Consider the following 57671-nt stretch of genomic DNA (forward strand, 5'->3'; position numbering starts at 1 on the left):
TGACTATCTGCACCCCCTATTTCAACCTGCCCGCTCTGCTGGTACGTAATATCATCCAGCTGCTGCGTAGCGGGAAGAAAGTCGAAATTATCGTTGGTGATAAAACCGCTAATGATTTCTATATTCCGGAAGATCAGCCGTTTAAAATTATCGGAGCGCTGCCCTATCTTTACGAAATCAATCTGCGACGCTTCCTGAGCCGACTGCAGTATTATGTCAATACCGATCAGCTGATTGTCCGTTTATGGAAGGACGACGATAACAGCTACCACCTGAAAGGCATGTGGGTTGATGACGAATGGATGCTGCTGACCGGCAATAACCTGAACCCGCGCGCATGGCGGCTGGATTTGGAAAACGCGATACTTATCCACGATCCAAAACACCAGCTCGGCGCAATGCGTGAAAAAGAGCTCAATCTCATCCGCAAACATACTACGATCGTTCAGCACTATCGCGATCTACAAAGTATTGCCGATTACCCGATAAAGGTACGCAAACTGATCAGGCGTCTGCGACGTATCCGAATCGACCGCCTTATCAGCCGTATTCTCTGAATTCACGCCCCGCCCTGCGGGGCTTTTTCTGGAATTAGTATGCGCGTCATCATGCTTATTGCCCCACTATTATTACTGACTGGCTGCAGCCATATGGCTAATGATTCATGGAGCGGCCAGGATAAAGCCCAACACTTCCTCGCCTCAGCCATGCTTTCCGCCGCAGGCAACGAATATGCCCAGCATCAGGGCTATAGCCGCGACCGGAGTGCCGCTATAGGCTTTATGTTTTCCGTGAGCTTAGGGGCATCGAAGGAGCTATGGGACAGCCGCCCGTCAGGGAGCGGCTGGAGCTGGAAAGATTTTGCCTGGGATGTGGCAGGTGCCACTACCGGCTATGCGGTATGGCAGCTGGCACATCAGTAATGCTACAAACGTAGCCCCTTGCCTTTACGATGCAGCGTCAGGGAGACCAGGAAGGCAATCGCGCCCATGACGGTCACGTACCAGTAAAAGGCGTGCTCAATTCCCGCTGATTTTAGCGACAGCGTGACATACTCTGCCGAGCCGCCAAATAGCACATTGGCCACCGCATAAGAGAGTCCAACCCCCAGGGCACGAACCTGAGCCGGAAACATTTCGGCCTTCAGAATGCCGCTGATTGAGGTATAGAAGCTTACTATCAACAGGGCGCATATCACTAAAGCAAATGCCGCATACGGTGAACTCACGTTCTGTAATGCATTGAGAATCGGGACAGTGAAGACGGTGACGAGTACGCCAAAACAGAGCATTGAGGTCCGGCGGCCAATCTTATCCGAAAGCGCGCCGAAAAGCGGCTGAACAAGCATATAAACAAATAAGGCAGCGGTCATAATCATGCTGGCGGTACCCGCGCTCATGCCTGCGGTGTTGACCAGATATTTCTGCATATAGGTTGTAAAGGTATAAAAGCTTAACGACCCTGCGGCAGTGAATCCGAGCACCATGATAAATGCCTTACGGTTACGCCATAATCCTTTAAACGATCCCGCTTCTTTTAACGCGCGCGTTTCCTGTTTAGACGTTTCGTCCAGCTGTCGTCTCAGCCACAGGGCAACAATAGCCAGGACTGCGCCAAGAGCAAACGGGATACGCCATCCCCAGGCATGAAGCTCTTCATCGCTGAGGATCTGCTGCAAGGCAACCACAACAAGCACGGCCAGAAGTTGCCCACCAATCAGCGTGACGTATTGAAATGAGGCATAGAAACCTTTCTTTCCTTCCACCGCGACTTCGCTCATATAGGTCGCGCTGGTACCGTATTCTCCGCCAACGGACAGGCCCTGGAACAGGCGTGCAAGTAGCAGCAGAGCCGGGGCCCAGGTCCCTATCGTTGCATAACCCGGCAGGCAGGCAATCACCAGTGAACCAAAACACATCATGCATACGGAGATAAGCATAGAGGTTTTACGTCCACGACGATCGGCAATGCGCCCGAATATCCATCCCCCGATCGGACGCATCAGAAAACCCGCCGCAAATACCCCTGCAGTTTGTAACAATTGCGTAGTGGTGTTGCCAGAAGGAAAGAAGATGTGCGCAAAGTAGAGTGAGCAAAATGAATAGACGTAGAAATCAAACCATTCCACCAAATTCCCTGATGACGCCCCCACAATTGCCCATATACGGCGCCGGGTATCACCCTGATCCTGGGATCCGCGTTCGCTAATACTGCTTTCTGTCATTGTAATTCTGCTCCAGCAAAGACTGCAATCTGCCGCGTCGGGTGACCCCGCTCAATCAGACAAATCGATTAGTAAATTAAATGTTATATAATTGTTATTTTTTAGTTTGTGATGCCATTCACATTTTTTTTCGTACTGCAGGTTTTCGCGATTAAAAGGAGATTCATCAGGATTAGCAAAGTGAAATATGGTGAATAGCGGGCCAGAACAGGTTTTTATACAGGCGATATTGCGGCACAAATTTATGTGGGGCGGGAAGATCGATGCTGAAAATTATCCCCAATGAGCCTGATGTTTCTTTTTTCGCTGGAGATAATCTTCATCCTGACGAAGCTTATCCCACCATTGTTTGAAAACTGCCGCAGCTGCCGCCTTAACAGGATCATTACCTCGCGAATTCAGGTGCCCCTCCTTCGCGTATTTTTTACCGCCTTTGTAATTGGCATAACGCCTTGCCCGGGTGTAGCCCATCTGAATAAATTTGCGCGCCATATCCATACCGACAAAATCATTCTGCTGTCGATAGAACTCGAAGAGCTGATAAATTTTCCTCGCAGATTCAATCGCCGATGCTTCATCTTTATAGCGCCAGTAGGGAAGAATTTCGCTTTTATAGGGTTCAACCAACAACACGCCCTGTTCACCTCTTCCTACCTGATAAAACTCCGGATGCTGGCGAAAATCGATGCTGGAAAAGTCTTGCTGGTAATTAAAAGGCTTAATGGCCATTATTTTCTCACGGGCTGGCTGATACACGTTATAAGCCTGGTACATAAGACTGAAGTGTGGCTAGTGGAATCTTCTGTATATTTATACAGAGAGCCCGCATAAAACCGGCAGGTTATTATTATGAAGATGTGGATGAAAGCAGGGAGTAAAAGGCAGAAATGACCGCGGAGTTGGGTTTTATGGGTAAACCGATGTCCGGTCGGTTCAGACGACAAAAACGCAAAGAGCCCATCCGTCAGGATGGGCTCTTCACTTGTTTGATGCCTGGCAGTTCCCTACTCTCACATGGGGAGACCCCACACTACCATCGGCGCTACGGCGTTTCACTTCTGAGTTCGGCATGGGGTCAGGTGGGACCACCGCGCTGTCGCCGCCAGGCAAATTCTGTTGTCAGAAACGAATCTTTTATCTTTCGTTCCCGAAAATCTGTAATCTATGCTGAAAATCTCTCAAATCGCCAAAACATCTTCGGCGTTGTAAGGTTAAGCCTCACGGTTCATTAGTACCGGTTAGCTCAACGCATCGCTGCGCTTACACACCCGGCCTATCAACGTCGTCGTCTTCAACGTTCCTTCAGGACCCTTAAAGGGTCAGGGAGAACTCATCTCGGGGCAAGTTTCGTGCTTAGATGCTTTCAGCACTTATCTCTTCCGCATTTAGCTACCGGGCAATGCCATTGGCATGACAACCCGAACACCAGTGATGCGTCCACTCCGGTCCTCTCGTACTAGGAGCAGCCCCCCTCAATTCTCCAGCGCCCACGGCAGATAGGGACCGAACTGTCTCACGACGTTCTAAACCCAGCTCGCGTACCACTTTAAATGGCGAACAGCCATACCCTTGGGACCTACTTCAGCCCCAGGATGTGATGAGCCGACATCGAGGTGCCAAACACCGCCGTCGATATGAACTCTTGGGCGGTATCAGCCTGTTATCCCCGGAGTACCTTTTATCCGTTGAGCGATGGCCCTTCCATTCAGAACCACCGGATCACTATGACCTGCTTTCGCACCTGCTCGCGCCGTCACGCTCGCAGTCAAGCCAGCTTATGCCATTGCACTAACCTCCTGATGTCCGACCAGGATTAGCTGACCTTCGTGCTCCTCCGTTACTCTTTAGGAGGAGACCGCCCCAGTCAAACTACCCACCAGACACTGTCCGCAACCCCGATCAGGGGCCCACGTTAGAACACCAGCCATTAAAGGGTGGTATTTCAAGGATGGCTCCATGCAGACTGGCGTCCACACTTCAAAGCCTCCCACCTATCCTACACATCAAGGACCAGTGTTCAGTGTCAAGCTATAGTAAAGGTTCACGGGGTCTTTCCGTCTTGCCGCGGGTACACTGCATCTTCACAGCGAGTTCAATTTCACTGAGTCTCGGGTGGAGACAGCCTGGCCATCATTACGCCATTCGTGCAGGTCGGAACTTACCCGACAAGGAATTTCGCTACCTTAGGACCGTTATAGTTACGGCCGCCGTTTACCGGGGCTTCGATCAAGAGCTTCTCCTTACGGATAACCCCATCAATTAACCTTCCGGCACCGGGCAGGCGTCACACCGTATACGTCCACTTTCGTGTTTGCACAGTGCTGTGTTTTTAATAAACAGTTGCAGCCAGCTGGTATCTTCGACTGATTTCAGCTCCACGAGCAAGTCGCTTCACTTACCATCAGCGTGCCTTCTCCCGAAGTTACGGCACCATTTTGCCTAGTTCCTTCACCCGAGTTCTCTCAAGCGCCTTGGTATTCTCTACCTGACCACCTGTGTCGGTTTGGGGTACGATTTGATGTTACCTGATGCTTAGAGGCTTTTCCTGGAAGCAGGGCATTTGTCACTTCAGCACCGTAGTGCCTCGTCATCACACCTCAGCGTTAGTAACGTTCCGGATTTACCTGGAACATCCGCCTACATGCTTAAACCGGGACAACCGTCGCCCGGCCAACATAGCCTTCTCCGTCCCCCCTTCGCAGTAACACCGAGTACAGGAATATTAACCTGTTTCCCATCGACTACGCCTTTCGGCCTCGCCTTAGGGGTCGACTCACCCTGCCCCGATTAACGTTGGACAGGAACCCTTGGTCTTCCGGCGTGCGGGTTTTTCACCCGCATTATCGTTACTTATGTCAGCATTCGCACTTCTGATACCTCCAGCAACCCTCACAGGCCACCTTCAACGGCTTACAGAACGCTCCCCTACCCAACAACACATAGTGTCGCTGCCGCAGCTTCGGTGCATGGTTTAGCCCCGTTACATCTTCCGCGCAGGCCGACTCGACCAGTGAGCTATTACGCTTTCTTTAAATGATGGCTGCTTCTAAGCCAACATCCTGGCTGTCTGGGCCTTCCCACATCGTTTCCCACTTAACCATGACTTTGGGACCTTAGCTGGCGGTCTGGGTTGTTTCCCTCTTCACGACGGACGTTAGCACCCGCCGTGTGTCTCCCGTGATAACATTCTTCGGTATTCGTAGTTTGCATCGGGTTGGTAAGTCGGGATGACCCCCTAGCCGAAACAGTGCTCTACCCCCGAAGATGAGTTCACGAGGCGCTACCTAAATAGCTTTCGGGGAGAACCAGCTATCTCCCGGTTTGATTGGCCTTTCACCCCCAGCCACAAGTCATCCGCTAATTTTTCAACATTAGTCGGTTCGGTCCTCCAGTTAGTGTTACCCAACCTTCAACCTGCCCATGGCTAGATCACCGGGTTTCGGGTCTATACCCTGCAACTTAACGCCCAGTTAAGACTCGGTTTCCCTGCGGCTCCCCTATACGGTTAACCTTGCTACAGAATATAAGTCGCTGACCCATTATACAAAAGGTACGCAGTCACCCAACTAGTGGGCTCCTACTGCTTGTACGTACACGGTTTCAGGTTCTTTTTCACTCCCCTCGCCGGGGTTCTTTTCGCCTTTCCCTCACGGTACTGGTTCACTATCGGTCAGTCAGGAGTATTTAGCCTTGGAGGATGGTCCCCCCATATTCAGACAGGATACCACGTGTCCCGCCCTACTCTTCGAGTTCACAACCTGTGCGTTTTAGTGTACGGGAGTATCACCCTGTACCCTGCGACTTTCCAGACGCTTCCACTAACACACAAGCTGATTCAGACTCCGGGCTGCTCCCCGTTCGCTCGCCGCTACTGGGGGAATCTCGGTTGATTTCTTTTCCTCGGGGTACTTAGATGTTTCAGTTCCCCCGGTTCGCCTCGTTTGACTATGTATTCATCAAACGATAGTGCAACGAATTGCACTGGGTTTCCCCATTCGGACATCGCCGGCTGTAACGGTTCATATCACCTTACCGACGCTTTTCGCAGATTAGCACGTCCTTCATCGCCTCTGACTGCCAGGGCATCCACCGTGTACGCTTAGTCGCTTAACCTCACAACCCGAAGATGTTTCGTAAAACATCGTCGTGTCGCGAAAATTTGAGAGACTCGAACACACATTAACTGTGTGTCGTTTCAATTTTCAGCTTGATCCAGATTTTTAAAGAGCAAATATCTCAAACGTCACCCGAAGATGAGTTTTGAGATATCGGTTGGTTGTGCCTTTCACTCACAGCCAGCAAGTGGCGTCCCCTAGGGGATTCGAACCCCTGTTGCCGCCGTGAAAGGGCGGAGTCCTAACCGCTAGACGAAGGGGACACGAGGTGTCGCGACTTCGCAGCCGTCTTGCTTCTTTACATCTATCAGACAATCTGTGTGGACACTACAAAGGCAGGTTCTTTAAGGTAAGGAGGTGATCCAACCGCAGGTTCCCCTACGGTTACCTTGTTACGACTTCACCCCAGTCATGAATCACAAAGTGGTAAGCGCCCTCCCGAAGGTTAAGCTACCTACTTCTTTTGCAACCCACTCCCATGGTGTGACGGGCGGTGTGTACAAGGCCCGGGAACGTATTCACCGTGGCATTCTGATCCACGATTACTAGCGATTCCGACTTCATGGAGTCGAGTTGCAGACTCCAATCCGGACTACGACATACTTTATGAGGTCCGCTTGCTCTCGCGAGGTCGCTTCTCTTTGTATATGCCATTGTAGCACGTGTGTAGCCCTACTCGTAAGGGCCATGATGACTTGACGTCATCCCCACCTTCCTCCAGTTTATCACTGGCAGTCTCCTTTGAGTTCCCGACCGAATCGCTGGCAACAAAGGATAAGGGTTGCGCTCGTTGCGGGACTTAACCCAACATTTCACAACACGAGCTGACGACAGCCATGCAGCACCTGTCTCAGAGTTCCCGAAGGCACCAAAGCATCTCTGCTAAGTTCTCTGGATGTCAAGAGTAGGTAAGGTTCTTCGCGTTGCATCGAATTAAACCACATGCTCCACCGCTTGTGCGGGCCCCCGTCAATTCATTTGAGTTTTAACCTTGCGGCCGTACTCCCCAGGCGGTCGACTTAACGCGTTAGCTCCGGAAGCCACTCCTCAAGGGAACAACCTCCAAGTCGACATCGTTTACAGCGTGGACTACCAGGGTATCTAATCCTGTTTGCTCCCCACGCTTTCGCACCTGAGCGTCAGTCTTTGTCCAGGGGGCCGCCTTCGCCACCGGTATTCCTCCAGATCTCTACGCATTTCACCGCTACACCTGGAATTCTACCCCCCTCTACAAGACTCCAGCCTGCCAGTTTCGAATGCAGTTCCCAGGTTGAGCCCGGGGATTTCACATCCGACTTGACAGACCGCCTGCGTGCGCTTTACGCCCAGTAATTCCGATTAACGCTTGCACCCTCCGTATTACCGCGGCTGCTGGCACGGAGTTAGCCGGTGCTTCTTCTGCGGGTAACGTCAATCGACAAGGTTATTAACCTTATCGCCTTCCTCCCCGCTGAAAGTACTTTACAACCCGAAGGCCTTCTTCATACACGCGGCATGGCTGCATCAGGCTTGCGCCCATTGTGCAATATTCCCCACTGCTGCCTCCCGTAGGAGTCTGGACCGTGTCTCAGTTCCAGTGTGGCTGGTCATCCTCTCAGACCAGCTAGGGATCGTCGCCTAGGTGAGCCGTTACCCCACCTACTAGCTAATCCCATCTGGGCACATCTGATGGCAAGAGGCCCGAAGGTCCCCCTCTTTGGTCTTGCGACGTTATGCGGTATTAGCTACCGTTTCCAGTAGTTATCCCCCTCCATCAGGCAGTTTCCCAGACATTACTCACCCGTCCGCCACTCGTCACCCGAGAGCAAGCTCTCTGTGCTACCGTTCGACTTGCATGTGTTAGGCCTGCCGCCAGCGTTCAATCTGAGCCATGATCAAACTCTTCAATTTAAGTTCGATGCTCGTGAATTAAACTTCGTAATGAATTACGTATGTTCACTCAGAGAGTTGGTATTCATTTATTGTCCGAAGACATTAAGAATCCATGTCACTTTGAGTGCCCACACAGATTGTCTGATAAATTGTTAAAGAGCAGTGCAACGCGGCTTTCGCTCACCGTTGCGAGGTCCCGTATAATACGTTTTCCTCATTCAGAGTCAAGCGCTTATTTTTGCTTTTCTCTGCCGGCATTCATCGCTGAATCCCGCTGACCCGGCGGGCTGTAAGCCGTTGTTCCGTGTCAGTGGAGGCGCATTATAGGGAGTAATTCTGAAGTGGCAAGAGGAATTTCAAAAAAAAACTCCACCCGCTTATTTTTCAACCAAAGCTGCAGCTGAGAATACATTATCGCCTGGTTTTTAAACAAAAACGAGCCCAGCGGGCCCGTTTTTGCTGTTTTGTGATTTACTGCACTGCCACTATCCGGTCGTTTTTCACAACCAGCTGCACTTCTTTACCCGGTATCAGCTCTCCAGAGAGAATCTGCTGCGCCAGCGGGTTTTCGATCTGCTGCTGGATAGCACGTTTCAGAGGACGTGCGCCATAAACCGGATCGTAACCGTTTTCGCTCAGCAGCTTCAGTGCCTCATCAGAGAGGTGAACTTCATAGCCGCGTTCCTCAAGTCGTTTATACAACCGCTGCAGCTGAATCTGTGCAATAGAAGCAATGTGTTTTTCACCTAACGGGTGGAATACCACCACTTCATCAATACGGTTGATAAACTCCGGCCGGAAGCTTTGGCTAACCACGCCCAGAACCAGCTCTTTCATGTGGCTATAGTCCAGAGCCCCAAAACGTTCCTGAATGAGATCCGAACCGAGGTTAGAGGTCATGATGACGACCGTATTGCGGAAGTCGACCGTTCTCCCCTGCCCGTCAGTCAAACGTCCATCGTCCAGTACCTGCAGCAGAATGTTAAAGACATCCGGATGCGCTTTTTCCACTTCATCCAGCAGGATGACGGAATAAGGACGACGGCGGACCGCTTCAGTGAGATAGCCGCCTTCTTCATAACCGACGTATCCCGGAGGCGCCCCAACCAGACGTGAAACGGAGTGTTTCTCCATAAACTCTGACATGTCGATACGTACCATCGCATCGTCGCTATCAAACATAAAGTTGGCCAGCGCTTTACAGAGTTCTGTTTTACCTACACCGGTAGGGCCCAGGAACAGGAACGAGCCGATTGGACGATTAGGATCGGATAATCCGGCACGGCTACGGCGGATTGCATTCGATACCGCTTCAACCGCTTCATTCTGACCAATGACGCGACTATGCAGCTCCTGCTCCATACGCAGCAGCTTCTCACGCTCGCCTTCCAGCATTCTGGCCACCGGGATACCCGTCCAGCGAGCCAACACTTCCGCGATTTCCGCATCCGTAACTTTATTACGCAACAGACGCATCGTCTTGCCTTCGGATTGCGTTGCCGCCGCCAGCTGTTTTTCCAGCTCCGGGATTTTGCCGTACTGCAGCTCGGACATCCGCGCCAGATCGCCGACGCGACGCGCCTGCTCAATCGCGATTTTCGCCTGTTCCAGCTCAGCCTTAATCGTCTGGGTTCCGGAGAGCGATGCTTTTTCAGCCTTCCACTCTTCTTCTAAGACTGAATATTGACGTTCTTTATCGGCCAGCTCCTCATTCAGCATATCCAGCCGCTTAATGCTGGCTTCATCAGACTCTTTCTTCAGCGCCTGCTGTTCCAGCTTGAGCTGAATGATGCGACGGTCGAGTCTGTCCAGCTCTTCCGGTTTTGAGTCAATCTGCATCCGAATGCTGGATGCGGCTTCATCGATCAGGTCGATAGCTTTATCCGGCAGCTGTCGGTCGGCGATATAGCGATGAGACAGCGTGGCTGCCGCAACGATCGCCGGGTCGGTGATCTGCACGTGGTGGTGCAGTTCATAACGTTCTTTCAGACCACGCAAAATCGCAATGGTATCTTCAACGGTCGGCTCCGCCACGAATACTTTCTGGAAACGACGTTCCAGCGCGGCGTCTTTCTCAATGTACTGGCGATATTCATCCAGCGTCGTAGCGCCCACGCAGTGCAGCTCACCGCGCGCCAGCGCCGGTTTCAGCATGTTACCGGCGTCCATTGCGCCGTCCGCTTTACCCGCACCCACCATGGTGTGCAGCTCATCGATAAACAGGATGACGTTGCCTTCCTGCTTGGCGAGGTCATTCAGAACGCCTTTTAAGCGCTCTTCAAACTCACCGCGGTATTTGGCACCCGCCACCAGCGCGCCCATATCGAGCGCCAGCACCCGGCGCCCCTTCAGCCCTTCCGGCACTTCACCGTTGACGATCCGCTGCGCCAGCCCTTCAACAATGGCCGTTTTACCTACACCGGGTTCACCAATCAGCACCGGGTTGTTTTTGGTACGGCGCTGCAGAACCTGAATCGTACGACGAATTTCTTCATCGCGGCCAATCACCGGGTCAAGCTTGCCCTGCTCGGCACGTTCGGTCAGATCGACGGTAAATTTTTTCAAGGCCTGACGTTGGTCTTCGGCTCCCTGATCGTTCACGCTTTCACCTCCGCGCATTTGTTCGATCGCCTGACTCACGTTGGCGGTTGTGGCCCCGGCGGATTTTAAAAGGTCGGTCAGCGTGCCGCGTGATTCAAGCGCTGCCAGAACGAACAGCTCTGACGAAATAAAGTTGTCCTTTCTCTTTTGCGCCAGCTTGTCGCAAAGGTTCAGGATACGCACTAAATCCTGGGACGGTTGAACATCGCCGCCGGTACCTTCCACCTGCGGCAATCGGCTCAACGCCTGTTCAATATTGGTGCGCAACTCTCCGGCATTGATGCCCGCCGAAGTTAATAAAGGACGTATCGATCCCCCTTCCTGATTCAGCAAGGCGCTCATAAGATGAAGAGGTTCGATGAATTGGTTGTCGTGCCCGAGTGCAAGGGACTGGGCATCGGCAAGAGCAAGCTGGAATTTATTGGTAAGACGATCCAGACGCATAACTCCTCCCATAACAGGTCAAATTTGCTACTGGAGATTAAATGAGGTCATCCCTCAATTATTCAAGGTTAAAGACCTGAACTATGCAAAAATAAGTTTGCCTTCTGGATCGTCTTAGTTCGGGAGGTTATATCAGCCAGATGAAACTTGCCATACGACCCGTCGTCTTGTCGCGACGATAAGAGAAAAAATCATCTTTTTCGCTGAGGGTACAGCGGTCACCGCCAAAAATCTGCTCAACGCCAACGCTCGCCAGCCGCTGACGCGCAAGCTGATAGATATCAGCAAAATACTTTTCACCTGCAGGACGAAATGCGCGCTCCGCCTGAGTATCTTTTGCCATAAAAGCCTCACGCACCTCCGGACCAACCTCAAACGCGTCCGGCCCAATGGCGGGCCCAAGCCAGGCCATGATGTTTTCCGGTTTATCGGCAAAACAGGCCACGGTTTCTTCCAGCACGCCTTCACAAAGGCCCCGCCAGCCGGCATGAGCAGCCGCAACTTCCGTTCCCGCGCGGTTGCAAAAAAGCACCGGCAGGCAATCAGCGGTCATCACCGCGCATACCGTACCCGGCACATTGCAGTATGAAGCATCAGCGCGCTTTGACGGGTACGGCCCGCCATCGAGCTTTAACACTGCCGTACCGTGAACCTGCTCCAGCCACACCGGGTATGACGGAAGACCGCCAGCGGCGAACATGCGCCGACGGTTCTCTTCTACGTGCTGCAGATTGTCTCCGCAATGGGCTCCGAGGTTAAGTGAATCGTATGGCGACAAACTCACCCCACCAGCGCGCGTGGAACTACAGGCTGCCACGCCTTCCGGCATTGGCCATTGCGGTACAATCAGTTTAGTCATAGCCAGTCAATATCGTCTTTATGGGTTTCAAAATCAGCGCGCATGGCATCAATCAAATCAACCATATCCTGTGGAATTGGCGCATGCCATTCCATCTCAATGCCGCTGATCGGATGGTATAAACGCAGCATGGTGGCATGCAGGGCCTGGCGATCGAACTTACGCAGAGCGGTGATGAACTCTTCCGATGCGCCTTTAGGCGGACGCGGGCGCCCGCCATAGACCTGATCGCCCACCAGCGGGTGAGTGATGTGCGCCATGTGTACGCGAATCTGATGCGTACGGCCGGTCTCCAGGCGCAAACGCAGACGAGTATGAATGCGAAAATGCTCCATGATCCGATAGTGCGTCACCGCCGGTTTTCCCATAGGATGTACCGCCATATGCGTACGCTTGGTCGGGTGGCGGCTAATCGGTTCTTCCACCGTTCCGCCAGCGGTCATGTGACCAATCGCCACCGCTTCATACTCGCGGGTGATTTCGCGCAGCTGCAGGGATTCCACCAGGCGGGTTTGCGCCGGAATGGTCTTCGCGACCACCATCAAGCCGGTGGTGTCTTTATCAAGACGGTGCACGATCCCCGCACGCGGCACGTCAGCAATGGCCGGATAGTAGTGCAACAGCGCATTCAGCACAGTACCGTCAGGGTTGCCCGCGCCAGGGTGCACAACTAAATCGCGCGGTTTATTAATTACGAGGATGTCATCATCTTCATAAACGATATTGAGCGGAATATCCTGTGGTTGGAAACGGACTTCTTCTTCGATTTCAACATCGATAGCAATCGTTTCTCCCCCCAGCACTTTCTCTTTCGGCTTGTCGCTGACGCTGCCGTTTACCAGCACTCTCTGGTCAAGGATCCATTCTTTTATGCGCGAACGCGAATAATCCGGGAACAATTCGGCCAAAGCCTGATCTAAGCGTTGTCCGAGTTGATTTTCGGACACCGTTGCGTTGAGTTGTACTCGTTGTGCCATATACAGCTTCTTCGTTTTAACGTTGGGTTTTACGGCTTTGCCGTTTAATATAGTGTGCTATTGTAGCTGGTCTTAATCGGGAGCAGGAACAGAGATTCTCCCGCATAAACATTTTGAGGAAGTCAAAACGTCATGACGCGCATGAAATACCTGGTGGCAGCAGCCACACTGAGCCTGGCTTTGGTGGGTTGCTCTGGCTCAAAGGAGGAGGTGCCCGATAATCCGCCGAATGAGATCTACGCGACCGCTCAGCAAAAGCTGCAGGACGGTAACTGGAAACAGGCAATAACGCAACTGGAAGCGTTGGATAACCGTTATCCCTTTGGTCCTTATTCCCAACAGGTACAGTTGGATCTGATTTATGCGTACTACAAAAACGCCGATCTGCCGTTGGCTCAGGCAGCTATCGATCGCTTTGTGCGCCTGAACCCTACCCATCCTAACATTGATTACGTCATTTATATGCGTGGTCTGACAAATATGGCGTTGGATGACAGTGCGCTGCAGGGCTTCTTCGGTGTCGATCGTTCTGACCGCGATCCACAACGCGCGCGCGATGCCTTTAACGACTTCTCCAAACTGGTTCGTGGCTATCCTAACAGCCAGTACGCTACTGACGCCTACAAGCGTATGGTGTTCCTGAAAGATCGTCTGGCGAAGTACGAGCTGTCGGTCGTGGATTACTATACCGATCGTGGCGCATGGGTTGCGGTCGTTAACCGCGTAGACGGCATGCTGCGTAACTATCCGGATACGCAGGCCACCCGCGACGCGCTTCCGAAAATGGAAAACGCCTACCGTCAGATGCAGATGAACGCGCAGGCGGACAAGGTTGCGAAAATCATCGCGGCTAACAGCAAGAACACCTGATAGCCCTTAGATAAGCAAAACGGCAGCCGAGTGGCTGCCGTTTTTTTATTCGTTAAATCGTTAAGCTGAAGCGGTTTAGCGCCGAGTTAACTCATCAAATATGGCTCTCTTTCTTCCATTCCACAAGTAAAATCTCACCTGTTCCTGTCCTGTCTCACAAAACAGATTTGTTGACAAAAAGTGACAATAAAATGTGATTTAAATCACGCATTTTGACATTGGGCGAGGTATGCTGAGTTTACCAAGACGGGAAAGACAAGAGGTAAAATTTATGACAATGAACATTACCAGTAAACAAATGGAAATTACTCCGGCAATCCGCCAGCACGTCGCAGACCGTCTCGCCAAACTGGATAAATGGCAAACCCACTTAATTAACCCGCACATCATCCTCTCTAAGGAGCCGCAGGGTTTTGTCGCTGACGCAACCATCAATACGCCAAACGGGCACCTGGTCGCCAGCGCACGGCACGAAGACATGTATGCCGCAATTAACGAATTGATCAACAAGCTGGAACGGCAGCTCAATAAAGTGCAACACAAAGGGGAAGCCCGCCGCGCCGCAACGTCGGTGAAAGAGGCAGGCTTTGTGGAAGAAGAAGAGTAATCCTTAACTTAAGCTTGTGTCATGCCACGCGCCTTCGGGCGCGTTTTTTATTGACAGAGTGAAAACAGTACAGGTACTGTAATCCCCACTAACTCAAGGAATTCATCGTGAAACTGATCCCGTTTTTCTTCGCATTCTTTTTTACCTTCCCCTGAATGGGAGGCAATTCGTCGTGTGATAAAGAATGCGAAGACGAACAACAAGGCCTCCCAAACGGGAGGCCTTTTTTATTGATAATCAATAACAAGAAAGGCAACACATATGACCGAGGAAAACCCATTACTGGCCCTACGCGATAAGATCAGCGCTCTGGATGAGAAACTGCTTGCGCTGCTGGCTGAGCGCCGCGGCCTGGCCGTCGAGGTCGGCAAAGCCAAGCTGGCATCGCACCGGCCGGTGCGGGATATCGACCGCGAGCGGGACCTGCTGGAACGCCTGATGACGCTGGGGAAAAAACACCATCTTGATGCCCATTACATCACGCGCCTGTTCCAGCTGATCATTGAAGACTCGGTCCTTACCCAACAAACGCTGCTGCAACAGCACCTGAATAAAATTAATCCGCACTCCGCGCGGGTGGCATTCCTCGGACCTAAAGGTTCATATTCGCACCTTGCGGCTCGTCAGTATGCCGCCCGCCACTTTGAACAGTTTATCGAAAGCGGCTGCGCGAAGTTCGCCGATATCTTTGAGCAAGTGGAGACCGGCCAGGCTGACTATGCCGTCGTTCCTATTGAAAATACCAGTTCCGGCGGCATCAATGATGTTTACGATCTTCTGCAGCACACCAGCTTATCCATCGTGGGCGAGCTGACGCTGCCTATCGATCACTGCGTGCTGGTCTCAACGTCCACCGATGCGCAACAGATTACGACGGTCTACAGCCATCCGCAGCCGTTTCAGCAGTGCAGCCAGTATCTGAGCCGCTATCCGCACTGGAACATTGAATATACCGACAGCACCTCCTCAGCGATGGAAAAAGTCGCTCAGGCTAAATCGCCGACCGTTGCAGCCCTGGGCAGCGAAGCAGGCGGAGCGCTGCACGGTTTGCAGGTCCTGGAACATTGTCAGGCGAACCAGACGCAAAACATCACCCGCTTCCTGGTTCTGGCGCGTAAAGCGGTGGAAGTCTCCGATCAGGTCCCCGCGAAAACCACGCTGTTGATGGCCACCGGCCAGCAAGCCGGGGCCCTGGTTGAAGCGCTGCTGGTGCTGCGAAACCATAATCTGATCATGACCAAGCTGGAATCACGCCCCATTCACGGTAATCCGTGGGAAGAGATGTTTTATCTGGATATCCAGGCCAACCTGGAATCACTGCCAATGCGCAAGGCATTAAAAGAGCTGGCCGAGATAACGCGTTCAATGAAAGTGCTGGGCTGCTATGCCAGCGAAAACGTGGTACCGGTCGACCCGGTTTAACGTTCGATAAACGGCAATTTCTTCATCCCTGCCACGGCAACTGGCAGGGTGAAGATCGCGCCGGAAAGCGGATATTTCGCCACTTCGTCGGCATCCATATTCTCCCGCGTGGTGGTAATGTAGAGCGTCTTCATATCCGCTCCGCCAAAACAGACCATCGTCGGGCAACGCACCGGTAGACGATGCTCCTCCAGCTGCTCGCCCGTCGGCGAGAAGCGCGCAATACGCCAGCCGTCAAACATCGCGCTCCAGTAGCAACCTTCAGCATCGATGGCCGCGCCGTCTGGAATCCCCTCTCCCGGCTGAAAGCGCAGGAAGACCTCACGTTTACCCGCCTCGCCCCGCTCATCGAGAGGTGTTCGATAGATAACGGCATTTGGCGTATCCGAGGTATACATCCAACGTTTGTCTTCGCTAAACGCCAGACCGTTAGCGCCGTGAATATCGCACTGGATAACCTGCGGGGAGAGATCGTTATCGATGCGCACTAAGAGCGCGCCATTAAAATCTCCCGGCCCCCAGAAAGTCCCGGCATAAAAGCGGCCGTCACGATCGGTTCCACCATCATTAAAGCGCGCTAATTGCGGGTTACTGGGGTTATCGCAGACTTTGCGCTGTAGAAGACCATGCGCATCAGTGAGCCAGATACCGCTGCGTAAAGCGACGATAAAACCGCCCTTCTCGCGCAGGGCAAAACAGCCGGGCTCCTCGGGAAATTGCAGAACCTGATGTTCACCCGTCTGCACGTCGTAGCGATGAATCTCGCATTCCATAATATCGGCCCAGTACAATGCCTGTTCGGCTTCGCTCCAGGTCGGACATTCCGGTAAATGCCCGGTGTAATCAAACAGCGGTTGTGGTTCAGCCATCGTTTTCATCCCTATAAAAAAAGCCAGCGGGTCACCCCTCTGGCTTTATTGTATACGTGTTTGACGACTTACTGCCGATTATCATTTGCCTGGCGCAGCAACGTCCGGCTTTCGCTCTGGAAGCGCTGGGCATAGTCACCGAACCAGTGCTCAACCTTACGGAAGCTATCGATGAACGCCTGTTTATCCCCCTGCTCCAGCAGGCCGATAGCTTCACCGAAGCGCTGGTAGTATCGCTTAATCAGCGCCAGATTATTTTCCGAGGACATAATAATGTCAGCATAGAGCTGCGGATCCTGGGCAAACAGCCGGCCAACCATCGCCAGTTCCAGACGATAAATAGGCGACGACAGCGCCAGAAGTTGCTCAAGACGCACATTCTCTTCGGCGAGGTGCAGGCCGTAAGCGAAGGTCGCAAAGTGGCGCAACGCCTGAATAAAGGCCATATTCTGATCGTGTTCGACGGCGCTGATACGATGGAGCCGCGCGCCCCAGACCTGAATTTGCTCCAGGAACCACTGATACGCTTCGGGCTGGCGGCCATCGCAGTACACCACCACCTGCTTCGCCAGGCTGCCGCTATCCGGCCCAAACATGGGGTGTAACCCCAATACCGGACCTTTGTGCGCGGCCAGCATCGCCTGCAGCGGTTCCGCTTTTACCGAGGCCAAATCGACCAGGATGCAGTCCGCCGGCAGCGGTGGTAGCTGAGCAATCGTTGCCGCCGTGATATGAATCGGCACGCTGACGATAACCATACCGGCATCGGCGACAATCTCTTCCGCCCGCGACCAGTCGTCTTTTTCAAGGATACGAACCTGATATCCGGAAAGCGTCAGCATTTTCTCAAATAGACGCCCCATTTGCCCGCCGCCGCCAACAATCACGACCGGACGCAGGCTCGGATAAAGCGTTTTAAAACCTTTATCGTTTTCGCTGGAATAAGACTCCCGCATGACGCGACGCAAAACATCTTCAATAAGATCCGGCGGGACCCCAAGCGCAGCAGCCTCCTCGCGCCGGGACGCCAGCATCGCCGATTCACGTTCAGGAACGTAAATGGGCAGGCCATATTGGCTTTTAACCTCTCCGACTTCCGCTACCAGCTCCAGGCGCTTAGCCAGCAGTTCCAGCAGCGCCTTATCGACTTCATCAATTTGATCGCGCAATGCGGTCAGTTCAGCAACCATATCATCCTCTTACGCCAGACGAGCCGCCAGATGGCCTCGCAGATCCTTATCAAGTTCGCGGAGCAGTGCATCGGTGGTTTCCCAACTAATGCAGGCATCGGTCACTGAGACGCCGTATTTCATATCGCAACGCGGCTGCTCAGAGGACTGGTTACCTTCGTGGATATTGCTCTCAATCATCAGACCAATAATGGAACGGTTACCATCTTTAATCTGCGCGACCACGGATTCCGCAACCGCAGGCTGACGGCGGTAGTCTTTATTAGAATTCCCATGGCTGCAATCTACCATCAGCGATGGCTTCAGTCCCGCCTGAGTCATCTCTTTTTCACACTTCGCAACATCTTCCGGGCCGTAGTTTGGCGCTTTCCCGCCGCGCAGAATGACGTGACCGTTCGGGTTGCCCTGCGTTTGCAGCAGGCACACCTGTCCGGCCTGGTTGATGCCGACGAAACGGTGCGGCATCGCGGCAGCGCGCATTGCGTTAATTGCCGTGGCAAGGCTGCCATCGGTGCCGTTTTTAAACCCTACCGGCATCGACAGGCCAGAAGCCATCTCACGGTGAGTCTGGGATTCGGTCGTACGCGCGCCGATAGCAGACCAGCTAAACAGATCGCCGAGATACTGAGGACTGTTTGGATCCAACGCTTCCGTCGCCAACGGTAGCCCCATATTGACCAGTTCAACCAGCAGACGGCGCGCAATCTTCAGGCCGCCTTCCACATCAAACGAACCATCCATATGCGGATCGTTAATCAGCCCTTTCCAGCCAACGGTGGTGCGGGGTTTTTCAAAATAGACGCGCATGACCAGATAGAGGCTATCGCTGACCTCTTCGGCAAGGGCTTTAAAACGACGAGCGTACTCAATGGCGGTTTCAGGATCGTGGATCGAACAAGGGCCACATACCACCAGCAGACGCGGATCGCGGCCGGCGATGATGTTGGAGATGGTCTGGCGAGACTGCGCGATCTGCGCCTCCTGCTCAACGCTAAGAGGGAATTCAGCCTTCAACTGATCCGGAGTGATCAAAACCTGTTCGTCGGTAATGTGTACGTTGTTCAGCGCGTCTTTTTGCATGATTGCGATCCTGTATAGCTCGTTTGCGATAGTTATTGCCTCAGCGAGGATGACGTAACGATACCACACAGAGTAAAGATTTCAATCCATATTCCGTAAATTTTAATTTACACATAGGAATTAAATCGCGCTGTATTTCACTCAATGCGTATAAAATTATTTACAGTGAGTCATTAAACGCCAGTTTTTCCCTGCTTCCACGAATTTCTTTTACGAAAAATCCTGGTAAGAATTATCTCAAAGCGGCGAGGCTGGCTAATGACGATTTTCCTCAACAATGCTATTCTTCGCCCGGGTTTCAGCAATCTGCATCCCCCACGCTATGACAATCTGACGGAACCGTAATGACTGTTCTTCACCGTCTCTTTTTGACTTTAGTACTATCACTCGTGGGTATCTCTGCTGTTGCCTCCGGACCGTCTGAAAATGTTCGGACAATCGTTTCGGGGATCGTGACTTATACTCGCTGGCCGCAATTATCCGGTCCTCCAAGGCTCTGTATTTTTTCAACATCACGATATATCCATAGCCTGGCCGAAGACGCTCCGGAAATATTGCCTTATAAACCCGTGATTGTTCGTAATACACAAGAAGCCTTACAGACGACCTGCGATGGTTTTTATTTTGGCAGTGAATCGCCGACCCAACAGTCTGAATTTACGGCCAAATATGGAAACCGGCCCCTATTACTTATTGCGGAACAAAACACCGATTGCTCTATTGGCAGCGCTTTTTGCCTGCTCATCAACAATGAGAGAGTCAGATTTTCCGTAAATCTGGATGTACTGACGCACAGCGGCGTTCGGGTTAATCCCGAGGTGCTGATGCTTGCCCGGAAAACATCACATGAATAAGGATTTTTCTCAGGCCCCGCGCCCCACATTTAAAAGAGCGCTGCGCCGTATCAGCATGATAAGCGTGGTGATCTCTATGACACTGGTCTGGCTGTTACTCTGCACCGCTTCCATATTTACACTCAAGCAATACGCCCAAAAAAACCTGGAACTTACCGCTGCCACCATGGGCCGTAGCCTGGAAGCAGCGCTCGTTTTTGGCGATAGCGCAGCGGCTGAAGACACGCTGGCCACTCTGGGCAGACAGGGGCAATTTTCTCAAGCAATTCTGGTCGATGGCCGGCAAAGACCCTTCGCCTCATGGCATAACGATGGTCTGGTCAGTCAGGATAAAATCAGCGACGTCATCAGCAAATGGCTCTTCCCGAAACCCACGGTGCAAACTATCCTGCACCAGGGAAAAATTATCGGTGAACTCCGTCTGACCGCGCTGGACAGATTGATAAGCTATTTTCTTGGTATCTCTATTATTGTGCTCACCAGCAGCATTTTTCTGGCTTCCTGCATCGCCTTGCTCCTTACCCACTCGCTGCATCGCGGCATTGTGGCTGCGTTACAGAGCATTACCGAGGTGGTACATGACATCCGCGAAAATCGCCATTTCTCCCGCCGGGTGCCCGAAGAGCGCATTGAAGAATTCCACCTGTTCGCCCAGGACTTCAATAGCCTGCTGGGTGAAATGGAGGACTGGCAGCGGCAGCTTCAGGCTAAAAACGCCCAGCTCCTGCGCAGTTCATTACACGACCCGCTAACCGGGCTGGCTAACAGAGCGGCTTTCCGGAATGTGATTAATGATCTGATGAAGGATGAAACCGCCCAAAGTCATTCTGCGCTGTTATTTCTTGATGGCGATAACTTCAAGCTTATTAACGACAACTGGGGCCACGCAGCCGGCGATAAAGTGTTAATTGAGGTCGCGAGCCGCCTGATGGCCTTTGTCGGTAAACAGCATCAGGCATGGCGTCTCGGCGGCGATGAATTTGCCATTCTGCTACGGGATGTTCATTCAGAAACCGAAGTTCGGGCACTGTGCAGCGCGTTGTCCGAACAGTTTATCCCACCGTTTAATCTACACAATGGCCACACCGCCAGCCTGTCACTGAGCATTGGTTACGCTTTAACCTGGGAACATACCTCAGCGGAAAATCTGCAAGAGCTTGCCGATCAAAATATGTATCGGATGAAACACCAGCGCTTACAGCAAACGCAAAAATAAAAGGAATCACCATGATCGGAAAATATTTTGCTCCTGCTTTACTGGCCGCACTTTTTCTTAGCGGCTGCCAGGCTCCGCAAGGAAAATTCTCGGCAGAACAAATTGCAGCAATGAAGTCATATGGCTTTACTGAAACCAACGGCGACTGGTTATTAGGAATATCTGATACCATCCTGTTTGATAAAAACGACTATCATCTGCGTGCCGAAAGCAAACAGCAAATTCGCACAATGGCTTCACGTCTGGCGAGTACCGGTATTACCCATAGTCGCCTTGAAGGTCATACTGATAATTACGGCGAAGACAGCTACAACGAAATGCTATCGCTTAAGCGGGCTAACAGCGTGGCGGATGCCTGGGCCGAAGGGGCGAATATTCCGCGCGCAAACTTGACCACTCGCGGACTCGGGAAAAAGTATCCTATAGCCAGCAACGATACCGCGAAAGGGCGCGCTGAAAACCGCCGCGTCACGGTGGTTATCAGCACGCCTTAAACACCTATTCGACTGGTTTAGCCGCTATCACCGCCGTTGCTGAGCGCCAGCGCAGATAATCAACGGCGAGACATAGCGCGAGGCTGCTTCCTATGAGCGGCAGCGCCAGGCCCAACAACACCGCAATAACAGCAGTCAGCAGACGAGCGGGCCACGCTAAGCCAAACCACGCCTGTATCAACGTATTGGCCGGGTTAAACGCCGCGCGCGCCGGGCGACGGATCCACCACAGCCGGTACCCCACCGCTATCATCACGCAGAGTGCGGTTCCGAACGCGATAAGCAGTAGCTGGTTAGCAAGACCGAACAAAATTCCCATATGGAAATCAACGCCCCAGCGGGTCAGCTTAGCCATGAGCGGAAAGTCGGAAAAATGAGTGCGGTCCACGATTTGCATCGTTGCACCATCGATCGCGACAGCATCAACCCGGGTTGGCCAGCTTCTGTCGATTTCATTTACCGTCCACGCGCGCCCGGCACCCGACGGCGGTCGAATCTCCAGCTTGCCGGCATCCAGCCCCGCCGCGCGGGCAGCCAGCAGAACCGGGTCAAAATCCTCTACGCGCAACTGCGCCGTCATCTCCCCCATTGCTCCATGTCCCACATGATGTTCGGCATGCGGATCATGAGCGGCCGGAGCGGCACTTTCCAGCTGGGTATTCACCTGCGGCGTCAGCCAGCCAAAGGCGGCACGCATCCTATCGACGTGACTACCGGCCCATTGCGACCAGGTTAAACCGGTCGCAGAGAATAACAACATACCGACCAGCAGCACCCAGCCGAGAGAAACGTGCAGGCGGCGGTTATTCTGCACGCTGTTATTTATGCGACGACGCGGCCGGGTCATCGACCACAGCGCGATCCCGCCCAGAGCGGCAACCCACATCCAGGAGGCTGCCAGCTCGCTGTACAGTCGGCCGAAGTTACCCAGCAGCAAAGAGCGATGGGCATAATCAATCCACTGACGCAGGGGCAAAATACCGCTGGTGCCGTAAACCGGCATATCGCCTGTCACCCGTAGCGTCACCGGATCGACAAAAATTGCCCGCGTTTCCGACTCGCCAAGGGTCGGGTCAATAAACATCACTCGGGTCGTATCGCCAGCCATTATCCCCGGCCGAACCGCATGCAGGCGGAGGTTTCCCTGAATGGCCTCCGTCGCTACGGTAATTTGCGCGCTTAGCGGCTGTTTTTCCCCAGTCAACGTACCGTACAGAGCATCACGATAGAGCCAGTTTTCCAGCTGAGGGGTGGCGACATATAGCGTACCGGTCAGGGCCGCCACAAAAATAAACGGCCCGATAAACAATCCGATATAGAAATGAAGACGACGCAGCAGGTTCAGCCATGCCGCGCGCGAGGTACAGGTAGTCATACTTTTCCTTTTTTTAAAGCAAAAGAGAACGTTGCGCAGTGCGCACATTATTTTTTATGTAAGGGAGAAAGCAGACGGACGCGGTGGCGCGCGGGTGTGGGGATAAAGCCAGGTAAAGTCATGCCAGCGTTTCCTCTCCGGGCGGGAAACCGGGGCTCGCTGGCGTCGAAGCATCAGGCTGAGCAGCAGCACCAGCGCGAAAATCAGGCCCGGAACATGAGCTAACAGTACGCAGTAGCCACAGGCTTCAGCATGATCGAGCGGCACGCTGTGCGCGTGTTCCGGCATCGAGGCATCGGTATGCGTCATGGACATCTGATGTGATGGCATACCTTCCGGCATCCCCATCATTGCGTGGTGCATGCCATTCATCGGATCTTTTTGCAGGGCGATGGAGATCAACGGTGCCACCACGATCAGCAGGATCGCAAACAGCGCCAGCCATACGGCCCGCCGTTGTAATGCTGAGTGATGAAAAATATTGCTGACCACCGTCCCTCCCCATGAGAGGCGTATTGTAAATGATTCGCAATGGAATGGTTAAAATAAAGATAAAAAAAGGGCCGGCCCATCAGGCCAGCCCTCTCATTCAGGATGTCGCGAAAGCGAATCTTAGTTAAGACGCTCTTTGATACGAGCAGACTTACCGGTACGCTCACGCAGGTAGTACAGTTTAGCTTTACGCACAGCACCACGACGTTTGACAGAAATGCTGTCAACTACCGGAGAGTGAGTCTGGAAGACACGCTCAACGCCTTCGCCGTTGGAAATTTTGCGAACAGTGAATGCAGAGTGCAGACCGCGGTTACGAATAGCGATAACCACGCCCTCGAATGCCTGCAGACGTTTTTTGGAACCTTCAACAACCCATACTTTCACTTCCACGGTATCACCCGGACGGAAGGAAGGTACGTCCTGCTTCATCTGTTCTTGTTCAAGTTGCTTAATAATGTTGCTCATAATTTAATCTCTTATCCTGGGTAAACTGATATTGGGGGCTTACGCCATCCCATCATGTTTATGTTGCTGTTGCGCGAGTTCCTTTTTGAACTCTGCCAGCAACCTTGCTTGCTCTTCAGTCAGAGCCAGGTTTTCCAAAAGTTCAGGTCTTCTAAGCCAGGTACGGCCCAGCGACTGCTTCAGACGCCAGCGACGTATCTCAGCATGGTTTCCCGACAGCAATACCGGCGGTACTTCCATACCTTCTAACACTTCAGGACGCGTATAGTGCGGGCAATCCAGCAATCCTTCAGCAAACGAATCTTCGATTGCTGAAGCTTCATGGCCCAGCACCCCCGGAATAAACCGGGAAACAGAGTCAATCAGCGTCATTGCCGGTAGCTCACCACCGCTGAGAACGTAATCGCCAATTGACCATTCTTCATCAATCTCGGTCTGAATTACGCGCTCATCTACGCCTTCATAGCGACCGCACACCAAAATCAGCTTCTGATTTGTTGCCAGTTCGCTGACGCCCGCTTGATCAAGCTTGCGTCCCTGAGGTGAAAGATAAATCACCTTTGCGCCTTCACCTGCCGCGGCTTTTGCTGCATGAATGGCATCCCGTAAAGGTTGCACCATCATTAACATCCCCGGTCCGCCGCCGTAAGGACGATCGTCCACGGTACGGTGCCGGTCATGAGCGAAATCGCGAGGACTCCAGCTCTGGATGCTCAGCAGGCCATTTTTTACTGCCCGGCCAGTTACCCCGTAATCGGTAATTGCGCGGAACATTTCAGGAAACAGGCTAACGATACCTATAAACACAAGCCAATCCCCATAGTGCCGTTTTTTACCGTTTATTCGGAGAATTTAAAAACCAGGATCCCAGTCTACTTCGATGGTACGAGTAGCGAGATCGACTTTCTTGATAACCTGCCCATCGAGGAACGGAACCAGCCGCTCCTTGATACCAAATGCATCTTTCAGGTTTGCCTTGATGACGAGAACGTCATTAGACCCGGTTTCCATCATGTCGATGACTTTGCCGAGGCTATAGCCTTCCGTGGTCACTACCTGGCAGCCCATCAGGTCTTTCCAGTAGTAGTCACCCTCTTCAAGCGCAGGCAGCTGCGATGAATCCACGACAATTTCGCAATTAGTCAACAGATTCGCTGCATCGCGATCGTCAATGCCTTTCAGCTTAATGACGATATCCTGATTGTGGTGGCGCCAGCTTTCCAGCTCAACAACCTGCCACTGACCCGCCTTCTGGATAAACCAGGGCTGATAGTCAAAAATGCTTTCGGCGTCTTCGGTGGAGGAAAACACTCTGAGCCAACCACGGATACCGTAGGAAGAACCCATCTTGCCCAATACAATCGGTTCAACAGGTGCTTGTGCGGTGTGTTGCTTGCTCATCATGACCACCGTGACAGATTAAGCTGCTTTGTTAGCGGCTTTGATCAGCGCAGCTACGCGATCGGAAACAGTAGCGCCCAGGCCAACCCAGTGAGCGATACGATCCAGATCCAGACGAGTTCCTTCTTCGGTCGCAGAAGCGATCGGGTTGAAGAAACCAACGCGCTCAATGAAGCGACCGTTGCGTGCATTACGGCTGTCGGTAACAACAACCTGGTAGAACGGACGCTTTTTCGCGCCGTGACGTGCTAAACGAATAGTAACCATAACATCCTCTTGTGTGAATAAAACACCGGGCCCCATCGAGGAACGGAGCCCGGTGTCATATTAAAAGCCCGAAAATTTTACTGATTTCTGGGGAAATTGCAATCAGCAGTTATAAACTCTGCTGTGGAAGGGCGACTCCGGTACCCTTAAATTGGGTACCGGAGTATAAGTCATAGCCAGAATGCGCCAACCATGTGTCAGAAAAGAAGCGCGCCCCGGCAGAAATGGCGACCAGCCTATCGGCCTCCGGGGAACCCTGGCGGCATCATTCCTTTCATTCCGCGCATCATCTTCATCATGCCGCCTTTCGACTTCATCTTCTTCATCATGCGCTGCATATCGTCAAACTGCTTGAGCAGACGGTTCACATCCTGCACCTGCATTCCGCAGCCTGCGGCGATGCGGCGTTTGCGCGAACCTTTAATAATTTCCGGTTTAGCGCGCTCTTTCAGCGTCATCGAGTTGATGATGGCTTCCATACGCACCAGAACTTTATCATCCATCTGCGATTTAACGTTGTCCGGTATCTGCCCCATGCCCGGCAGCTTGCCCATCAGGCTGGCCATACCGCCCATGTTTTTCATCTGCCGCAGCTGTTCAAGGAAATCGGTCAGGTCAAAACCGTCGCCTTTTTTCAGCTTAGAGGCCAGCTTTTCAGCCTGCGCGCGGTCGACCTTACTTTCGATATCTTCGATCAACGACAGGACGTCGCCCATGCCGAGAATACGGGAAGCGATACGATCCGGATGGAACGGCTCCAGCGCTTCGGTTTTCTCGCCAACGCCGAGGAACTTAATCGGTTTGCCGGTGATATGACGAATCGACAGCGCCGCACCGCCGCGGGCGTCGCCGTCCACTTTGGTCAGCACGACCCCGGTCAGCGGCAGGGCTTCGTTAAAGGCCTTCGCCGTGTTCGCCGCATCCTGGCCGGTCATCGCATCGACAACAAACAGGGTTTCTACTGGATTGAGAGACGCATGGACCTGCTTAATCTCATCCATCATCGCTTCATCAACGTGCAGACGACCGGCGGTATCCACCAGCAGCACATCGTAGAATTTGAGCTTCGCTTCTTTCAGCGCGGCATTAACGATATCAACCGGCTTCTGACCCACGTCAGACGGGAAGAAATCAACGCTAACCTGCTCGGCCAGCGTTTCCAGCTGTTTGATCGCCGCAGGGCGATAGACGTCAGCGGAAACGACAAGGACTTTCTTCTTGTGCTTTTCACGCAGGAATTTACCCAGCTTAGCGACGCTGGTGGTTTTACCCGCCCCCTGCAAACCGGCCATCAGCACCACGGCTGGCGGCTGCGCCGCTAAATCCAGCGCCTGGTTCTCTTCGCCCATCGCGGCAACCAGTTCGTTGCGCACGATTTTGACGAACTCCTGGCCCGGGGTCAGGCTTTTGTTGACTTCATGACCTACCGCGCTTTCTTTTACGCGGTTGATGAAATCACGTACCACAGGCAGAGCAACGTCCGCCTCCAGCAGCGCCATACGCACTTCGCGCAGGGTATCTTTAATATTGTCTTCAGTAAGGCGTCCGCGGCCGCTAATGTTGCGCAGCGTACGCGACAAACGATCGGTTAAATTATCAAACATTGTCTCTCGCCTGAGGTGGAAACGGTCGGTCGCCGCAGCGACACAAAAACGGAATGGGCGCAGTATAACACGACATAAACGCGAATGTGCTGCAACGGTTGGAGCCAGAGTCGCGTGACGCTATACTGCTTCTCTTTACTATTTAGTCAACAGTCGACACCCCTATGCCTGTTTTTGCTCTACTCGCCCTTGTCGCCTACTCCATCAGCCTCGCGCTGATCGTCCCTGGCCTGCTGCAAAAAAACAGCAGCTGGCGGCGGATGGCGATTCTTTCCGCAACTATTGCGTTGATTTGTCACGCCTTCGCGCTGGAGTCACGCATTTTTCCCGGCGGCGAAAGCGGGCAAAATCTCAGTCTATTAAACGTGGGATCGCTGGTCAGCCTGATGATCTGTACGGTGATGACCATCGTCGCCTCGCGTAATCGCGGCTGGCTATTGCTACCCATTGTCTACACCTTCGCCTTAATCAACCTCGCGTTCGCTACCTTTATGCCGAACGAGTACATCACGCATCTGGAAACCACGCCGGGGATGCTGGTCCATATCGGCCTGTCGCTCTTCTCTTATGCTACGCTGATTATCGCTGCGCTTTACGCGCTGCAGCTGGCGTGGATTGACTATCAGCTGAAGAATAAAAAGTTGACCTTCAGTAGCGAAATGCCGCCGCTGATGAGCATTGAACGTAAAATGTTTCATATCACCCAGATAGGCGTGGTTCTGTTAACCCTGACGCTGTGTACCGGGCTGTTTTACATGCACAACCTATTTAGTGCGGAAAACATTGATAAAGCAGTGCTGTCTATCGTTGCGTGGTTCGTTTATATCGTCCTGCTTTGGGGCCACTATCATGAAGGGTGGCGCGGACGCCGGGTCGTCTGGTTTAACGTGACTGGCGCGGGGCTGCTGACGCTGGCCTACTTTGGTAGCCGCGTATTGCAACAGTTCATGAGCTAAGTCTTTAAGGAATCCCAAGTGGAACATATCTCCACCACCACGCTGATCGTGACGCTGATCGTCATGGTGGTCATCTCCGCCTATTTCTCCGGTTCTGAAACCGGCATGATGACGCTGAACCGCTATCGCCTGCGTCATATGGCCAAGCAGGGCAATCGTCAGGCAAAACGTGTCGAAAAGCTGCTGCGCAAACCTGACCGTCTCATTAGTCTGGTCCTCATTGGCAATAACCTCGTCAACATTCTTGCCTCGGCGCTGGGCACCATTGTCGGTATGCGCCTGTATGGGGATGCTGGCGTCGCCATTGCCACCGGCGTCCTGACGTTTGTGGTGCTGGTGTTTGCCGAAGTGCTGCCAAAAACCATTGCCGCGCTCTATCCGGAAAAGGTCGCCTATCCCAGCAGCCTGCTGCTCGCGCCGCTGCAAATCCTGATGATGCCGCTGGTGTGGTTGCTCAACACCATTACCCGCATTCTGATGCGCATGATGGGTATAAAAACCGATATCGTCGTGAGCGGGGCCTTAAGCAAGGATGAACTGCGTACTATCGTTAATGAATCACGCTCGCAAATCTCCCGCCGCAATCAGGACATGCTGCTCTCCGTTCTTGACCTCGAGAAAGTCAGCGTTGACGACATCATGGTCCCGCGCAACGATATTGTCGGTATCAATATTAACGATGACTGGAAATCCATTGTCCGCCAGCTGACCCACTCTCCGCACGGACGCATTGTGCTGTACCGCGACTCGCTGGACAATGCCATCAGCATGCTGCGGGTTCGCGAAGCTTATCGCCTGATGACGGAGAAAAAAGAGTTCACGAAAGAAGTCATGCTGCGCGCCGCCGATGAAATTTACTTCGTGCCGGAAGGTACGCCGCTCAGTACGCAACTGGTGAAATTCCAGCGCAATAAGAAGAAAGTGGGCCTGGTTGTTGATGAATATGGAGACATTCAGGGTCTGGTCACGGTTGAGGATATCCTCGAAGAGATCGTTGGCGATTTTACGACGTCAATGTCGCCTACGCTTGCTGAAGAGGTGACGCCGCTTAACGACGGTTCAGTGATTATCGACGGTACCGCCAACGTACGTGAAATCAACAAGGCTTTTAACTGGCATCTGCCGGAAGATGAAGCGCGAACCATTAACGGTATTATCCTGGAAGCACTTGAAGAGATCCCCGCCCCGGGCACCCGCGTACGCATCGAACAGTATGATATCGATATTCTTGATGTTCAGGAGAATATGATTAAAAGGGTGAAAGTGATGCCGGTAAAACCCATTCGCGAAAGCGTGGCCGAGTCATAACAACCCTGGGACCTGGCTGAGGGGAATAGAAAAACGGCTACCTCGCGGTAGCCGTTTCGCTTATTTACTTCGCTTTCGCCACGGTGACCGTCGCCGCGCGAATAGTACGGCCGTTCAGGGTATAACCCTTTTGCATCACGCCCAGAACGTTACCTGCCGCAACGTCTTCAGACTCAACCATCGCAATGGCCTGATGTACGTTCGGATCCAGCGGCACGTTAGTATCGCCAATCACTTCTACGCCGAACTTGCGCACCACGTCGAGCATGGACTTCAGCGTCAGTTCGATACCTTCAACCATCGGCGCCATATCCGGGTTAGCTTTATCAGCGACTTCCAGCGCGCGATCCAGGCTGTCGATGACCGGCAGCAACTCGTTAACGAACTTCTCCAGCGCAAACTTATGCGCTTTTTCGATATCCAGCTCGGTGCGGCGGCGCAGGTTATCTTCATCGGCTTTCGCACGCAGCAATACTTCACGTTCGCGCTTCTGCGCTTCAGCAAGCTGAGCTTCCAGATTCGCAATTTTTTCATCGCGCGGATCCACCTGCTCAGCCGAAACCTCAGGCTCTACCGCCTCAACGTCGTCGTGCTGCTCCGTGATAATTTCTTCCGGGGCTTGCCCCTCAGGCGTTTTCTGTTCTTTACTACTCATGAATTTCTCCGCGTTTTTTTTCGCATTCATCTCGCTAACTTCGCTTATTATGGGGATCAGTTTCCTGGTTTCAAGGGAACGCAGCCAGATTGTCACTATTCATTTAACGCAAGGACATCCAGATCATGAAGAACCACTTCAAGTGTATAGGCATTGTGGGACACCCTCGTCACCCAACCGCGCTGACCACACATGAAATGCTCTGGCGCTGGCTGTCCGGCAAAGGTTATGAAGTGCTGGTTGAGCAGCAAATTGCTCATGAACTGCAGCTCAGCAATGTGAAGACCGGGACGCTGGCGGAAATCGGCCAGCAGGCAGACCTGGCCGTCGTGGTGGGCGGTGATGGCAATATGCTCGGCGCAGCGCGGACGCTGGCCCGCTACGACATTAACGTTATTGGGATTAACCGCGGTAACCTCGGTTTTCTGACCGACCTCGACCCGGATAACGCGCTACAGCAGCTCGCCGATGTCCTCGAAGGCCACTATATCGCCGAAAAACGCTTCCTGCTGGAAGCGCAGGTATGTCAGCAGGATTGCCAGAAGCGCATCAGCACGGCGATTAACGAAGTCGTCCTGCACCCTGGCAAAGTGGCGCATATGATCGAGTTTGAAGTCTACATTGATGAGGTGTTTGCTTTCTCTCAGCGCTCCGATGGCCTGATTATCTCCACGCCAACCGGCTCCACGGCTTATTCCCTCTCCGCCGGCGGGCCGATCCTCACGCCTTCGCTGGATGCTATCACTCTGGTCCCCATGTTCCCGCATACGCTGTCGGCACGCCCGCTGGTGATCAACGGTGACAGCACGATTCGCCTGCGCTTTTCTCAACGCTGTAGCGACCTCGAGATTAGCTGCGATAGCCAGATAGCGCTGCCGATTCAGGATGGTGAAGATGTGCTGATCCGCCGCTGTGACTATCACCTCAATCTCATTCATCCAAAAGATTACAGCTATTTCAATACATTAAGCACCAAGCTTGGCTGGTCGAAAAAATTGTTCTGATTTTATAGCCAGCCCCTTTACTGGATAAAAAACCATATTATACTGTACGAAAACACAGTAATGGTTTTTCATACAGGAAGGCAGCTATGTTGGCACAACTCACTATCAGTAATTTTGCTATCGTTCGTGAGCTGGAAATCGATTTTCACAGCGGGATGACCGCCATTACCGGCGAGACCGGCGCCGGTAAATCGATCGCTATCGACGCGCTGGGGCTGTGCCTCGGTGGTCGGGCGGAAGCCGACATGGTGCGCAGAGGCGCCAGCCGGGCTGATTTGTGCGCCCGTTTCTCCCTGAAGGACACGCCTGCCGCGCAGCGCTGGCTGGAACAGAACCAGCTTGAAAGCGGGCGTGAGTGTTTACTTCGTCGCGTCATCAGCGCAGACGGCCGTTCTCGCGGGTTTATTAACGGTACGGCAGTCCCTTTATCCCAGCTTCGTGAGCTCGGTCAGCTGCTAATCCAGATCCACGGCCAACATGCCCACCAGTTACTGACTAAACCCGAACACCAGAAAACGCTGCTTGATGGCTATACCGGTGAGTATGCGCTTACTCAGCTCATGGCAGAGCGCTATCGTCAGTGGCATAAAAGCTGTCGCGATCTGGCGCAGCATCAGCAGCAAAGCCAGGAGCGCGCAGCGCGTGCAGACCTGCTGCAATATCAATTAAAAGAGCTAAATGAGTTCAACCCGCTGGCGGGCGAATTTGAGCAAATTGATGAAGAGTACAAACGCCTTGCTAACAGCGGTCAGCTGCTGACTACCTGCCAGCATGCGCTGACGGTGCTGGCAGACGGCGAAGAATCCAACCTGCAAAGCCAACTCTACGCCGCGAAGCAGCTGGTCAGCGAGCTGGTTGGTATGGACAGTAAGCTCTCCGGGGTACTCGATATGCTCGAAGAAGCGTCTATTCAGCTTAGCGAAGCCACGGACGAACTGCGCCATTATCATGACCGACTCGATCTCGATCCGAACCGCCTGTTTGAGCTGGAACAGCGTATCTCCCGGCAAATTGCCCTCGCGCGGAAGCATCAAATTACGCCCGAAGAGCTTCCTGACCTTTACCAGTCACTGCTGGAAGAACAGCGTATGCTGGATGATAGCGCGGGTTCTCTGGAATCACTCAGCCAGAGGGTTGTGGAGCATCATCAGCTGGCGCTGGATACAGCGAAACAGCTGCATGCCTTACGCCAAAATAGCGCCGATGAGCTGACTCAGCTCATTACGGAGAGTATGCACTCACTTTCGATGCCGCATGGGGTGTTCTCCATTGATGTCGCGTTTGATGAGCGCCATCTTACGGCTGAAGGCGCAGACCATATCGAATTCCGCGTCACCACTAACCCGGGTCAACCGCTGCAGCCGATTGCTAAAGTTGCCTCCGGCGGCGAGCTGTCTCGTATTGCGCTGGCGATTCAGGTCATCACCGCGCGTAAGATGGAAACTCCGGCGCTGATTTTCGATGAAGTGGACGTCGGCATCAGCGGCCCTACGGCGGCGGTCGTCGGTAAGCTGCTGCGTCAATTGGGTGAATCAACCCAGGTGATGTGCGTTACCCACTTACCGCAGGTTGCCGGTTGCGGACATCACCATTTCTTCGTCTGCAAGGAAACCGACGGTGAAATGACCGAGACGCATATGCACCCTCTGGATAAACGCGCTCGTTTGCAGGAACTGGCCCGACTGCTGGGCGGTAGTGAAGTCACTCGTAACACCCTGGCAAACGCGAAAGAGTTGCTCGCCGCGTAAACTTTTTGATTTTCACAGAGTCATAGTGAACAGCAAATTGCCGACAGACCTGCAGCCGAAGGTTCCCAACCGGGCAAAGGTCTATTATCATCGGCATATTACAGATGAGCCACGTACTGCTCGGGCCCAAAAAGGAATCAAATCACTATGCGCTGTAAAATGCTGACTGCTGCCGCAGCGGTTCTTCTTATGTTGACCGCAGGCTGTTCCACTCTGGAACGAGTGGTTTACCGTCCTGACATCAACCAGGGTAACTATCTGGCACCAACCGATGTAGCAAAAATCCGCGTCGGCATGACGCAACAACAGGTTGCCTATGCTCTTGGTACCCCGATGATGTCGGATCCGTTTGGCACCAATACCTGGTTCTACGTTTTCCGTCAGCAGCCTGGGCATGAGAAGGTTACCCAGCAGACGCTTACCCTGACCTTCAACAGCAGCGGTGTGCTGACCAACATTGATAACAAACCTGCCCTGACGGCGGAGTAAAGCTATCAATACGCAAAAAGCGCTCAATGAGCGCTTTTTTTATATCTGCATCTTCGTGCGAAACGGTTACTTTCCGGCGCTTTTCTCTGCCCGCTGGCGACGCAGCTCTTTTGGGTCAGCAATCAGCGGCCGATAGATTTCTACCCGATCGCCATCGTGGACCCGATCGTGAAGCTTAGCCGGGCGGCTATAAATCCCCACTTTGTTCTTCGTCAGATCGATATCATCACGCAGCGCCAGAAGGCCGCTGGCCACGATCGCCTGCTCGACCGTCGCGCCCTCCTCCAGCTTAACGCTTTGCAGATACTGCTTTTCCGGCAATGCGTAGGCCACTTCAACCACGATTTTAGCCGACACTGTAGACCTCTTTAGCGCGGGTCGTGAACGCCTGCACCATATTCATGGCCAGCTCTTTGAAAATGCGACCAAAGGCCATTTCAATCAGCTTATTAGTGAATTCAAAATCGAGATGGAACTCAATTTTGCACGCTTCCGGGCTTAAGGGAATAAACTTCCAGCCGCCAATCAGCTTTTTGAACGGACCATCGACCAGACTCATCAGAATACTTTGGTTACTGGTCAGCGTATTTCGCGTTGTGAAGGTCTTGCTGATACCCGCTTTGGAGACGTCAACCGCCGCGGTCATTTGCGTCGGACCGAGCTCCAGAACCCGGCTACCGGTGCAGCCCGGCAGAAAATCAGGGTAGGACTTCACATCATTTACCAGTTGGTACATCTGTTCCGCACTGAACGGCACCAGGGCGGTACGGCTAATCTGAGGCATAGCAGGTTCCACATATAAACACGGTGTAAATAATATCATTTATCTGCTGCTAAAAAAAACGCTGTACCGCAACTCGTGCTAAGATAGCGCATTACGCCTCGCGGGAAGATTGAGGTACGACTGTTTTAAGACGATGACTTCAGGATACTATGACTAAGAAAAAAGCCCACAAACCTGGATCAGCCACCATTGCGCTGAATAAACGCGCTCGTCATGAATACTTTATCGAAGATGAATACGAGGCTGGTCTTGCCCTGCAGGGATGGGAAGTAAAATCTCTCCGCGCAGGTAAAGCCAACATTGGCGATAGCTATGTCATTTTAAAAGATGGCGAAGCCTATCTGTTTGGCGCCAACTTTACGCCAATGGCCGTTGCTTCCACTCATTACGTTTGCGACCCGACGCGTACCCGTAAGCTTCTGCTCAACCAGCGCGAACTGGATACCCTGTACGGGCGCATCAACCGCGAAGGTTACACCGTGGTTGCTCTTTCGCTGTACTGGAAGAATGCCTGGTGCAAAGTCAAAATCGGCGTAGCGAAAGGTAAGAAACAGCACGACAAGCGTACCGATATCAAAGACCGCGAGTGGGCGGTAGATAAAGCCCGAATTATGAAACACGCCGGTCGTTAATTCCCCTTCCTGTCAGGGTCAGTTTTGCTGGCCCTGATGCTATATCGTTGTTGATGCTGATTTTTCACCCAACCTGACGCCATAATCCTCAAAACGAGGACTGGTAAGCACATTCATAAATCTGTTATACTCACCGTACACATTGGGGCTGATTCTGGATTCGACGGGATTTGCGAAACCCAAGGTGCATGCCGAGGGGCGGTTGGCCTCGTAAAAAGCCGCAAAAAAATAGTCGCAAACGACGAAAACTACGCTTTAGCAGCTTAATAACCTGCTCTGAGCCCTCTCTCCCTAGCTTCCGCTCTTAAGACGGGGATCAAAGAGAGGTCAAACCCAAAAGAGATCGCGTGGAAGCCCTGCCTGGGGTTGAAGCGTTAAAACTAATCAGGCTAGTCTGGTAGTGGCGTGTCCGTCCGCAGGTGCCAGGCGAATGTAAAGACAGACTAAGCATGTAGTACCGAGGATGTAGGAATTTCGGACGCGGGTTCAACTCCCGCCAGCTCCACCAAAATTCTCCATCGGTGATTACCAGAGTCATCCGATGAAGTCCTAAGAGCCCGCACGGCACAAGCCCTGCGGGCTTTTTTGTGCCTGTAATTTGTCCTGCGAAGTCCGAAGAGAACTAATTAAATCCGAACCTTTTAGGCCCATTGATAGGCCCAACGAAAAGCTCTATTGTTTTCGTTGGGCCTAAACGCCTGGAGACTCCCCATGGCAAGAAAAACCAAGCCGTTAACCGATACGGAAATCAAAGCCGCCAAACCTAAAGATGCCGATTACCAGCTTTATGATGGTGATGGGCTGACCCTGTTAATAAGGTCCAGCGGTAGTAAGCTCTGGCAGTTCCGTTACTATCGGCCTCTAACCAAACAGCGAACCAAACAGAGCTTCGGTGCCTACCCTGCTGTCTCCCTTTCTCATGCGCGTAAACTCAGAGCTGAATCTCGAGTTTTGTTGGCAAAAGATATTGATCCTCAGGAACACCAGAAAGAACAGGAGAGGAATTCTCAAGAGGCCAAAACCAACACCTTCTTGTTAGTTGCCGAGCGTTGGTGGAATGTGAAGAAAGCCAGCGTAACAGAGGACTATGCCGACGATATCTGGCGCTCGCTTGAGAGAGATGTTTTCCCAGCAATCGGTGATATCAGCGTCACTGAGATTAAGGCTCATACTCTGGTTAAAGCTGTTCAGCCGGTTCAGGCCAGAGGTGCATTAGAGACTGTTCGCCGCCTTTGTCAGCGTATTAACGAAGTCATGATTTATGCGCAGAACACAGGCCTGATTGATGCAGTTCCCAGTGTAAATATCGGAAAAGCGTTCGAGAAACCGCAAAAGAAAAACATGCCGAGTATCCGTCCGGATCAGCTTCCACAGTTAATGCAAACAATGCGTACAGCAAGTATCAGTATGTCAACGTGGTGCTTGTTCATGTGGCAGCTTCTCACCATCACCCGCCCTGCCGAAGCTGCTGAGGCTCGATGGGATGAGATCGATTTTGATGCTAGTGAATGGAAAATTCCTGCTGCTCGAATGAAGATGAACCGGGACCATACGGTTCCACTATCTGATGAGGCTCTCTCTATTCTGGAAATGATGAAGTCACTTAGCGGAAACCGGGAGTTTATCTTCCCCAGTCGTATAAAGCCAAGTAAGCCTATGAACAGTCAAACGGTAAATGCTGCCCTCAAACGTGCCGGATTTAGTGGTGTGCTCGTCTCACATGGATTGCGTTCTATAGCCAGCACCGCCCTCAATGAACAAGGATTTCCCCCAGATGTTATTGAAGCCGCACTTGCACATGTAGATAAAAACGAGGTACGTCGCGCCTATAACTGTAGTGATTATATTGAACAACGTCGCCCAATGATGCAGTGGTGGGCTGATTTTATTAAAACAGCAGAAAGCAGATTCAGCCTCAGACTCACGTTTCACAAAGCCCTGTTATGTATTTATGGCGAGAATTTTAGCTTCGAGATAAATTCGAACAAATGTACAAACTTTCATACGGTTAAAGGCTGCTAATATCATGGCGTATGAGAGGATCTGACCTGCTCCCCGTTGATTAACACACCACGATGTTAGTAATGTCTTCATTAGCAACGTGGGGACATCCCCATGAAGAAGCGTTTTTCTGACGAACAGATCATCAGTATGATCCACGAACTCGAGGGTGCAGGCTATACAATCGACAGGAACAAAGTGATGCGTTAGATCCCCTGTCATAGCCATAGGCGCTTACGACGGAGGTTTTTAATCAAAGGATACTGGCAGGAATGCAAATCAGGTGATGATACTTAATGGCACGAAATCGAGATGATTTTAATAAGCGGACGAGGAATGATTTGGCACTACGTGCCAGTTATCTCTGTTCGTTATGTAAATGCTCAACGGTTGGACCTAGCGATGAAGGGAAAAATGCCGTCACTATGACTGGTGTCGCTGCTCATATTTGTGCTGCTGCACCCGGACCTGGAGCTCGTCGTTACGATCCAAATATGTCCTCTGAAGAGCGCTCTCATATCAACAATGGAATATGGCTCTGTGTGTCGTGTAGTGTCCTGATTGACCGGGATGAAAAGCGTTTTACTGTAGATAAATTACATCAAATCAAATATGAACACGAAAGTTCTCGCCGAATAGGTGCTTTAGAGGATTGTGACGAAAACAACATTGTCGCCATTGGTCCTGACATAATTGCGTTGGGCTACATAATTCGTTCTGCTCCTGAAGGGTTACGGATTCGACTTTCTCATTTTGTAAGCGGCTCCGTACGAGATCTTTGGGCTTTGCAGCAGAACTTTAGCAAATGGTCTCCGGAAAGACGTTATGTGCTGTGCAACGAGCTTGGTTTTGGTGGATTGCTCAACGAACCTCCCATGATTGAACGAGTCAATAATTCCTACGAAATTCAATTAGCACTTCAAAAACAAATTATACGACAGAATGCCTGTGCTGAAATATCAACCATGTGCCGCAACACGTTAAAACGAATTTCCGGATTTGATGCTTTTATTCAGATCTTTGAAAATGTTCTCGGTATGGCACAAGGGACTTCGTTCACGAATCTTAGCCTCGGAAGTGATATGTCTGACCTTTACTGGCGTTATAGGGGTTCTCCATGGTTCAAAAGTATGGCTATGATGGAAATGATTCGCTTATCTTCAATCCCTCGATTGAATAAAAGCCAGCAAACCCCAACTACACCATTTTTGGTCGTCAATCGAGTTAATAATGTGGAAATACCGTCATTTGAATTGATAAATCAGAAAATTGAGATCTCAGTTAACTTCGACCTCGAGGGCATAGGGGAATGGGAAAATACACTATCAGTTTTTATCTGGACACCTGAGCAACTTGTTGAAGGGCGCGAGAAAGCACGACAAATTAATCATGAATTGTATTAATCGTGACCAATCTAATCGCGAATTATGAAAATCCCCATGTCCTTGGTTTCATTCTGGGTCAGGTACCACTATTTAAAGAACCCAGCCTATGGCTGGGTTTTGCTTTCTTGGGTTCCGGTAGATCTCTATCGTTGCATAACGGATTAATCCATTGTGCCTTTCTCATCTTCAGAAACTGCTGGCATTGGCCATATCTTTTTGAGATGCTCAGTCAGATAAAAAGTACGGGTTTCAATTTCTTTCTCCCCCCACTGCACAGCATGATCGCCATGAAAGTATTGCGTCAAATTGAGCTTGCTAAACTTTAGCAGTTCAGGGCGTTTCAAGGTCCACGCAGAATTCGACAATGCGGGATTCAGACTATGAGTAATAAGCGTTAAATTACCTATAGTATTTAATAGCTTATCTCTCCTTTGAATAGCCTTCTGCTCAATCAGTGGATCAGTTTTATCATCGGGGCTAAGCGGCCAATTATCTGCCCACTTTTGCGGCATTACATGCTCAATCGTCAACCCACCTGGTAATGGTTCTGCTTCACTTTTTTTGTTAAACGCATAAGCGTCAAGTGCTTCAAGTATGGTTCGCACTTTATATTGAGCCAGCCGGCCATAAAGGGGCAAATCTGTAATGGCCGCAGCCAGTACACTATCGTCAGGGAATCGAGTACTATCTCCAGCACTTTTATTCATCTGGCCAGCTACATTTTCTGCCGTTATGATCCCTTTCTTGTCCAATGCTTTAATAAGCTCAACAAAGTAGCGATTGTAGTTTTTACTAGTCATTCCACAGATCATGCGACGTACCAAATACGCTTCAAGCAACTCAAGAATTGCATCAAACTCCGTAACATTGCCGGGGACTAATTCAGCGTATGCATACAACAAAAACGGAATAACTGTGGTTGTATCTACAGCATCTAAGCGGCGCATAAATGTCGCTAAGCGGGGATGACTATCTGACTGATAAAATCTTTTGAAAACCTCAGCGTAACGTGAAAGTTGAGCAATGTGCTCTGCCGCTGTTTTAGGGCCAGAAACCGGATCCGAACTCGATTCAGACTGCCTGACAAATGCCTTAAATGCATTAAAAATATGTGAAGACTTGACCTCCTCACGCGTCATCATCGCTAAATAGTTGTTGATGAAAACATCCACTCGGGGGCGGGTGATTCGTCCCTGTCTGACTTCCTCTCTCCACCAATCAGTCTCGAATGATTTCCAGTTATTTGCATAAAGCTGTTCAACATTATCCCCCCTGGCTTCCGCGAGCCTGAACAAGTAATTCTTGATCAGGTCTGCAGGAAGAAGGTCCTCCCCTCTTGCATTCAGCGTCTCAAAGATGACTTGAGTCTCATCATTCTGGTCCAAATCGATCACAACAATCTGAAGACAGTCCTTAACAACCTGCCAGAGAGAATCAAAACGATCATCAAGAGACTTTTCACTTAATGCCTGGATATCTTCCTTATCATCAAACGAACCGTTTATCCACTGCCCTATCTGCGCATAAAAGAATTTGTAACCGTCAATAATGTTATTAACACCATCACGAAGATCAGGCCGTAGTGTAATTTGCTTATCAACAGCATCAGGTGACCCAGCCTCATGAACTACTTTGAAAGCTTCTCGATTGCTATTGGTAGGCCATACTTTGAACACTTCGTCATCGTGATCGATCTTGCTACGTCGGTTGGTCACGAGATCTGAAAAGCGTTCGACATATTTAGTCTGTTCATACGCTACCGCATGGTCACGCGCCGCCATCAGGAACAACTGGAGCGTAGTGAATCGTTGTTGACCATCGATCACCTGACGACTTTCGATGGATCCCGTCGGGTTCGCGACCTGCTCCAATACTACAGCCCCTAAAAAATGGGGGTGAGCTCTACCACCATTAAGTTGTTTATCAAGAAGTGTCTGGATGTCCTCCCACAAGGGCTCCCAATTTTTCTCACACGTCCACACATAAGGACGCTGGAATAGTGGCACTTGATAGGTGATGGTTTGATCAAAAATTCTTTCTAGCTTACGCGTGTTGGCTTCCATAACGACTCACTAACCCTTATTTTCAATCCATAATGTGGTAAATACACATCCGCCAGGCAGGTACTATGAAACAGTGATCTCATCCGCTTTTTCACACCAGTCTTAGAATTTATCGCTTTTATGAGCGGTTTTAAATGAAAGAACATCGCAATCCTGGATCTTCGGTTAAAACAGGATGCATTTCTTTGCATAAGAGGCAGAAAGCTAAAACGGATACAAAAACAGTGACCATTTTAATGAACCCAGCCGTTGGTTGGGTATTAGTTTTTGCACAAATTAGCCGGATGGCGGCGTAAACACCTTATCCAGCCTACAATACCGCCAGTAGGACTAATAAGCGCAGCACCATCAGGCGTTAAACATCGCTACATCATCGATAAACCTCACGCCGTTAGTCGTTCCCAGCCAGCGTGGTGCTTTCAGCCCTTCAACGAAGTACCAGACTAGTTCACACAACAGCGAGCATATATGCTCAAAAGGCCAGCTGCGTCCGCATCCGGGAGAAAATGATTCCAGCCGTCAATGCCATAAAAGCCATAAAGGGTAAACCAGTTAATCCGGCGACCAACTGACGAGCGGGCGACGTGGCTGACACTTCTGCCTCAGCGCAGCATCAGTATGGCAGTCAGTCTGCAGTCATGGTTTTTGTCACTGGTTTTATGCATCAGGCGTCGTTCGCTGCGGGTAATAGGTGCTATGATCGGCATCGCTCAGTCAGTCCGGTTGGTGATTTGGGTTATTTGGCGGTTGCTCAGATCGCACAAGCTTGGCTGAGTTCCCCTTAAGTGATGTACTATTCCGCGCAGCTATTCAGGTATGTTAACCTTGGAAAGGTTAGCCCATCATTGTTGATTGAAATTTAGTTACCACTAGTTTTAGGCCCAATGATAGGCCCAAACAAAAAATTGAATTGGGATTTATCATTTGTAAAACAATAAATTAAATCACCAATTCAGACTCCGCCAGCCCCCAAAATTCTCCATCGGTGATTACCAGAGTCATCCGATGAAGTCCTAAGAGCCCGCACGGCGCAAGCCCTGCGGGCTTTTTTGTGTCTATATCGGTCTGGCGGGAATGACTGAGAACCGCAGCCTTGCAGTGCCTTTTTGGGCTCCAGGAGAAAAGAGCCAAAAAACGAGGGTCCTAAAATGGCAAAACTCATTAAGAAGCTCATTGCGGCTGAAAGCACAACCATGAAGCCTTCAGAGCAGACAGCCTGAATATCTGTAATGGGTCAGGCAACGGTTGCGTGCACAATATGAGAAACCGCTGCGACTATTCAGGCAAGGCAATCAACGGCATGGAAAAAGAGCTCTTCCGTCATGATGACATTCTCTTTTTCGCTCTGATGTTCGCGGCGGATAAACCAGCCCGTTTCCGGCGCCATGCTCAGGTAAAACAGCTGAGTGATACCAGGGGCATTAACCCGCATTGTCATGCAGCCCGTTTCCACACCTCGACAGAGCTGTTCAGGTACTATGCTGACGTGACGATCGCCGTTCTGTAGCCGGAGTGTGGTGATGTCATAACGGCATATACCGCTGTTCAGGCTATAGCCGATCGTGCTCAGATCATGAATATGCTTTGTTGATAGAATGACCTCAATGCCGGAACCCGCAAACCATTGGCTGATTTGCTGCACCAGCGCATCCATCCGGCGGCGGAATGCCTGAATTTCCGCCTCAGCAGATTTATTGCCGGGCGGTGTGCTATCGGAGTTCTGCTGCACTTTCTTAAAAAAACGTTCTCTGGCCGACACGTTATCGCCCCCGTTAACTTTTAATACGTTGTGAGATATGCGCTGAGCGGCATTCTCTTTTTTCATCGCCGCTCCCGCCACCTTATTTTTCGTAAACAGATTATGCGCACAGCACTGCGGCGCGGGCGGGATCGATGGCAATCAGCTCGGCAAGCAGGCGATCCATAGCAGACTGCAGGCGGTTTTTGTCGGTTTCACTGCGCCCGGCCTTCATGCGTAGCAGCCTGAGGTGGCGGGCTTTGACTTCGAACAGCAGACCTGTCTCCCATTGTGCCAGCGGAATTCCGGCAGCATCCGCGCCCAGTTCCGCCAGCAGGTGTTGCGCCAGCTCATTTTTGCCGGTCTGCTCGGCAATACGCGCCATCAGCAGGCGCAGCAGCCAGCGGCTGCGCACGCTGGTGATACCCGGGCGGTTCTGCAGCCAGGCCAGCGCCGCCTCCGGGCCGTCGCTGTCGGCAACCGCGAGGGCCTCCGGCTCCAGCAGCAGAATATCGTCATCGCCGGATGCGGTAGCGGCGCTGGCGGCAGTATCATCCCGCCAGCCTGCGGCGTTCTCCAGCACCTGCTGTTGTATCCAGTTCAGCGTGACCTCATCGGCAAACGGCGTGCCGTCGTTAAATGCCAGTCCTTCCAGCCCCGTCAGCCGGGTCAGCAGCCCTTTCAGGTCGTTCTGAATAATAGCGGCTTCCGCTTCCCGCCCCGCCTTCAGCAGAGCCTGGTGGATATACCACTGCAGGTCCAGCCACAGATGATTCGCCCCACGAGAAAACATCCCATCAGCTTGTTCCAGCAGTTCCGTCCAGCTCTGCTGGAGATACAACCGCTTCAGCAATGCCCGCTGGTCCGGCTTCGGCGGTTCAATACGGGTTCTGCCTTCTGCTGATAGCGGCGGCAGCTGATATAACGTGTCGTGGCGGATGCTTTTCATCAGATGATGAGCGGCCAGCCAGCCCTCCGGCTGGTCTCCCAGATATTTCGCCAGGATACGCGCCTGGGTCAGCAGTTCCTGACCGGAGGTGATAGGGCTCAGCGCCGGCGTATAGTTGTTTGCCTGAGAGGGCGAAACATCGCTGACATTCTGCGGCACGACGGCATCCGGCCCGCCCGACTTCAACAGACGGGTCTCGAGGACGCCGCACAGCGCATCGGGAACAGTCCCCTCCTGCGCCTGCTCCATCAGCAATAATGCGCCGCTGATACGCAAGGCATCAGTACTGCCGGCCTCGGGGTACAGCGACAGGCTGTCAAGCATCCGCTGTCCGGCGAGCCAGTCAAATGCGGCCCTTCGGCTGCGCTCCCGCAGCGGGTGCAGCTGCTCGCCAAAACCCTGCATCAGCCCGGCCAGCAGTTCCAGTCCGTCCGCCAGACCGCTTTCGCCATCCCGGTGCAGCCGCGCCCACGCGTAATATGAGGCAACGCGAATATCTTTGGTCACGGTGGTGAGCAGTTTTTCGGCCAACCTACAAATCAGATCGCTATCCGCACCGGTGATCTTGTTCACCTCTTCGCGCATCAGCTGGAAATCATCATCGTAGCCGGGATCGTCCCCCGCGGGTTTATCGGCTGACAGCGGCTGCAGCCAGTTGTTCCACAACAGCAGACGTTGTTGCGTTTGTACCGCCAGCGCATCAGCAGCGGCCTGACAGACTGAAATCAGAGTATAAACATTGGCCATCAGTACATCTCCTCTCCGGTCAGCGCGGGGCCGGCTGCCAGCGCCGTTCGGGCCACGGAATCAGCCACCTGCGCGTCCAGCATATTCCCGGTTAATCCATTAAATAACGCACGCCGTTTATTTCGGGGCCAGCGCGCTGATTTCGTCGCGTAATTCCTGCGTCAGCGCCGGGTCTTTCAGGATTTTTCCGAACTCTTTTCTGAAAATGCGTGCCCTGGGCACCTCATTCTGGAACGTATCAGCCATAGCGGTCCCTTCCCGTGAGGAATAATGTGTTAAAGATAACGGCGTGTGATGACCAGGATATAGTAGAGCAAAGCGCCAAAAAATATCAACCTGCCGGCCCCAAAGTCCATTATAAGACTTTCCTCAGACATCTTAAGGCAAATGTAAAAATGAAACGCATCAGACAAACAAAGCCGGTATGTAATAACAACCTTTTGCTTACAATAAAGGCTGAGTGTATACCTGGCAGAGGAATATGAATTAAATTCATATCTGAATAGACAGAGTTGATTGATGCAAATCAATGTGCAGCGGAAATAAAGATCACTCCTGACACTGAAAACATCGCGAATAGCGGAGTGTGAAATAAATTATTTTTTATGGTTTACAGTCTGTAAGCCGCCCAGTTCTGGGCATAAATATGGTTATAATTAATGGCTGGCAAGATTAATATAAAATTCACAAATAATATCTGGCAGATATCAAGTCGGGATTCATTGGGAAAGCAACAGGGACAGGATCGCAGTTCCGTCTTCATACTCGTTGAGAATGGTAATATGCTGCTTTTCACACCTCGCCCCGTATGACGAAGCGGCGCATTACGCCGGAGAGGCCTCAGGCGTCACCGCCTTTGAGTCAAACCTAATACAGCTGGATTGACTGCTGCCGGAAGCGATCGGTTGAAAGCGCGATGGGCAATATTCTGCCCGCCAGGCGATAGTTGCAGCCATGATGTCCGTCCCGGACATCTGACTGGCAACCCCAGGTATGCGGGCGATGGCTTTGTGGATACGCAAGTCGGCGGGGAGCCGCTATCGATCGCTCAGGGAATGAGTTCGAAGGTAATGGAGATTAAGGTATCCGGGTTCAGGTCAGCTGGCGTGCTGCTATACAGCGAGCCGGCCTGTCCATATAGCGTAACAGTTCCGCCTTTTAATCCGGATGATAGTACTTTGGCCATTAGCGGATCGATTTGCTTATCGTAAACCATCTTTGAATTCATCGTATTGAGTATCGACGTACCATCAAGCTTCTTCTCAAGGATATTCATAGACAAAGTCTCATTCGACTTGTACGACTCCTTTCCTTTTTTATCAACCACAAAATAGACGCCATTAGGCAAAATCTCATATTTCTTGTTTTTGATTTTAGCCATGATTCTTTTTTCAATATCGACGTACTTAGACGATAGTTGTTCGTTAAGCATGTTAACGATACTTTCTATTTCATTTTCTTTAATTTTAAGTTTTTTAGTATAAGCGTCGTTAAACCCGGAAACCAACGCTGAAGGCGCCAGCTTGACATTATTGTCGGCCATTTTATTCACATCGGATAGCGCCTGGGTAAGGTAGAAAACGCCGAGCGCATAGGCATTTTTATGACTTTTATCCGCAAGGCTGAATCACTTTGCTTGATGGCCAGGCTATCGAGCGTAGACTGTAATTTTTTATTTTTATCGTTTAAAGCAGCGACTGAAACATCATATTCTTTCTGCGCGGTTGCGGCGGCGGCGTTCAGCTCGGCGTTCTTTTTGGTCAGCGCATCAAGCGCGGTTTTCTGCTGGCCTTCTCTTTCCGCGCGCTGCTTGTTCAGCATGGCGATCTGCGCCGACAGCGCGCGGGTGGTCTCATCCTGCTTTTTCTGCGCCGCTTCGGCGGCGGCGGCCAGCTCGGCGTTCTTTTTGGTCAGCGCGGCAATCTGCGCCGACAGCGCGCGGGTTGTCTCATCCTGCTTTTTCTGTGCAGATTCGGCAGCGGCGCGCAGTTCCAGATTCTTTCCCGTCAGCGTATCGATCGTCGATTTCTGCAGGTTCTCACTCTGCTCCTTCTGCGTTTTCAGCGCGGCAATCTGCACCGACAGCGTGCGGGTGGTCTCATCCAGTTTTTTCTGCGCCGCTTCGACAGCGGCGGCCAGCTCGGCGTTCTTTTTGCTCAGCGCATCAAGCGCGGTGGTCTGCCCGCTTTCGTTCTGTGCACGCTGTGCTGTCAATGCGGCGATCTGCGCCGTCAGCGAGCGGGTGGTCTCATCCAGTTTTTTCTGCGCCGCTTCGGCAGCGGCGGCCAGCTCGGCGTTCTTTTTGCTCAGCGCGCTCACGGCGGCAGTTTCGCCGCTCTCTTTCTGTACACGCTGTTCACTCTGAGCCTTCAGCGTGGCGATCTGCGCCGACAGTTCGCGCGTCGTTTCAGCGCGCTTTTTCTCCGCCGCTTTGGCGGCAGCGCTCAGCTCCGCATTCTGTTTCCGCAGAGCGTTAATCGTACTCTCTGTTTTATTCTGATGGCTTTTTTTTCTGACGACGTCCTGCTTCTGAGGCGTTTTTTTATCAGGGCTATCGTTATTTTGCTTAGACGAGACCGACTCCCCGCTGGCGGCGCCTGAGGCCGGCGGATTGTTTATTTCGAGTTTCGATATATTATCAAGGAAGTCTCCCGGCTCAGCACGAGCAGGAAACACAACAATAAGGGTAAAAAGAGCAAATACAATCGCAGGACCTCGTAGATTGCATATATTCAGTTTCCCCTTATCGTCCATCATCTGGCCAGCCCATCCTTGAGTTCAGATTTTCTTGCCCGGCTTTCAAACTCTTTAATTAATTTCTGCGAAATGCTATTACACTTATCGTTTATCTTGTATTCAAAAAGCGGTGTAATCGTTGATTTTACGCTGGCGGAGGTTTGGTCTGAAACAGAAGCATAAAACTTAGCATCATTGATTAAACCATACAGCTCGTTTGAGTCCTGCTGAAACTTTTTATCGAGCTTAACTAAAGCGTCGGCATCCTGGATACACTGCTGTAAAGCAGGAACCTGCGCGGGCTGTTCATTTTGAATGACATCTTTTTTTATGAGTGCGCTCTGCGGTTTTTTACCATTAGTACACCCCTGTAATAAACCTACAGAAATGCACACCAATGCCAATAAGCTATTTCTTATCATCTTCCCATCCATTAGAAAAAAAATACGTCAAAAATATATTTGTCGATTGCAGCAGAAAAAATTTTAACAAACAACGTCAGGCGTTGGATTTAACATTAATTCAGAAAAAACACACAAAAAGGTCATTTTTTAACCAGATCAGGAATGGGAATTATCCAGGTGCAGGACGATATTTTTATCTAAGCTTTTTCTCACCCCCATATGATTAATGACACATTACCTTTTATATGCCTGATATTGAGCGGTCTTTTTACAATTCATATCAGGCATAAGCTGTTACTCATTCAATACGAATCTCATTCACTCCACTTCGGTCTGGCCACCGTATTCTTCTTGAGTAGATTGCGAAACTCCTTCAGGTAGGGTTCGTTGCTGCGCCCGCGCTTGCATATCGCCGAGAAGGGAGATTGAAAGCCAAACTCATTGGGCAGCAGTACGCGCAGGCGATTCTCCTTAATCCACGGCCAGGCGTAGTGCTCGGGAAGGTAGCCGATATATTTCCCGGAGAGGATGAGCAGCAGCTGCGCATCGACGGTTTCAACGGTCGCGCTGCCCTTGCTGAACCCGCGCCGCCGCAGATCGCTGGTATTCCAGTAGCTGCGCGTCACCAGCGGACACTGGCTGATCAGCTCTTTATCGAGCTGTCGACTGAAGAACATGGGATGCAGGTCGCTGCAGTAGAGCCAGTGCTGCTCGCGATAGAGCGGTTCGCTGATGATGTTATGCACCCGCGAGTTGTAGCTGCCGATGGCGAGATCGATATGGTTATTCAATACGCCGTTAAGCTGTTCCGCCGGGGTACGGATAATCAGCTTGATATGCACATTAGGAAACTTATCGCTAAAGCTGCGCAGCACGACCGGCAGCGACAGCGCGGTCTCCGTCTCGATGGAATCGAGCGTTGAGATACAAATCGTGCCGCTATGCTCGCCTTTCAGCAGCGCCGACTGGCGCTCCAGTTCATTCAGTTCGCTCAGCACGCGGATCGCCTGCTGTAAAAAATGCTGCCCTTTTTCGGTCAACGCAAAGCCGCCGCGCCCGCGCTGACACAGGCTAAAGCCAAGCTGGCCTTCCAGCTGCGACATCGCATTGCTGATCGCGGAAACGGAAATCCCCAGCTCCTGCTGGGCCCGGCCATAGCTCTCAAGACGGGCCACCGCCTCAAAAACCTGGAGCTGTCGAATGTTAAGCGTCGCGTCGTTAAGCATAGCGTCTTAGTTCACTAATAAATGAACTAAGTATTTGCGGCAGACGATTTAAAGTCCAGCACATCTTTCGCACTATCCCTGCTGTTGAGTTTTGTTTGTCAGATTCAGGAGCTGAAATGGATAACGTCTTTCATCAACCGCAGGGTGGCAACGAGATGCCGCGTTTTGGTGGCCGCGCCACGATGATGCGCCTGCCATTTATCGAAGATTTACAGGGACTTGATGCAGCGTTTGTCGGCATCCCGCTGGATATCGGAACCTCACAGCGTTCCGGAACGCGCTACGGACCGCGCTATATTCGTACCGAATCGGTAATGATTCGCCCGTACAACATGGCCACCGGCGCCGCGCCTTTTGATTCACTGTCGGTGGCAGATATCGGTGATGTACCGATCAATACCTACAACCTGCTCAAATCGGTGCAGATTATCGAGGATTACTACACCGGTTTAAATAGTTTTCCGCTTATCCCCCTGACGCTGGGGGGCGATCACACCATTACCCTGCCGATTCTGCGCGCGCTGACCAAAAAGCACGGTCCGGTTGGGCTGATTCACGTCGATGCCCACACCGATACCAACGATGAGATGTTCGGCGAAAAGATTGCCCACGGCACCACCTTCCGCCGCGCCGTCGAAGAGGGGCTGCTGGATCTTAAACGCGTCGTCCAGATTGGCCAGCGCGCGCAGGGCTACGCCGCCGGTGACTTCCAGTGGGGCGTCGATCGCGGTTTTCGTCTGGTTCAGGCCGAGCAGTGCTGGCACAAATCTTTGACCCCGCTGATGGCCGAAGTGCGCCAGCAAATGGGGGCTGGCCCGGTTTATCTCAGCTTCGATATTGATAGCCTCGACCCGATCTGGGCCCCCGGCACCGGAACCCCGGAAGTGGGCGGACTGACGTCGATTCAGGCGCTGGAAATCGTGCGCGGCTGCCGCGGTCTGAACCTGATTGGCTGCGACCTGGTCGAGGTCTCGCCCCCCTATGACGTCAGCGGCAACACGTCCCAGCTGGCCGCCAACCTGCTGTATGAAATGCTCTGCGTTCTCCCGGGCGTGAAATATCCATAGAGGAAAAACCATGCAGCTTAACGTCTTTCGCACGCTGTGGGGCGTCACCACCCCGTGGCAGCAAACGGTCAGCGAACTCCGGAGCGTCGGCTGCTGCGGTATTGAAGCGCGGGTTCCGCTGACGCCAGAAGAGCAGCGGACGCTGGCCCAACGCATCGAAGCGTCCGCGCTTGAGTATATCGCCATTGTGTTCAGCGGCGGCGGAGTTATTCCGGCCCAGGCCGAGACGCCCGCGCAGCATCTGGAGCGCTTAAAAGAACGTTTTGCGGCGGCAAAAGCGCTTAATCCGCGCTTCGTCAATCTGCTGGCCGGTAACGACCGCTGGCCGCTGGCGCAGCAGGTGGATTTTCTCGGCAGAGCGCATGAGCTCGCCGCCGAATATGAACTGTTCTGCAGCTTTGAAACCCATCGCGCCACGTCGCTGTATAGCCCGTGGCTGACGCTGGAGATAATTCAACAGCTGCCGCAGCTGCGCTTTACCGCCGATATCAGCCACTGGATCGTGGTAAGCGAACGCCTGCTGGATGACCCCTGCGATGACTTCAGCGCCTTTATCGAACGGGTCCACCATATTCAGGCCCGCGCCGGGTACGACCAGGGGCCGCAGGTGCCGCACCCCGCCGCGCCGGAATATCGGGCGGCCCTGCGGTTTCAGCAGCGCTTCTGGGAACAGATCTGGCAATCGCAGCGCCGGCGCGGCTACCAGTACACCACGCTTACGCCGGAATTTGGCCCCGATGGCTACCTGCATCACCTGCCGTTTACCAACGTTCCGGTCGCCGACCTGTGGTCGCTGAACGCCTGGATGGCCCAGCGTGAACAGCAGCATTTTGTTGAATTCACCTCGCAAACTGAATAAGGAACGGAATAAATGACCGCTGCAAAAAGTTCGTTTACTGAATTACCGACCATCGATATCAGCGACCTGGCCTGCGACGATCTCGTCCGACGCCAGGCGGTGGCCGACGCCATCGGCCAGGCGGCCCGCGAAGTCGGCTTTTTCTACGTTACCGGCCACGGCATCGCGCCCGAACTGATTGCCGGGATCCGCGCGGCGGCCAAAGAGATTTTCGCCCTGCCGATGGAGCGCAAGATGGCGTACTACATCGGACAGTCGAAAAGCCATAAGGGCTACGTTCCCGAAGGGGAAGAGATTTACGGCTCCGGCAAGCCGGATCACAAAGAGGCGTTTGATATCGGCTTTCAGGCCGCCGACGACCACCCGTTCGTCGTGGCGAAAACGCCGCTGATTGGCGCCAACGAGTGGCCGGACGTGCCGGAATTTCAATCCCGCGTGCTGGCCTACTATGACGCGGTTTTCGCCCTTGGGCATCGCCTGTTTGACGCCTTCGCTCTCGCCCTTGGCCTGCCGGAGGGCTATTTCAGGTCGATGGTTACCTGCCCGCCGTCAAAGCTGCGTCTGATCCACTACCCCTTTGACGCCAGCGCCGAAGATGTTCCCGGTATTGGTGCACACACCGACTATGAATGCTTCACCCTGCTGCTCGCCGACCAGCCGGGTCTTGAAGTGCTGAATGAAGATAGCGACTGGATCGACGCCCCGCCGCTGAAGAACGCGGCCGGAGAAGAGGCTTTCGTGATTAATATCGGCGACATGCTGGAAGTCCTGAGCGCTGGCACATTTGTTGCAACCGCACACCGCGTACGCAAGGTGCCGCAGGAACGCTACTCCTTCCCGCTGTTTTTCGCCTGCGACTACCACACGCTGATTCGCCCGCTGCCGGGCTTCCTTGAGGCAGGCGAAGCCAGCGAATATCAAGAACTGAGCATTGGTGAGCATATGTGGAGCCAGGCGTTACAGACCTATCGCTACCTGCGCGAGAAAGTCACCCGAGGCGAGCTCCAGCTCCCCGAACGCGCCCGCGGCACTAACACCTTTGGCCATCTGAAAAAACAAGCACAGCAAAAAACCGTAAATAACCCGTGAGGATAAATGATGAACAAAACGCTAAAAAAAATCTCGCGCCGTGTGGCTTTATCCATCGCCGTCACCGCTTGTTTTTCCCCGCTGGCTCAGGCCGCTGAGCTGCTGACCGAGGGCGTCTTTAAAGTCGGGATGGAGGTGACCTATCCGCCTTTTGAATCCTATGACAGCAATAACAATATTGTCGGCATCGACCCGGAGTTCGCGGCGCTGATCGCCGAACAGCTGAAGGCCAAACCGCAGCTTATCGACACAAAATTCACCAGCCTGATCTTAGGTATCGGTAAAAAATACGATGCGGTGATCTCCGGGATGTACGTGACGCCCGAGCGCCAGAAGCAGGCGGACGCCATCCCTTACGCCCTCTCCGGCGCGTCCATTATTGCGCTGAAAAGCAGCGCCATTCAGCCAAAAACGGAAGACGAACTGTGCGGCGTGAAGGTAGGTCTGCAGGCGGGTACCGCCTGGGTTTCCAGCCTGAAAACGCACTCCGACGAGTACTGCCTGAAAAACGGCAAACCGGCCATTAGTATCCAGGAATTCCCGACCGCGCCGGAAGCCTCCCAGGCCCTGCTGTCGAAAAATATCAACGCCCAGTTAGAAATCGCCCCGGCGGCGCAAATTATCGTCGAGAAAAGCCGCGGCCGCCTGGCCATTAGCTCGAACCGTCTGGTCTATCCGCTGCCGCTGGGAATTTACGTCGCCAAAGGCAACACCGAGCTGGCCGAGGCCATTAAATCAACGTTAGCCACCCTTAAAGCCAACGGCAAATATGACGCCATCATCAAGAAATACAACTTAGAAAGCATCAATTAATACAATAATTAAACGGGAGTCGGTATGGAGTTCGATTGGGGATACTTTTTTTCATTATTTAGCGTTGGGGCATTCTGGCAGGCGTGTGTCACCGTGGTTGTCGTCAGTTCATTGTCCTGGTTTATTGGCCTGATATTAGGTTTTCTTTTAGCCTGCGCGAAGCTCTCCGGCCCGCGCTGGCTGAAGGTTCCCGTCGAACTCTATATTTGGTTTTTCCGCAGCGTACCGCTGATGGTCCTGCTGGTCTTTGTCTATAACCTGCCGCAGCTGTTTCCGGCCACCCAACCGCTGCTCGGCGTTCCGTTTATTGCCGGGCTGGTCTCGATGACGGTGACCGAAGCGGCCTACATGGCGGAAATCCATCGCGGCGGCCTGCTTTCGGTCGCCAGGGGGCAAAGCGAAGCCGGGCATGCCTTAAGCTTTAGCTTTATCGGGATTCAGCGCTTAATTATTATCCCGCAGGCGTTTCGTATTTCCCTGCCCACGCTGATTAACGAATACATCACCATCATCAAGCTCAGCTCGATTCTGTCGGTTATTTCGCTGCCGGAGCTGCTGCTGACCGGCCAGCGCCTGTACGCGCAGAATTTTCTCGTCATGGAGACGCTGCTGGCGGTCGCCATTTACTACGTTATGGTCGTCACGGTGTTTAGCTGGCTGTTCCGGGCGCTGGAAAACCTGCTGGATATTCAGCGTAAGCGCCCGCAAACGCTCAACGAGCGTGAATGCGAAACCCTGCGCCTGAACCTGAAGCCGCCGGTACAGACGCAAAAAGCGCAGGCCGCCAGCGGCAACCCGCCGGCGCTGGATCTGCACGCCATCGAAAAATCCTGGGGCCAGCACCACGTACTGAAAGGCATCGACCTGAAAGTGGAAAACGGCGAGGTAATCAGTATCATCGGCCCGTCCGGCTCCGGCAAAACCACCCTGATCCGCACCATTAACGCCCTTGAAAGCATCGACGGCGGCGAGATCATTCTTTACGGCGAGGATTACCTGAAGGGCGCCTCCATTGTTGATAAACAGCAAATGCGCGCGGGCGTACGCCGCATCGGCATGGTGTTCCAGGGCTTCAACCTGTTTCCCCACCGCACGGTGCTGGATAACGTGATGCTCGCCCCGCTCTATCACAAGCTGCTCGACCGCGCCGCCGCCAGAGAGCAGGCGCTGTGGCTGCTGGATCGCGTCGGTCTGCTGGCGCACGCCGAAAAGTACCCGTATCAACTCTCCGGCGGCCAGCAGCAGCGCGTGGCCATCGCCCGCGCCCTGGCGCTGAAACCGGACATCATGCTGTTTGATGAACCCACGTCGGCGCTGGACCCTGAACTGGTTGGCGAAGTGCTGAAGGTCATTCAGTCCCTCGCCCGCGAAGGCATGACGATGATTATCGTGACCCACGAGATGGACTTCGCCTTATCAATTTCTGACCGGGTGGTGATGATGGAAAACGGCGTCGTGCAGAGCGATATGCCGCCGCAGCGCATTCGCAGCGATGCCGCCGATCCGTCCCTCACCCGCATTCGTGAATTTATGGGAGTGCAATAAATGGCAACTGAACGGGAACTACGCCAGCAGCTGGCCGCCGCCTATCGTCTGGCGGCGCTCTTCGGCTGGGAAGACACGCTGTATACCCACTTCTCCGTGCGCCTGCCCGGCGACGGCGAGCCGCGGTTTTTAATTAACCCCTTTGGCATGATGTTTGACGAAGTCACCGCCAGCAACTTAATTGTGGTCGATATGCAGGGGAAGGTCGTCGAGGGCAGCGCCCCGGCAAACTCGGCGGGATTTACCATTCATAGCGCGGTCCATATGGCCCGGGAAGACGCCCACTGCGTGATCCACACCCACACGCTGCCGGGGATGGCCGTTGCCGCCTGCGCAGACGGGCTGCTGCAGCTTAACCAAATCAGCACCGAATTTTATCAACGCGTCGGCTACCATCCTTATGAAGGCGTCGCATTCGATCTCGATGAACGCGTGCGGATCCAGCGCTCGCTCGGCGAGAACATCGCTATGATCCTGCAAAGCCACGGACTGCTGTCGGTCGGGCGCACCGTCGCCGATGCGTTTTACATCATGTACTACCTGAACCGCGCCTGCGAGATCCAGATGGCCGCCGCGCAGCTGGCGCCGCTCGGCCCCATCCATACGATACCTGAACCGCTGAGCCGGCACGCCTGTGAGCAGCTGATGGGGGTTGAACATGAACGCCAGCTGGTGTGGCAGGCGTGGCTGCGGCGCCTGGACCGTCTTGATACTTCTTATAAGAGCTAATGCCTATGACTCAGTTCACCATCGTCGTGGATTGTAACGATCCTCAGTACACCCGGGAGATTTGCGCCGCGTTCGCGCTATTCCCGGAAGTGAAAGCGGTTCTGCCCGAGGACCCCGCCGCCCGCGAGGCGCAATACGCCTGCTGCTGGTTTCCCGACCCGCAGCTGCTGGCGCGCTCGCCTCAGCTGAAGCTGATCCAGGCCGCGTCTGCCGGCGTAGACCATTTGCCCGCCAGCGTTTTCGCCAGCGACGTTCCGCTCTGCCGGGTGGTGGATGAAGATTTTCGTCACGGTATGTTTGAATACGCGCTGTGGGGCGTACTGTGGTTTCAGCGTCGCTTTGACCGGGCGCTGGCCCACCAGCGCGAGCGCGTCTGGAAGATGTATCCGCAGCGAGCGGCGGCCGATTATCACGTTGGCGTCATGGGCCTCGGCGAAATTGGCGGCTATATCGCCTCGCAGCTGGCCGCGCTGGGGTATCGGGTTTCCGGCTGGGCGCGTAGCGAAAAATCCCTTGCCGGCGTGCGCTGCTACCACGGAGAGGCGCAGGCTGGCGAATTCCTTGGCCAGTTGGATGCGCTGATCAACGTCCTGCCGTTAACCGGGCAGACGCGAGGTATCCTCGCCCATCCTTTACTGCAGCAGCTGCCCGACGGCGCGTCGCTGATTAACTGCGGCCGCGGCGAGCATATGGTGAATCAGGACGTGCTCGAGGCGCTGGATAGCGGCAAGCTGTCCGGCGCGGTGCTGGACGTCTTCCCCGTCGAGCCCCTGCCCCAGGAAGACCCGCTGTGGCAGCACCCGCAGGTGGCGATCACGCCGCATATGGCCTCCATCGCGCAGACGGAGGTGATTGCCCGCCAGCTGCTGGACAACATCCGGCGGCAGCAGCAGGCGCTGCCGCTGAAAAACCTGGTGAACAAACGGAGTGGTTATTAACCTTGCGCGTCAACGGCGGGATGTCCGTGGGTTAACCGTTGCTCCGTCTGGTTGATATGATGCTCAATGACCGCCCGGTGCGTATCGTCCGGCGGTAATCGTTTTAGCAGCAACCGCCACGCCGTCAGCGCCTCGCTGAAATGCGCCTGCTCTGATGCACTGAGCGCATACAGATTAAGCAGGCGGTCGTTAACGCGCTGGCCCTCCATCAGCTGGCGCACCAGCGCACCGCCCCGCGGGTCAGATACCCGCAGCAGCGCCTCCGCATAGCCAAATGCCGCACTATCGTTATCCGGAGCCAGCGCGTAAGCGCGAGCATAGGCCTGAGTCGCCATAGCGGCGTTGTCCAGGACCCTGCCGAGACGCCCGAGCATAAGCCAATCCTCAATAGAAGCGTCCGGATTTTGCCACAGCGTCGTGCGTAGCCCGAGGGCCAGACGCCGCAGTTCGTCTTCATCAAGCGGCTGCGCCTTTGGATCCTGCACCCGCGCCAACAGAGCCGGCGTCTGAGCCACCGCCTGCTGCCAGCGTTGCACCTGCTGATAGTGGCCGGTCTGGCTATAGCTGACCGCACCTACCGCCAGCGCAAGCACCGCGCCAGGTATAAAAATCCACGGCCCGGCGGATTTATCCTCCGGCGCCCGGCCGTCAGAAAACGTCTCCTGCCCTGGCCTGACGCGGCGGCGGGAGCGGGCCACTATAGCCCAACCGCCCATGGCGATCGCTGCGGCCGGCACGACCCACAGCAGCATCGTCAGCGGGGTTAATGGCGGATCGTAGGTAACGAAGTTGCCGTAGCGCGCCACCATGTAGTCCACAATATCGCTGTCGCTTTTTCCTTCCTGCATGAGCGTAAAAACTTTCTGCCGCAGGTCGGCCGCGATCGCGGAACTGGAATCCGCAATGCTATTGTTCTGGCATTTCGGGCACCGAAACTGCTCCGTAAGCAGGCGAAACCGCTGTTCCTGCTCCTCGTCCTTAAACGGCATGACATCAATAGCGGCCAGCGCGTTTGCGCAAAGCAGCAGCATCAGCGCGCTCAGTAATAATCTCATGGCGCAGCCTCCCGGCTAAACTTCTCCCACAGCGGCCTGAATTCGCGCTCCCACACCCGATCGTTAAGATCACCCGCGTGGCGGTAGCGAATGATCCCCTGTCCATCGATCAAAAACGTCTCCGGCGCGCCGTAGACTCCGAGATCCAGCCCGAGCATCCCGTCGCCGTCAAACAGGCTCAGCGCGTAGGGATTGCCCAGCGTGTTCAGCCAGCCAATTGCTTTCTGCCGATCGTCTTTGTAGTTCAGCCCCACCACGCGGATCCCCCGCGCGGAAAGCTGATTCAAATACTGATGCTCTGCGCGACAGGTCGGGCACCAGGTCGCCCAGACGTTAAGCAGCAGCGGTTTGCCCTGGGCCAGCGCATCCGACTGAAAATGCTGCCCGGGATCTTCCAGCGCCTCAAGACGGAAAATCGGTACCGGTTTTCCGATCAGCGCCGACTCCAGGCTATTGGGATCGTCCCCTTCCACATTACGCGCCAGCTGCCACAGCAGCAGCATCGCGATAGCCATAAACATGACCAGCGGCATCAACAACGTACAGCGCTTCATCTGGCCTCCGCGCCAGGATATCCGCGGCGCGGGCGATAGCGCGGATCGCACAGGCACAACAGCCCGCCCAGCGCCATCAGCACTCCCCCGGCCCAAATCCAGCGTACGAACGGTTTATAATAAAGGCGTACGGCCCAGGCGCCGTTGCCCAGCTCTTCGCCCAGCGCGGCATAGAGATCGCGGGTGAATCCGCCGTCAACCGCCGCTTCGGTCATCATGGCGCTGCTGCTGTGGTAAAAGCGCTTTTCCGCATTCAGTATCGCCTGCGGTTCACCGCGTCGCATGACGCCAATCACCGCGACGGCGGAGCGATAGTTTGGGCCGATCGCCTCTTTGACCTCACGGAAAGAAAAGCGATATTCATGGACATCGACGCTGTCGCCCACCCGCATGCGCACGTCGCGCTCCACGCTGTAATTTTGACTAAAGGCGATACCCACGAGGGTGACCGCCAGCCCGAGGTGGCCTGCGACCATTCCCCAGTAGCTGAGGGTCATCCTGGCGCCGCGTGAAACCCGCAAAGCGATCTCTACTCCCGCCAGCACAAAGACCCAACAGGCCATCGCCAGCCCGACCACCGTCATGGCGACAATCTTATCGCCCAACCACCACGGCAACAGAAGCGACAGCGCCAGCGTGCTTGCGCAGGCGATAACCAGCAGCCTCCTGAGCTTACGCGGGCGATCGCGCCCCCAGCGCACCAGCGGGCCGATGCCCATCAGGAGCGCAAACGGCGCCATCAGCCAGCTAAACATCGTGTTAAAGAACGGCTCGCCAATCGAAATACTGCCGAGGCCCAGCTGTTTATGCACCAGCGGCAGCAGCGTACCCAGCAGCACCGTGAGCATAGCGGCCATCAGCAGAACGTTGTTGCCGAGCAGCAGCGACTCGCGCGA

52 protein-coding genes, 1 tRNA gene, 3 rRNA genes, 1 other RNA gene, 3 pseudogenes and 1 other annotated feature (2 of these 61 running past the window's edge) are annotated in these 57671 nt (G+C 53.1%); of the genes and pseudogenes, 26 read left to right on the forward strand and 34 right to left on the reverse strand.

Annotated features, from left to right (window positions below):
- Together pssA and MKleb_RS20650 are read left to right on the forward strand one after the other, a co-directional pair.
- Positions 1-557: the end of a CDP-diacylglycerol--serine O-phosphatidyltransferase gene (gene pssA, locus MKleb_RS20645; protein WP_014230410.1), read on the forward strand. Its footprint begins 799 nt before the window's first position; only the last 557 of its 1356 coding nucleotides appear in the window; its start codon lies beyond the left edge, outside the window; it ends in the stop codon at positions 555-557.
- Between the two features lie 39 nt (positions 558-596).
- A complete protein-coding gene (locus MKleb_RS20650) occupies positions 597-923 on the forward strand; it encodes a YfiM family lipoprotein (RefSeq protein ID WP_014839230.1) in 327 nt (108 codons plus the stop codon).
- Between the two features lie 2 nt (positions 924-925).
- On the opposite strand, the gene MKleb_RS20655 is transcribed toward MKleb_RS20650, so the two are convergent.
- The 9 genes from MKleb_RS20655 to rluD form a co-directional block, all read right to left on the reverse strand.
- Positions 926-2224: an MFS transporter gene (locus MKleb_RS20655; protein ID WP_217076167.1), complete on the reverse strand. Its 1299-nt coding sequence runs from the start codon at positions 2222-2224 to the stop codon at positions 926-928.
- A gap of 273 nt (positions 2225-2497) precedes the next feature.
- A complete protein-coding gene (locus MKleb_RS20660) occupies positions 2498-2953 on the reverse strand; it encodes a DUF4385 domain-containing protein (protein ID WP_014230413.1) in 456 nt (151 codons plus the stop codon).
- A gap of 262 nt (positions 2954-3215) precedes the next feature.
- A 5S ribosomal RNA gene (rrf, locus tag MKleb_RS20665) occupies positions 3216-3331 on the reverse strand.
- A gap of 100 nt (positions 3332-3431) precedes the next feature.
- Positions 3432-6337 (reverse strand): 23S ribosomal RNA (locus tag MKleb_RS20670).
- Positions 6338-6527: 190 nt separating this feature from the next.
- Positions 6528-6602: transfer RNA gene (locus tag MKleb_RS20675), tRNA-Glu, on the reverse strand.
- 87 nt (positions 6603-6689) lie between these two features.
- Positions 6690-8229: ribosomal RNA gene (locus MKleb_RS20680) — 16S ribosomal RNA — on the reverse strand.
- The 16S, 23S and 5S rRNA genes sit together here with 1 tRNA gene alongside, the layout of an rRNA operon.
- A 453-nt stretch (positions 8230-8682) precedes the next feature.
- Positions 8683-11256 carry an ATP-dependent chaperone ClpB gene (gene clpB, locus MKleb_RS20685; protein ID WP_014226431.1) on the reverse strand — a complete coding sequence of 858 codons (2574 nt, stop codon included), beginning with the start codon at positions 11254-11256 and terminating at the stop codon, positions 8683-8685.
- Between the two features lie 127 nt (positions 11257-11383).
- Entirely contained in the window at positions 11384-12115 is a 732-nt protein-coding gene (gene yfiH, locus MKleb_RS20690) for a purine nucleoside phosphorylase YfiH (protein ID WP_025107359.1), read from the reverse strand.
- Complete coding sequence (gene rluD, locus MKleb_RS20695; protein ID WP_004853302.1) at positions 12112-13092, reverse strand: 23S rRNA pseudouridine(1911/1915/1917) synthase RluD; 981 nt, start codon at positions 13090-13092, stop codon at positions 12112-12114. Before rluD ends, yfiH begins: the two co-directional genes overlap by 4 nt.
- Positions 13093-13224: 132 nt before the next feature.
- Between rluD and bamD the strand changes: the two genes are divergently transcribed.
- From bamD to pheA, 4 genes are all read left to right on the forward strand, one after another.
- Positions 13225-13962 (forward strand): outer membrane protein assembly factor BamD, encoded by a 738-nt coding sequence (gene bamD / locus MKleb_RS20700; protein WP_217076168.1) that lies wholly within the window; start codon positions 13225-13227, stop codon positions 13960-13962.
- A gap of 271 nt (positions 13963-14233) precedes the next feature.
- Complete coding sequence (gene raiA / locus MKleb_RS20705; RefSeq protein WP_004104616.1) at positions 14234-14569, forward strand: ribosome-associated translation inhibitor RaiA; 336 nt, start codon at positions 14234-14236, stop codon at positions 14567-14569.
- 106 nt (positions 14570-14675) lie between these two features.
- Positions 14676-14800, forward strand: a sequence feature (Phe leader region).
- Entirely contained in the window at positions 14677-14724 is a 48-nt protein-coding gene (gene pheL / locus MKleb_RS20710) for a pheA operon leader peptide PheL (RefSeq protein WP_101706155.1), read from the forward strand. It overlaps the preceding feature by 48 nt.
- 30 nt (positions 14801-14830) lie before the next feature.
- A complete protein-coding gene (gene pheA / locus MKleb_RS20715; protein ID WP_004853306.1) occupies positions 14831-15991 on the forward strand; it encodes a bifunctional chorismate mutase/prephenate dehydratase in 1161 nt (386 codons plus the stop codon).
- Here the strand turns inward: pheA and MKleb_RS20720 are convergent.
- The 3 genes from MKleb_RS20720 to aroF all read right to left on the reverse strand — a co-directional run bounded on the left by MKleb_RS20720 (position 15988) and on the right by aroF (position 19130).
- Complete coding sequence (locus MKleb_RS20720) at positions 15988-16860, reverse strand: SMP-30/gluconolactonase/LRE family protein (RefSeq protein ID WP_025107358.1); 873 nt, start codon at positions 16858-16860, stop codon at positions 15988-15990. The two genes, pheA and MKleb_RS20720, sit on opposite strands and share 4 nt — an antisense overlap.
- Positions 16861-16928: 68 nt before the next feature.
- On the reverse strand, positions 16929-18050 hold the full coding sequence (tyrA, locus tag MKleb_RS20725) for a bifunctional chorismate mutase/prephenate dehydrogenase (protein WP_025107357.1): 1122 nt from the start codon (positions 18048-18050) through the stop codon (positions 16929-16931).
- A gap of 9 nt (positions 18051-18059) precedes the next feature.
- Positions 18060-19130: a 3-deoxy-7-phosphoheptulonate synthase AroF gene (gene aroF, locus MKleb_RS20730; RefSeq protein WP_014226435.1), complete on the reverse strand. Its 1071-nt coding sequence runs from the start codon at positions 19128-19130 to the stop codon at positions 18060-18062.
- Positions 19131-19474: 344 nt separating this feature from the next.
- Between aroF and MKleb_RS20735 the strand changes: the two genes are divergently transcribed.
- From MKleb_RS20735 to MKleb_RS20745, 3 genes are read left to right on the forward strand one after another with little or no spacing between them, the layout of a single operon-like run.
- Positions 19475-19984 carry a regulatory sequestration protein YfiR gene (locus MKleb_RS20735; protein WP_004853313.1) on the forward strand — a complete coding sequence of 170 codons (510 nt, stop codon included), beginning with the start codon at positions 19475-19477 and terminating at the stop codon, positions 19982-19984.
- A complete protein-coding gene (gene dgcN / locus MKleb_RS20740; protein ID WP_025107355.1) occupies positions 19977-21200 on the forward strand; it encodes a diguanylate cyclase DgcN/YfiN in 1224 nt (407 codons plus the stop codon). Before MKleb_RS20735 ends, dgcN begins: the two co-directional genes overlap by 8 nt.
- An 11-nt stretch (positions 21201-21211) precedes the next feature.
- Positions 21212-21694, forward strand: coding sequence for an OmpA family protein (locus MKleb_RS20745; protein WP_014226437.1), 483 nt, complete (start codon positions 21212-21214; stop codon positions 21692-21694).
- Between the two features lie 4 nt (positions 21695-21698).
- On the opposite strand, the gene MKleb_RS20750 is transcribed toward MKleb_RS20745, so the two are convergent.
- From MKleb_RS20750 to ffh, 7 genes are all read right to left on the reverse strand, one after another.
- Complete coding sequence (locus MKleb_RS20750) at positions 21699-23069, reverse strand: PepSY-associated TM helix domain-containing protein (protein WP_025107354.1); 1371 nt, start codon at positions 23067-23069, stop codon at positions 21699-21701.
- A 54-nt stretch (positions 23070-23123) separates the two neighbouring features.
- Positions 23124-23561 (reverse strand): DUF2946 domain-containing protein, encoded by a 438-nt coding sequence (locus MKleb_RS20755; protein WP_025107353.1) that lies wholly within the window; start codon positions 23559-23561, stop codon positions 23124-23126.
- A gap of 120 nt (positions 23562-23681) precedes the next feature.
- Positions 23682-24029: a 50S ribosomal protein L19 gene (rplS, locus tag MKleb_RS20760; RefSeq protein WP_004104634.1), complete on the reverse strand. Its 348-nt coding sequence runs from the start codon at positions 24027-24029 to the stop codon at positions 23682-23684.
- Positions 24030-24068: 39 nt separating this feature from the next.
- Positions 24069-24836, reverse strand: a complete 768-nt coding sequence (gene trmD, locus MKleb_RS20765) for a tRNA (guanosine(37)-N1)-methyltransferase TrmD (RefSeq protein WP_004104636.1) — start codon at positions 24834-24836, stop codon at positions 24069-24071.
- Between the two features lie 45 nt (positions 24837-24881).
- Entirely contained in the window at positions 24882-25430 is a 549-nt protein-coding gene (rimM, locus tag MKleb_RS20770) for a ribosome maturation factor RimM (protein WP_014226441.1), read from the reverse strand.
- Positions 25431-25448: 18 nt separating this feature from the next.
- Positions 25449-25697, reverse strand: coding sequence for a 30S ribosomal protein S16 (gene rpsP, locus MKleb_RS20775; RefSeq protein WP_004123777.1), 249 nt, complete (start codon positions 25695-25697; stop codon positions 25449-25451).
- 236 nt (positions 25698-25933) lie between these two features.
- Positions 25934-27301, reverse strand: coding sequence for a signal recognition particle protein (gene ffh, locus MKleb_RS20780; protein ID WP_004123779.1), 1368 nt, complete (start codon positions 27299-27301; stop codon positions 25934-25936).
- A gap of 164 nt (positions 27302-27465) precedes the next feature.
- On the opposite strand from ffh, the gene MKleb_RS20785 reads away from it, so the two are divergent.
- Both MKleb_RS20785 and MKleb_RS20790 read left to right on the forward strand, forming a co-directional pair.
- On the forward strand, positions 27466-28257 hold the full coding sequence (locus tag MKleb_RS20785) for a cytochrome C assembly family protein (RefSeq protein ID WP_004853326.1): 792 nt from the start codon (positions 27466-27468) through the stop codon (positions 28255-28257).
- 18 nt (positions 28258-28275) lie between these two features.
- A complete protein-coding gene (locus tag MKleb_RS20790) occupies positions 28276-29565 on the forward strand; it encodes an HlyC/CorC family transporter (RefSeq protein WP_217076169.1) in 1290 nt (429 codons plus the stop codon).
- Positions 29566-29629: 64 nt separating this feature from the next.
- Here the strand turns inward: MKleb_RS20790 and grpE are convergent, their stop codons facing one another.
- Positions 29630-30220, reverse strand: a complete 591-nt coding sequence (gene grpE, locus MKleb_RS20795; RefSeq protein ID WP_217076171.1) for a nucleotide exchange factor GrpE — start codon at positions 30218-30220, stop codon at positions 29630-29632.
- Positions 30221-30345: 125 nt separating this feature from the next.
- On the opposite strand from grpE, the gene nadK reads away from it, so the two are divergent.
- The 3 genes from nadK to bamE all read left to right on the forward strand — a co-directional run bounded on the left by nadK (position 30346) and on the right by bamE (position 33461).
- Positions 30346-31224 carry an NAD(+) kinase gene (gene nadK / locus MKleb_RS20800; RefSeq protein WP_004123797.1) on the forward strand — a complete coding sequence of 293 codons (879 nt, stop codon included), beginning with the start codon at positions 30346-30348 and terminating at the stop codon, positions 31222-31224.
- Positions 31225-31310: 86 nt separating this feature from the next.
- Entirely contained in the window at positions 31311-32972 is a 1662-nt protein-coding gene (gene recN / locus MKleb_RS20805; RefSeq protein ID WP_025107351.1) for a DNA repair protein RecN, read from the forward strand.
- Positions 32973-33119: 147 nt separating this feature from the next.
- A complete protein-coding gene (gene bamE / locus MKleb_RS20810) occupies positions 33120-33461 on the forward strand; it encodes an outer membrane protein assembly factor BamE (RefSeq protein WP_004123807.1) in 342 nt (113 codons plus the stop codon).
- A 66-nt stretch (positions 33462-33527) separates the two neighbouring features.
- Here the strand turns inward: bamE and MKleb_RS20815 are convergent, their stop codons facing one another.
- Entirely contained in the window at positions 33528-33818 is a 291-nt protein-coding gene (locus tag MKleb_RS20815) for an RnfH family protein (RefSeq protein WP_025107350.1), read from the reverse strand.
- Positions 33808-34245, reverse strand: a complete 438-nt coding sequence (locus tag MKleb_RS20820; protein ID WP_004123817.1) for a type II toxin-antitoxin system RatA family toxin — start codon at positions 34243-34245, stop codon at positions 33808-33810. The genes MKleb_RS20815 and MKleb_RS20820 overlap by 11 nt, the downstream gene beginning before the upstream one ends.
- 149 nt (positions 34246-34394) lie before the next feature.
- Between MKleb_RS20820 and smpB the strand changes: the two genes are divergently transcribed.
- The 4 genes and pseudogenes from smpB to MKleb_RS20840 all read left to right on the forward strand — a co-directional run bounded on the left by smpB (position 34395) and on the right by MKleb_RS20840 (position 38281).
- Complete coding sequence (gene smpB, locus MKleb_RS20825) at positions 34395-34877, forward strand: SsrA-binding protein SmpB (RefSeq protein ID WP_004104655.1); 483 nt, start codon at positions 34395-34397, stop codon at positions 34875-34877.
- Positions 34878-35021: 144 nt separating this feature from the next.
- Positions 35022-35385, forward strand: a transfer-messenger RNA (tmRNA) gene (gene ssrA, locus MKleb_RS20830).
- A gap of 203 nt (positions 35386-35588) precedes the next feature.
- Positions 35589-36782 (forward strand): annotated as a pseudogene (locus tag MKleb_RS20835) (integrase); the annotation flags it as partial.
- Positions 36783-37174: 392 nt separating this feature from the next.
- Entirely contained in the window at positions 37175-38281 is a 1107-nt protein-coding gene (locus MKleb_RS20840) for a hypothetical protein (RefSeq protein ID WP_064375315.1), read from the forward strand.
- Between the two features lie 143 nt (positions 38282-38424).
- On the opposite strand, the gene MKleb_RS20845 is transcribed toward MKleb_RS20840, so the two are convergent.
- The gene (locus tag MKleb_RS20845; protein ID WP_064358806.1) at positions 38425-40326 is read right to left on the reverse strand and encodes a DUF262 domain-containing protein; all 1902 of its coding nucleotides are present in this window, start codon (positions 40324-40326) and stop codon (positions 38425-38427) included.
- A 134-nt stretch (positions 40327-40460) separates the two neighbouring features.
- Here MKleb_RS20845 and MKleb_RS20850 point away from each other — a divergent pair, with 134 nt between their 5' ends.
- The gene (locus MKleb_RS20850; RefSeq protein WP_158510854.1) at positions 40461-40622 is read left to right on the forward strand and encodes a hypothetical protein; all 162 of its coding nucleotides are present in this window, start codon (positions 40461-40463) and stop codon (positions 40620-40622) included.
- Between the two features lie 145 nt (positions 40623-40767).
- Here MKleb_RS20850 and MKleb_RS29975 read toward each other — a convergent pair.
- From MKleb_RS29975 to MKleb_RS20880, 8 genes and pseudogenes are all read right to left on the reverse strand, one after another.
- Positions 40768-41033, reverse strand: a pseudogene (locus tag MKleb_RS29975) (IS630 family transposase); the annotation flags it as partial.
- 572 nt (positions 41034-41605) lie between these two features.
- A complete protein-coding gene (locus MKleb_RS20855; protein ID WP_025107320.1) occupies positions 41606-42085 on the reverse strand; it encodes a hypothetical protein in 480 nt (159 codons plus the stop codon).
- Positions 42086-42185: 100 nt separating this feature from the next.
- Positions 42186-43760: a type VI secretion system protein TssA gene (gene tssA, locus MKleb_RS20860; RefSeq protein ID WP_025107319.1), complete on the reverse strand. Its 1575-nt coding sequence runs from the start codon at positions 43758-43760 to the stop codon at positions 42186-42188.
- A gap of 117 nt (positions 43761-43877) precedes the next feature.
- Positions 43878-43964: pseudogene (locus MKleb_RS20865) on the reverse strand (type VI secretion system contractile sheath small subunit); the annotation flags it as partial.
- 844 nt (positions 43965-44808) lie between these two features.
- Positions 44809-45303, reverse strand: coding sequence for a hypothetical protein (locus MKleb_RS29985; RefSeq protein WP_324109768.1), 495 nt, complete (start codon positions 45301-45303; stop codon positions 44809-44811).
- 5 nt (positions 45304-45308) lie between these two features.
- Positions 45309-46517, reverse strand: a complete 1209-nt coding sequence (locus MKleb_RS20870) for a coiled-coil domain-containing protein (RefSeq protein WP_228740758.1) — start codon at positions 46515-46517, stop codon at positions 45309-45311.
- Positions 46514-46918 (reverse strand): hypothetical protein, encoded by a 405-nt coding sequence (locus tag MKleb_RS20875; RefSeq protein ID WP_014839258.1) that lies wholly within the window; start codon positions 46916-46918, stop codon positions 46514-46516. The genes MKleb_RS20870 and MKleb_RS20875 overlap by 4 nt, the downstream gene beginning before the upstream one ends.
- 296 nt (positions 46919-47214) lie before the next feature.
- Complete coding sequence (locus MKleb_RS20880) at positions 47215-48126, reverse strand: LysR family transcriptional regulator (RefSeq protein ID WP_004135102.1); 912 nt, start codon at positions 48124-48126, stop codon at positions 47215-47217.
- A 116-nt stretch (positions 48127-48242) separates the two neighbouring features.
- On the opposite strand from MKleb_RS20880, the gene speB reads away from it, so the two are divergent.
- Genes speB through MKleb_RS20915 form a run of 7 tightly spaced genes read left to right on the forward strand, consistent with a single transcriptional unit; the run spans position 48243 to position 55166 of the window.
- A complete protein-coding gene (speB, locus tag MKleb_RS20885; protein WP_014226466.1) occupies positions 48243-49193 on the forward strand; it encodes an agmatinase in 951 nt (316 codons plus the stop codon).
- Positions 49194-49203: 10 nt separating this feature from the next.
- On the forward strand, positions 49204-50052 hold the full coding sequence (locus tag MKleb_RS20890; RefSeq protein ID WP_025107317.1) for a sugar phosphate isomerase/epimerase family protein: 849 nt from the start codon (positions 49204-49206) through the stop codon (positions 50050-50052).
- A gap of 12 nt (positions 50053-50064) precedes the next feature.
- Positions 50065-51141, forward strand: a complete 1077-nt coding sequence (locus MKleb_RS20895) for an isopenicillin N synthase family dioxygenase (RefSeq protein ID WP_014226468.1) — start codon at positions 50065-50067, stop codon at positions 51139-51141.
- Between the two features lie 9 nt (positions 51142-51150).
- Entirely contained in the window at positions 51151-51954 is an 804-nt protein-coding gene (locus MKleb_RS20900) for an ABC transporter substrate-binding protein (protein ID WP_025107316.1), read from the forward strand.
- Positions 51955-51978: 24 nt separating this feature from the next.
- Positions 51979-53499 carry an amino acid ABC transporter permease/ATP-binding protein gene (locus tag MKleb_RS20905; protein WP_025107315.1) on the forward strand — a complete coding sequence of 507 codons (1521 nt, stop codon included), beginning with the start codon at positions 51979-51981 and terminating at the stop codon, positions 53497-53499.
- On the forward strand, positions 53500-54228 hold the full coding sequence (locus MKleb_RS20910) for a class II aldolase/adducin family protein (protein WP_004123879.1): 729 nt from the start codon (positions 53500-53502) through the stop codon (positions 54226-54228). It begins immediately after the preceding gene.
- A gap of 5 nt (positions 54229-54233) precedes the next feature.
- A complete protein-coding gene (locus tag MKleb_RS20915) occupies positions 54234-55166 on the forward strand; it encodes a 2-hydroxyacid dehydrogenase (RefSeq protein ID WP_025107314.1) in 933 nt (310 codons plus the stop codon).
- Here the strand turns inward: MKleb_RS20915 and MKleb_RS20920 are convergent.
- The 3 genes in view from MKleb_RS20920 to MKleb_RS20930 are tightly spaced (each overlapping or abutting the next) and all read right to left on the reverse strand, a layout consistent with a single transcriptional unit that may run on beyond the window.
- Positions 55163-56221 carry a cytochrome c-type biogenesis protein CcmH gene (locus MKleb_RS20920; RefSeq protein ID WP_025107313.1) on the reverse strand — a complete coding sequence of 353 codons (1059 nt, stop codon included), beginning with the start codon at positions 56219-56221 and terminating at the stop codon, positions 55163-55165. The genes MKleb_RS20915 and MKleb_RS20920 overlap by 4 nt on opposite strands.
- Positions 56218-56775 (reverse strand): thiol:disulfide interchange protein DsbE, encoded by a 558-nt coding sequence (gene dsbE / locus MKleb_RS20925; protein ID WP_025107312.1) that lies wholly within the window; start codon positions 56773-56775, stop codon positions 56218-56220. Before dsbE ends, MKleb_RS20920 begins: the two co-directional genes overlap by 4 nt.
- Positions 56772-57671: the 3' end of a heme lyase CcmF/NrfE family subunit gene (locus MKleb_RS20930; protein WP_025107311.1), read on the reverse strand. It continues 1038 nt past the right edge of the window; only the last 900 of its 1938 coding nucleotides appear in the window; its start codon lies off the right edge, out of view — the gene reads right to left on this strand; the stop codon is at positions 56772-56774. The genes dsbE and MKleb_RS20930 overlap by 4 nt, the downstream gene beginning before the upstream one ends.

The sequence above is a fragment of the Klebsiella sp. PL-2018 genome (genome assembly GCF_019048985.1).
GTDB classification, from domain to species: domain Bacteria; phylum Pseudomonadota; class Gammaproteobacteria; order Enterobacterales; family Enterobacteriaceae; genus Klebsiella; species Klebsiella michiganensis.

Coding starts and splice junctions, on each gene's coding strand:
- MKleb_RS20650 (WP_014839230.1), top strand. CDS start 597: ATGCGCGTCATCATGCTTATTGCCCCACTATTATTACTGACTGGCTGC.
- MKleb_RS20655 (WP_217076167.1), bottom strand. CDS start 2,224: ATGACAGAAAGCAGTATTAGCGAACGCGGATCCCAGGATCAGGGTGAT.
- MKleb_RS20660 (WP_014230413.1), bottom strand. CDS start 2,953: ATGGCCATTAAGCCTTTTAATTACCAGCAAGACTTTTCCAGCATCGAT.
- clpB (WP_014226431.1), bottom strand. CDS start 11,256: ATGCGTCTGGATCGTCTTACCAATAAATTCCAGCTTGCTCTTGCCGAT.
- yfiH (WP_025107359.1), bottom strand. CDS start 12,115: ATGACTAAACTGATTGTACCGCAATGGCCAATGCCGGAAGGCGTGGCA.
- rluD (WP_004853302.1), bottom strand. CDS start 13,092: ATGGCACAACGAGTACAACTCAACGCAACGGTGTCCGAAAATCAACTC.
- bamD (WP_217076168.1), top strand. CDS start 13,225: ATGACGCGCATGAAATACCTGGTGGCAGCAGCCACACTGAGCCTGGCT.
- raiA (WP_004104616.1), top strand. CDS start 14,234: ATGACAATGAACATTACCAGTAAACAAATGGAAATTACTCCGGCAATC.
- pheA (WP_004853306.1), top strand. CDS start 14,831: ATGACCGAGGAAAACCCATTACTGGCCCTACGCGATAAGATCAGCGCT.
- MKleb_RS20720 (WP_025107358.1), bottom strand. CDS start 16,860: ATGGCTGAACCACAACCGCTGTTTGATTACACCGGGCATTTACCGGAA.
- tyrA (WP_025107357.1), bottom strand. CDS start 18,050: ATGGTTGCTGAACTGACCGCATTGCGCGATCAAATTGATGAAGTCGAT.
- aroF (WP_014226435.1), bottom strand. CDS start 19,130: ATGCAAAAAGACGCGCTGAACAACGTACACATTACCGACGAACAGGTT.
- MKleb_RS20735 (WP_004853313.1), top strand. CDS start 19,475: ATGACTGTTCTTCACCGTCTCTTTTTGACTTTAGTACTATCACTCGTG.
- dgcN (WP_025107355.1), top strand. CDS start 19,977: ATGAATAAGGATTTTTCTCAGGCCCCGCGCCCCACATTTAAAAGAGCG.
- MKleb_RS20745 (WP_014226437.1), top strand. CDS start 21,212: ATGATCGGAAAATATTTTGCTCCTGCTTTACTGGCCGCACTTTTTCTT.
- MKleb_RS20750 (WP_025107354.1), bottom strand. CDS start 23,069: ATGACTACCTGTACCTCGCGCGCGGCATGGCTGAACCTGCTGCGTCGT.
- rplS (WP_004104634.1), bottom strand. CDS start 24,029: ATGAGCAACATTATTAAGCAACTTGAACAAGAACAGATGAAGCAGGAC.
- rimM (WP_014226441.1), bottom strand. CDS start 25,430: ATGAGCAAGCAACACACCGCACAAGCACCTGTTGAACCGATTGTATTG.
- rpsP (WP_004123777.1), bottom strand. CDS start 25,697: ATGGTTACTATTCGTTTAGCACGTCACGGCGCGAAAAAGCGTCCGTTC.
- ffh (WP_004123779.1), bottom strand. CDS start 27,301: ATGTTTGATAATTTAACCGATCGTTTGTCGCGTACGCTGCGCAACATT.
- MKleb_RS20785 (WP_004853326.1), top strand. CDS start 27,466: ATGCCTGTTTTTGCTCTACTCGCCCTTGTCGCCTACTCCATCAGCCTC.
- grpE (WP_217076171.1), bottom strand. CDS start 30,220: ATGAGTAGTAAAGAACAGAAAACGCCTGAGGGGCAAGCCCCGGAAGAA.
- nadK (WP_004123797.1), top strand. CDS start 30,346: ATGAAGAACCACTTCAAGTGTATAGGCATTGTGGGACACCCTCGTCAC.
- recN (WP_025107351.1), top strand. CDS start 31,311: ATGTTGGCACAACTCACTATCAGTAATTTTGCTATCGTTCGTGAGCTG.
- bamE (WP_004123807.1), top strand. CDS start 33,120: ATGCGCTGTAAAATGCTGACTGCTGCCGCAGCGGTTCTTCTTATGTTG.
- MKleb_RS20820 (WP_004123817.1), bottom strand. CDS start 34,245: ATGCCTCAGATTAGCCGTACCGCCCTGGTGCCGTTCAGTGCGGAACAG.
- smpB (WP_004104655.1), top strand. CDS start 34,395: ATGACTAAGAAAAAAGCCCACAAACCTGGATCAGCCACCATTGCGCTG.
- MKleb_RS20840 (WP_064375315.1), top strand. CDS start 37,175: ATGGCACGAAATCGAGATGATTTTAATAAGCGGACGAGGAATGATTTG.
- MKleb_RS20845 (WP_064358806.1), bottom strand. CDS start 40,326: ATGGAAGCCAACACGCGTAAGCTAGAAAGAATTTTTGATCAAACCATC.
- MKleb_RS20850 (WP_158510854.1), top strand. CDS start 40,461: ATGAAAGAACATCGCAATCCTGGATCTTCGGTTAAAACAGGATGCATT.
- tssA (WP_025107319.1), bottom strand. CDS start 43,760: ATGGCCAATGTTTATACTCTGATTTCAGTCTGTCAGGCCGCTGCTGAT.
- MKleb_RS29985 (WP_324109768.1), bottom strand. CDS start 45,303: ATGGCCGACAATAATGTCAAGCTGGCGCCTTCAGCGTTGGTTTCCGGG.
- MKleb_RS20870 (WP_228740758.1), bottom strand. CDS start 46,517: ATGATGGACGATAAGGGGAAACTGAATATATGCAATCTACGAGGTCCT.
- MKleb_RS20875 (WP_014839258.1), bottom strand. CDS start 46,918: ATGATAAGAAATAGCTTATTGGCATTGGTGTGCATTTCTGTAGGTTTA.
- MKleb_RS20880 (WP_004135102.1), bottom strand. CDS start 48,126: ATGCTTAACGACGCGACGCTTAACATTCGACAGCTCCAGGTTTTTGAG.
- speB (WP_014226466.1), top strand. CDS start 48,243: ATGGATAACGTCTTTCATCAACCGCAGGGTGGCAACGAGATGCCGCGT.
- MKleb_RS20890 (WP_025107317.1), top strand. CDS start 49,204: ATGCAGCTTAACGTCTTTCGCACGCTGTGGGGCGTCACCACCCCGTGG.
- MKleb_RS20895 (WP_014226468.1), top strand. CDS start 50,065: ATGACCGCTGCAAAAAGTTCGTTTACTGAATTACCGACCATCGATATC.
- MKleb_RS20900 (WP_025107316.1), top strand. CDS start 51,151: ATGAACAAAACGCTAAAAAAAATCTCGCGCCGTGTGGCTTTATCCATC.
- MKleb_RS20905 (WP_025107315.1), top strand. CDS start 51,979: ATGGAGTTCGATTGGGGATACTTTTTTTCATTATTTAGCGTTGGGGCA.
- MKleb_RS20910 (WP_004123879.1), top strand. CDS start 53,500: ATGGCAACTGAACGGGAACTACGCCAGCAGCTGGCCGCCGCCTATCGT.
- MKleb_RS20915 (WP_025107314.1), top strand. CDS start 54,234: ATGACTCAGTTCACCATCGTCGTGGATTGTAACGATCCTCAGTACACC.
- MKleb_RS20920 (WP_025107313.1), bottom strand. CDS start 56,221: ATGAGATTATTACTGAGCGCGCTGATGCTGCTGCTTTGCGCAAACGCG.
- dsbE (WP_025107312.1), bottom strand. CDS start 56,775: ATGAAGCGCTGTACGTTGTTGATGCCGCTGGTCATGTTTATGGCTATC.